The organism is Streptomyces sp. XH2 (assembly GCF_049725035.1).
Taxonomy (GTDB): domain Bacteria; phylum Actinomycetota; class Actinomycetes; order Streptomycetales; family Streptomycetaceae; genus Streptomyces; species Streptomyces roseoverticillatus.
This window is the reverse complement of record NZ_JBMMMZ010000002.1, coordinates 454,578-512,085: the sequence shown is the minus strand read 5'-3', so window position 1 is coordinate 512,085 and position 57,508 is coordinate 454,578. Positions and strand designations below refer to the sequence as shown.

The following is a 57,508-nucleotide window of genomic DNA, read 5'->3' as shown; positions in this document are numbered from 1 at the left end:
CGCGGCTTCGACGGTCGCGGGCGCGGTGAGGTCCAACTCCAGCGGAACCACTCGGTCCGGGGCTTCGGCCACGACCGGTTCCAGGGTCGCCGGATTCCGCGCGGCAGCGTGCACGCGCCGGGCGCCGCGCGCCAGGAAGGCGGAGACGAGCGCCCGGCCGATGCCGCGGTTGGCGCCGGTCACGAGCACGGTGGAGCCGTCGATGCGCACAGGAGCGTTCCCTTCCGGAGAACCGTTTCCGGAGAACCGTTCACCTCAGCGGGAGGCCGAACAGCTCTTCCAGCTTCTTCACCGTCTCCGCGGGTCCGGCGTCCAGGACGGTGGTCATGCCGAGGTCCTGGGCGGGCGGCAGGTTGCGGGCCGAGTCGTCCACGAAGACGCAGGCCTCGGCGGGCAGGTTCAGCTTCTTCAGAATGAGCGGGTAGATCCCGGGCTCCGGCTTGCGGACGCCGTGGTCGCCCGACAGCACCACGGCGTCGTACAGGGTGCCGAAGCCGTAGCCCCGGTAGGGGTCGTAGGGACCGGAGCCGAGGCTGTTGGACAGGATGCCCACCTTCACGCCCGCGCGGCGGGCCGCCTGGCCCGCCGCGAGCATCAGGGGCTCGGGGCGGAGGTCGGCGAGGACCCGTCCGATCAGGTTCTCGGGGGCGACGCCGAGCAGCGCGGCGGTGCGTTCGTTCCACTCCGGCTGGCCGATCCGGCCGAGCTCCAGCTGCGCGTAGATCTCGCGCCCTTCCGGGTCCGTGGAGATGACCTGGAGGAACGCGTCGGGGGCGAGGCCCTCGCGCAGGCAGAAGGCCCGGGTGCAGTCGGCGATCGGGGTGGTCAGGACGCCGCCGAAATCGAGCACGAGACCCTGGTGCAGGGGCGGGGGCATGAGAACTCCTCACGGTGGGTCGGTCACCGCACCTCTTCCACTCTTCCAACGCACTCAACGACTCATGCGCGGTCGCGACACGAAGTCGTCTTCCCGCGTAGGGGAATTGATCACCGTAAGGATGTCGGGAAGTAACAGGGGCTGATGTGATGTTGCTATGCCGAACCTCAAGCCCGCGCTCACGATCACGCTCGCCGCCGTCGCGTTCGCCGCCGCGGTACCGCAGACGGCCGCCCGGGCCGCCACGACCGCCGACGTTCCGGAATTGAAGGTGCTGACGTACAACACGTTCCTGATGAGCAAGAACCTGTATCCCAACTGGGGGCAGGACCACCGCGCCCGGGAAATACCCGCCGCCGGATTCTTCCGGGGAAACGACGTCGTCGTCCTGCAGGAGGCGTTCGACAACGGCGCCTCCGACGCGCTGAAAGCGAACGCGGCCGGCTCGTACCCGTACCAGACGCCGGTCGTCGGCCGCAGCAAGGACGGCTGGGACGCCACGAGCGGGAACTACTCCTCCACCACTCCGGAGGACGGCGGGGTGACGGTGCTCAGCAAGTGGCCGATCGTCCGCAAGGAACAGGTCATATTCAAGGACGCGTGCGGCGCGGACTGGTGGTCCAACAAGGGTTTCGCCTACGTGGTGCTGAACGTGAACGGCGCGAAGGTGCACGTGGTCGGCACGCACGCGCAGTCGACCGACAGCGGCTGCGCGGCGGGCGAGGCGGCGGCCGACCGCGCGAAGCAGTTCCGTCAGATCGGCGCCTTCCTGGACGCGAAGAACATTCCCGCGAACGAGCAGGTCATGGTCGCCGGCGACCTGAATGTGGACGCGCACGGCAGCGAATACGCGGCCATGCTCGAAAACGCCGGTCTCGCACCGGCGACGGAGCGCACCGGCCACCCGTACTCCTTCGACACGAAGGAGAACTCGATCGCGGCCTACCGCTATCCGGCGGACGGCCGCGAGGACCTCGACTACGTCCTGCACCGCAACGGTCACGCCCGCCCGGCGTCCTGGAAGAACACGGTCGTCAAGGAGACGTCCGCACCGTGGACGGTCTCCAGCTGGGGCAAGGACTACACCTACACCAACCTCAGCGACCACTACCCGGTCGTCGCGGGGAATTCCTGAACGGGCCGGCGCGGACGGGCGGCGCGTCCCGTTGTCAGTGGGGGGTGCCAGGATTCTTCCTACGCGGGTCGCCGAACGGGGGACGGCCCTTCAGCGAGGGGGATCCATGGTGCCGTCGATGCCGCCCATCACCGTCAACACCGAGTCCGGTGAGGTCCGTTCGCACGTCAGCGGCGAGGAGCTGGCGGGGATCATCGCCCGGCTGGGCGGGGAGGGGGACCGGTTCGCGGTCGTCGAGCGGGCGGAGGGCGCCGAAGGCGGGGGCGACCACTACATCCAGACCTGGCACGAGGGCGACGGGCCGTACGAGGTGGAGTACCGCGAGGGCACGGCCGAGCAGCACTTCGGGGTGCGGATGGAGAGTGCCGGCGAGGTGACGGCCGTGTTCGTGGCGTGGGCGCGCGGCGAGGAGGGGTGGGCGGACGGGTACGCGTGGGAGCGGGTCCGGTTTCCGGCGGAGGATCCGGAGGAGGAGCCCGATCCCGTCCTGGATCCGGAGCTGCTCGCGGAGGCGGAGGCGGAGGCCGGCCGGATGATCCGGTGCGGGTTCGGCACGGCCGGGGAGATCGCCGGGGCCGTCTCCGACCACTTCCACGCCGACGGCGGCACCCCGCTCTCGGTGCCGGCTGCCCGCCGGATCGTGCGCCGCCTGTGGCGCGAGCGGCTGGCCGAGCAGGAGGGCTGGCCCGAGGTGACCGACGCGGACCGGGTCGCGGCGGCGTTCGCGGCGCTGAACGGCAGCGGTGTCACGGCCCGGATGCACTTCGCCTGCTGCGGCAACTGCGCCTTCGCGGAGATCGGCGGCGAGGCCGCCGAGGGCGACCACGGCTTCGTGTTCTTCTACCACGACGACACCCGGCACGCCGCCGACGGAGGTGGCCTCCTGCTGACCTACGGCGCTCACGGGAAGGACATGGAGGACGGCGAGGACGGCGGCGAGGAGAAGGAGAAGGAGGCTGCCGCCGCCGTGGGGCGGGAGGTCGTTGCCGCGCTCACCACGGCCGGTCTGTCCGTGAAGTGGGACGGTGATCCGGACCGGGCGATACGGGTCGAGCCGCTGGAGTGGCGCAGGCGGCTGCCTGCGGCGTGATCGCCGCGCGGGGGCGGTCCGACCGCCCCCGTTTTCCGGAGTCGATTGCTCCGCATTTTCCGGGCCCCTCACGGGTGGCGGGCGTCACGCCAAGGATGCGTATCCGTCTGCACCCGGAGTCTGCTGTCCCGTCGCAGGTCATGCTTCAATAGGGGCATGGCCAGCTTCCAGAACACCGCGACGGGTCGCTTCGACCTCGAGCCCTTCTGGCCTTCCCGTCAGCACGACGACTTCGACCGAGTGTGTTGCCGCGCGACTTCCGCGCAGGCCCTCTCCTCCCGCTGACCCCCACGTCGAAGTCAGCCGCCGGTCCCCGGTCCCGGCCAACGGCCCCGCGCACATGCACGACCCCTCGACGGTCTCTCGCGCGAAAGAGCTGAGCTCTCCATGACGAACCTCCGTACCCTCACCGTGCCCGCCCCGTCCGCCACGGCCACCGCCACGGCCGCGTCCGCCGCCCCGCACGCCACGGCGCGTCCCCCGCACGCCGCCCACCCCTCGCATACCGCGCACCGCCACCGGCTCCGGGCCGTCTCGCCGGACGAGGTGCCGCCGGTCGCCGAGCTGCTGCACTCCGGCGCGGCCACCTGGATGCCGGCGCCCCAGCACACCGTGCCGTCGCTGCCCGGCCAGCCGCCGATGATCGGCTATCTGGTGCTCGTCCCGGCGGAGCAGCAGGCCCCCGAGGCCACGCCCGCCGCCACCCACGGGGACGCGCTGGTGAGCATCGACCCCGAGCAGCGCACGGCCAGCGTGGCCGGGCGCCGGCTCGACCTCACGTACCTGGAGTTCGAGCTGCTGGCCCACCTGGTCGCGCACCCCCACCGGGTGCACACGCGCGACCAGTTGGTGACGACCGTGTGGGGCTACGGTCACGTGGGCGACGGCCGGACCGTGGACGTCCACGTGGCCCGGCTGCGCCGCAAGATGGGCGCCGAGCACCGCGCGTCGATCGTGACCGTCCGCCGGGTCGGCTACAAGTACGCGCCGCCGGCCGGCTACTGATCCCTGCCCGAGACCCCCGGGGATCCCCGAGATCGCCGTGATCCCCGGAATCCCCGAAATCGCCGTGAACGCCGAGGTCGGAGGGTGGGGCTAGGTACACCATGGCCGGGGCGGCACCCCCCGTGACGATCATGACGTGATCGTCCAGACTGGTTCCCGGGCCCGAGGGGCGGGCCCGGGAGCTCGGCACCAGGGGGAACACCGGATGAGGAAGATCAGCGGCGCACTGCTGACGGCGGCGCGCGGCCTGTGGCTGGCGATCTTCGGCATGGCGACGTCGATCCTGCTGTTCGTACTGACCGTGCTCTCGATCGCGTTCACGCTGCTGGGGATCGGCCTGTTCACCACTCCCCCGGCCGTGGGGGCCGTCCGGGCCCACGCCTCCCTGCGCCGCCGCCAGGCGAAGCGGTGGGCGAGCGTGGAGATCCCCGAGCCGTACCGTCCGCTTCCCGCCCGCCGGCCCGGCCTCGCGGGGCAGGTGGAGCGCTGCACCGCCCTGCTGAAGGACCCCGCGACCTGGCGCGACCTGCTGTGGCTGCTGGTGGACGCGACGGCCGGCACGGTGCTGTCGCTGCTCGCCCCCGCCCTCGTCCTCTACCTGCCGTGGGGGATCGTGCTGGCCCTCGGCGTCTGGGAACCGATCGACCGGGCCGGCGGAGGCCTCTGGTACACCTTCGTCCACATCACCGACCAGTCCTCCGCGAACCTGGCGGCCGCGCTCGGCCTGGTCTGGGGCGTCGTGGGCACGTTCGCCGCCCGGCCCCTGCTGCGCACGGACTTCCTGCTGGCCAGGCAGCTGCTCGCGCCCGGCCCGGCCACGGCCCGCGAGCTGGAGCTGGCCCGGCGCGTGGACCGGCTCACCGAGTCCCGGCACGACGCGGTGGACGACTCCGCGGCCGAGCTGCGCCGCATCGAGCGCGACCTGCACGACGGGGCGCAGGCCCGCCTGGTCGCCATGGGCATGAGCCTGGGCACGATCGAGGCGCTGATCGAGAAGGACCCGGCCCGCGCCAAGAAGCTCGTCGCCGCGGCCCGCGCCGATTCCGCCGAGGCCCTGACCGAGCTGCGCGACCTGGTGCGGGGCATCCACCCGCCGGTGCTCGCCGAGCGCGGCCTGGGCGACGCCCTGCGGGCCCTGGCGCTGCGGATGCCGCTGCCCGTCGAGGTGGACGTCGAGCTGGCGGGGCGGGCGGAGGAGCCGGTCGAGACGGCGGCGTACTTCGCGGTGAGCGAGGTGCTCACCAATGCCGCCAAGCACTCGGGGGCCCGGCAGGTGTGGCTCGACGTGCACCACGCGGAGGGCATGCTGCGGATCGCCGTGACGGACGACGGCCGCGGCGGGGCGGGCGCCCCGGCCGGCGGCACGGCCGGGGCGGGTCGTCCGGCGGGCTCCGGGCTCGCCGGCATCGAGCGGCGCATCGGCACGCTGGACGGCGTCCTGGCCGTGAGCAGCCCCGTGGGCGGTCCCACCATGATCACGATGGAGATCCCCTGCGCTTTGCGCTGACGCTCGCGTCGGCGACGATGAGGGCGCCCCCCACCTGAACCGCAGACGCTGGAGTGCCCGTTGCGCGTTGTGCTCGCCGAAGACCTGTTCCTGCTGAGGGACGGCCTGGTCCGGCTGCTGGAGGCGTACGACTTCGAGATCGCGGCGGCGGTGGAGAGCGGCCCCGAACTGTCCCGGGCCCTCGCCGAGCTGCGGCCGGACGTGGCGGTGGTGGACGTGCGGCTGCCGCCGTCGTTCACCGACGAGGGCCTGCAGTGCGCGCTCGCCGCGCGGCGGGAGACGCCGGGCCTGCCGGTGCTGGTGCTGTCCCAGCACGTGGAGCAGCTGTACGCGCGGGAGCTGCTCGCGGACGGCAGCGGGGGCGTCGGCTATCTGCTGAAGGACCGGGTCTTCGACGCCGACCAGTTCGTGGACGCGGTCCGCAGGGTCGCGGCGGGCGGCACGGCCATGGATCCGCAGGTCATCTCGCAGCTGCTGTCGCGGCGGGCGCAGGACCGGCCGATGGGCCGGCTGACGCCGCGCGAGCGGGAGGTGATCGAGCTGATGGCCCAGGGCCGGTCGAACGCGGCGATCGCCGCGCAGCTGCGCGTGACCGAGCGGGCGGTGGCGAAGCACACGTCGAACATCTTCGGGAAGCTCGGTCTGCCGCCGTCCGACGACGACAACCGCCGCGTCCTCGCGGTGCTGGCGTATCTCGACCGTGGCTGACCGGTCTCGGCCGGGGCTGACCGGCTCCCGGCCGGAGCCGACCGGCCCACTCGCCCCCGGGCCGGGGCTGAACGCCGAGCGCGCCCCATTGCTCCCTCTGGTGACGCCGGTTAACGTGCGCCGCGCACGCGTCCGTTGTCGCATTCAGCACAGTGGAGAGCGCCATGACCGATCAGCCGACCCGTCAGCCGACCGATCAGCCGGGCCCGTCGAGACGCCTGCTGCTGGGGACCGCCGGTGCGCTCGGAGCCGGAGCCGCCCTCGCCTCCCACGCGCCGCCCGCCCGGGCCGCGGCCCGCCCGTCCTTCGACACCGCCCCCGCCGCGGCGGCCCTCGTGCGGCTGCTGGGCAGGGGCCATGCGGAGCAGTTCCGGCTGACCGCGCTCGCGGCCGCCGGGGACGAGGACCGCTTCGAGGTGACCGGCCGCACGGGGCGGATCGAGGTCGCCGGTACGAGTCCGGCCGTGCTGCTGACGGGGGTGCACTGGTACCTCAGGTACACGTGCGGGGCGCACATCACCTGGGGCGCGCGCCACGTGGACCTGCCGCGCGGCCTGCCCGCCCCGGCCCGCCCGCTGAAACGATCCACCAGGCTCCGGCACCGCTTCGCCCTCAACGACACCAACGACGGCTACACCTTCCCGTACGCCGACTGGCCCTACTGGGAACGGATGATCGACGTCCTGGCCCTGCACGGCTGCAACGAGGTCCTCGTCATAAGCGGGCACGAGGCGGTCTACCAGCGTGTCCTCCTCGACTTCGGCTACAGCGACGCCGAGGCCCGCGGCTGGCTGCCCGCCCCCTCCCACCAGCCGTGGTGGCTCCTGCAGAACCTCAGCGGCTACGGCGGCCCGCTCGGCCAGAAGCTCATCGACTCCCGCGCCGCCCTCGGCGCCCGGATCACCGCGCGGCTGCGCGAGCTGGGCATGGCGCCCGTGCTCCCGGGCTACTACGGCTCCGTGCCGGAAGGCTTCACCGCGCGGAACCCCGATGCCCGCGTCGTCCCGCAGGGCACCTGGCACGGCTTCCGGCGCCCGGACTGGCTGGACCCGCGCTCCGGCGCGTTCGCCCGCGTCGCCGCCTCCTTCTACGGGCACCAGGCCCGTCTCCTCGGCCCTGCCCGGCACTTCAAGATGGACCTGCTGCACGAGGGCGGCACCGCGGGTGACGTGCCCGTCGCGGCCGCCGCCCGGGCCGTCGAGCAGGCCCTGCGCACCGCGCACCCGGAGGCGACGTGGGTGATCCTCGGCTGGGAGGACAACCCGCTGCCCGAGCTGCTCGGCGCCGTCGACCGCCGGCGGATGCTGATCGTCGACGGCGTCTCCGACCGCTTCTCGCGCGTCCCCGACCGGGAGAGGGACTGGGGCGGCACCCCGTACGCGTTCGGCAGCATCCCCAACTACGGCGGGCGCACCACGCTCGGCGCCAAGACGCACGTGTGGGAGGAGAGGTTCTTCGCCTGGCGCGACAAGCCGGGCAGCGCCCTGGCGGGCACGGCGTACATGCCCGAGGGCGCCGACCGCGACCCCGCCGCCTTCGCGTACTTCTCCGAGCTGGCGTGGCTGGAGGGCGCGCCGGACCGGGCCCGGTGGTTCGGCGCCTACGCGGACTTCCGCTACGGCCGTGCGGACAAGGCGGCGCGGGAGGCGTGGACCGTGCTGGGCGACACCGCGTACCGGCAGAACGCCCCCGAGCGCAGCGACCCGCACGACAGCCTCTTCGCCGCCCGCCCGGCCCTCGGGGCGGACCGCGCCGCCGAGTACGCGCCGAGCGCCCCCGCCTACGACCCCGTCCGCTTCGACGCCGCCCTCGGCGGGCTGCTCGGCGTCGCGCCGGGCCTGCGCGGCGCGGACACCTACCGCTACGACCTGGTCGACGTGGCCCGGCAGACCGTCGCCCACCGCAGCCGGGTGCTCCTCCCCCAGCTCAAGGAGGCGTACGCGCGCAAGGACCGCGCCGCCTTCCGCGCGCTGTCCGCGCTGTGGCTGAAGCTGATGCGGCTCGCCGACGACATCGCGGGCACGCACAGGGCGTTCATGCTCGGCCCCTGGACCGCGGCCGCCCGGTCGATGGGCTCCGACGCGGACGAGGCCGCCGAGCTGGAGCGCACCGCGCGCGTGCTCATCACCGTGTGGGGCGACCGGAGCACGTCCGACGGCGGCAAGCTGCACGACTACGGGAGCCGCGACTGGCACGGCCTCGTCGGCGACTTCTACCTGCCGCGCTGGCGGCGCCGGCTGGAGGAGCTGGAGGACGCGCTGCGGGCCGGGCGGGCGCCGCGGGCCGTGGACTGGTTCACGATAGAGGAGTTCTGGACGCGCGAGCGCACCGAGCACCCGGTGCGGCCGGTGGGCGACCCGTACCGCACGGCGGTGCGCGTGCGGGACACGCTGGCCGCCGCGCCCTACCAGGGGGCGCTCGCGACCGTGCTCGACCCGGTGGCCGTCGCGCCGGGCGGCACGGCGGCCCTCTCCGCCTCGCTCACGAACGTCAACGGCTTCCGCGCCACGGGCCGCGTCGACCTCGCCGTCTCGGGTCTGCCCGCCGAGGCGCAGGGCCCCACGTCGGTGCCGCAACTGCAGCCCGGCGCCACGGCGTCGGCCCGCTGGCGCGTCACCGCCCCCGCGGGGCCCCTGGAACGGCCGCTGCAGCCGCTGCCGTACGAGGTGAGCGCGCGCTACGGGCCGCAGGGCGAGGAGCCGGTGCGGGCCGTACGGGCGGGAACGCTGTTCCTGGCCGGGCCGCTGTCCGCCGGCTGGCGGACGGTCACCAACAACGCCGCGGTCTTCGGGCAGTTGGGCGAGGACCGCTTCGGGATCGACGGCTCCGGCGACGACCTGTGGAAGCGGACCGAGGAGTTCGGCGCGGTGTACCGGGAGGGCGCGCTGGGAGCCGGCGCGGCCGTCGGCGTGCGGGTCCTGAGCCAGACCGACACGAACAGCTGGGCCCGCGCGGGCATCATCGCGCGGAACGCTCTCGGCACGCGGGGGTCCGCGGGGGCGGTGAACCTCGCGCTGACGCCCGGGCAGGGCGTCGTCCTGTCGTACGACGCGAACGGCGACGGCTCGTTCGACGCCTACCGGCAGGTGGCCGGCGTCCGCGCTCCGGTCTCCCTGCGGCTGACGCGCACGGGCCCCGGCCTGTTCGCCGCGGAGTACTCCACGGACGGCACGACGTGGCTCCCGGTCGCCACGGCGAGGGTGCCGGGAGCGGCTCCCGTCCAGGACGTGGGCCTGTTCCTGACCGCGGGGAACGACGGTACCGGGGCGCGGGGGCTGGCTCAGTTTGCCGACTGGTCGGTACGGGGGTAGGCCGGTGCGGCGCCGCCGGACTCCACCGTCGTGGTGGCGCGCCGTCGCGGCGGGGTTTTCGCCGGGCGAGCAGCCGAAAGGCCCGGCCTCTCCTGGTGCGGGGCCCCGCGGGCGCGGGCTTCGACTCTGTTGGGCACAATAACGGTAGATAAACGGCAAATATCTGATCAATTTCAGACACGCTGTGCGCTACAGACACAGGAGACGCCCGCATGCCGCAGTTCGACGCCTCGACCATCATCAACCTCCGTGACCTCGGAGGCATCGCGCTGACCGGCGACTCCGCCGTCCGCCCCGGCCTGCTGCTGCGCTCGGGCCAGCTCGACCGGCTCGACCCCGCCACCGACCCGGCGGTCGCCGCCCTCGGCATCCACACGGTCGTCGACCTGCGTACCGAGCACGAGCGGGACGAGCGGCCCGACCAGGTCCCGGACGGCGCCCGGCTGATCGTCGCGGACGTGATGGCCGACAGCGCGGCGGCCCGCGCCGCCGCCTCGGGCGACGGCGTGCCGGCCAGGCTCGACTCCGTGCTGGGCAGCCCCGCCCTCGCCGAGGAGCACCTGGGCGGCGGCAAGGCCGAGAAGCTGCTCTGCGACTCGTACCGCTCCTTCGTCACCTCGGAGTCGGCCTGTTCCGCCTACGGCCGCCTGCTGTCCGCGCTCGCCGAGCCGGACTGCGGCCCGCTGCTGTTCCACTGCACGGCGGGCAAGGACCGCACGGGCTGGGCGGCCGCCGTGATCCTGCTGCTCCTGGGCGCGGACGAGGAGGCGGTCCGCGCCGAGTACCTCGCGGTGAACCCGGCGGTGCGGGCCGCCTTCGCCCCGCTCAGCGACCGGTTCACCGCGGCGGGCGGCGACCCGGAGATCGCCGACGCGATCCTCGGGGTGCGCTCGGCGTACCTGACGGCGGCGCTGGAGGAGATGGAGCGCACCTACGGCGGGGTGAAGGCGTACGTCCGCGACGGCCTCGGCATCCCCGACGACGCCGTCGACCGCATCCGGGCGCGCTGCACCGCCTGACGCACGGGCGGAGCAGGGGGCGCGGAGGGGTGAGGTGACCATCTCACCATTCACTCGTTCTATGGATCGTGGAGCAGCAAGCGACAGCCCCCCGCCCCCTCCCCGCCCCCGTCGACGTCGAGCAGGCCGAGGCCGCGCTCATCGAGCACTACCCGCGCCTGGTGCGCCTCGGGTACCTCGTCCTGCCGCCGTCACTGGGCCGCAACCGCCGCGTGCTGACCGCGCACGCCCTCGCCCAGCGCGCCCTGCCGCGCAACCGCGTCGCGGCGGACGAACAGGCCGGGCTCCCGGTGCCGGCGCCGCGCGGGCCGGGCGGCGCCCCCGCCGACCCCGGCTACGCCTATGTGCGGCTGCGGGTGCTGCGGTCGGCGCTGGAGGCCGGCCGGCCGCGCGGGCGCTGGCAGTTGCCGCGCCCGGGCCAGCTGCCGCCGCTGCTGCCGCAGGTGTGGGGGCTGCGGCTGTTCCCCCGCTCGGGCGGTGCCGACGAGCTCGCCCTGGACCAGGCACTGGCCGCCCTGTCCGGCCCCGGCCGGGCGGCGTACGTGCTGCGCGCCCTGGAGCTGCCCGCGGACCGTGACGTCCGGCAGGTGCTGGCCGCGGCGGGCGTCGAGGACCCGGGGGCGGCGGTGCTCGAAGCGGCCGGGCTGCGCACCCCGGCGGGCAGCCGGGACGCCTCGCTGCTGGATTCGATGGAGTTCGACCCCTGCTCCCTGCAGGCCCGGCCCACGGACCTGATGCGCCGCCGGCACCACACGCGGGCGGCGCTGGCGGCCGCCGCGGCGGCCGCGGTGTGCGGGATCCTCGTCGCCCTGCCGGGCAACGGCTGGGGCCCGGACGGCGCCGCCGCCCCGCCCTACGCGCAGAACGCCGCCGCGCAGCAGGCCCTCGACCCCGCCAAGTTGACGAAGGCGGCGCCCGGCGCCTGGAAGAGCGCGGACCGCCCCGGCTTCGCCGCGTGGCCCGCCCGCGGCAACCGCCTCGGCGACGAGGAGCTGCTGCACCGCGCGCTCGCCGTGTGGGCGCGCCCCGGCCGTTCGGTCCAGGTCACGGCCACCCCCGGCACCCCGTCCGGGCCGGCGGCCGGCCCGCCCCAGCTGCTGTTCGCGGGCGAGGTCGGCCAGGCCGCGGTGGTGCTGCTCCACGACGGCCTGCGCGTCGTGCGCTACGCCGAGTCGAAGGACGGCGACACCGGCGCCGCGGCCCTGGACTTCGCCCGGACGGACGCCGCGGACGCCGGCACCGCGACGGCCGTCGTCGTGGGCCGCGCCGACAACAACGTCCGCTATCTGACCGCCCCTTGGGTCGACGGGGTCTCCGTGCGCGACCTCCTCAAGCCCGGCGACGCCCCGATCCCGCTGCGCCGCGACGCCGACGGCGTGACCGACCCGACGCCCAGCCCCGCCCCCGGCAACGACTGCAACGGCTGGCCCGCCCTGCAGATGGGCGACCGCCTCGTCACCGACCTCGGCGAGCTGACCCCCGCCCTCCTCACCGCGGGCACTCCCGCCGCCCCCCGCGACGTGAGCGGCGACCGCGGCCGGGCCGGCTGGGCCCACGCCGCCTGTCACCTGCAGACCATGCGGGGCCAGGGCGTGCGCTCGGTCAACGCCTGGCCGTTCGCGGCGCAGCAGCTGCCCGGCGGGGCCGGCACCGCCGAGTGGACGTGCACCCGCGCCGAGACGTGGCGCGGCGCGGGCAGCCGGGCACTGGCCCTGTTCCAGCCGCCGGGCACGCGGGCCGGGGCGCCGGCCACCGTCGTGGCCCGCGCCGAGTCCTCCCCCGCCTGCGGGGCCCGCGACCCGCACGTCCTCGCGGGCGTCCTGTGGAAGGCGGCGAGCGGCACGTGGTACGCCCTGGCGGCCGGCGGCGGCGACGTCCGGTCCATCACGGCCACGGGCGGCGTCCACGGCACCGCCGCCGGCGACCGGCTGGCCGTCCCGGCCAAGGCCGGGGCCCAGGCCGAGCTCAGCGCCCGCCTCGCCGACGGAACGCGGATTTCCACTCTGCGGTAGCACCGCTCCAGGAGCTGAAATAGAGTCAGCAGAGCGGAAACCAGAGGCGGATGACGGTTTCCGGTCTGCCCTAAGATGACCGCCATGAAGACCGGGATACGTCGCAGGATGGGTGTCGAGCAGCGCCGTGAGCAGCTGATCTCGGTCGCGCTCGAGCTGTTCGGGCACCGTGCGCCGGACGACGTCTCCATCGACGAGATAGCAGCGGCGGCCGGGATCTCCCGGCCGCTCGTCTATCACTACTTCCCCGGGAAGCAGAGCCTCTACGAGGCGGCGCTCAGCCGCGCCGCGCAGGAGCTGGCGGCCCTCTTCGACGAGCCCCGCGAGGGCCCCCTCGGCGCCCGGCTGCTGCGCGTGATGGGCCGCTTCTTCGACTTCGTGGAGGAGCACGGCACGGGCTTCTCCGCCCTCGTGCGCGGCGGTCCCGTGGCGGGCTCCGGCCGGACGTGCGCCCTGATCAACAAGGTGCGGCGGGCCGCGTACGACGAGATGCTCGGCCACCTGGGCATCCCCTCCCCCGGCCCGCGCCTGGAGCTCGCCCTCCGCTCCTGGATCTCCCTCACGGAGACGACGGCCCTGCTCTGGCTCGACGGCCGCCGCGTCCCCCGCGGCGACCTGGAGGTGCAGCTGGTCCACGCCTTCGCGGCGCTCGCCGCCGTGGGCGCGGCCGGCGACGAGGACATGGCGGCCGTGCTGCACCGCCTCCTGGAGGACGAGCCGGTCCACGGTCCGTTCGCGGACCTCGTGGACCGGCTCGGCGCGGCGGCCCCTCAGCCGGCCTGACGCCCTGGCCTGCGTACGTCCTAGCCCGCCTTGAAGACGGCGACGGTCCGGGCGGGGACGGTGAACGTGCCCGTCGCGGGCGCATAGGCCGCGGCCTTGACCGCGGTGTCCGCGCCGGACGCCTGCACCGGGTGCAGGGCGTAGGACGTGCCGGAGAGGGCCGCGACGCGCTGGTCCTGCGACCGCGGGGTCGCGTTGAAGACGACGACCAGGTCGCCGAGGCGCATGGTGACGACGCCGGGCGTCTCGTCCGGGCCGGACAGCGGGAACGACAGCGCCGCCTGGACGGCCTCGGTGGTCGCGAGGCCGAACGCCTTCTCCGTCGTACGGATGCGCAGCAGGTCGCGGTAGGCGGCGGAGGCCGCCTCGACGGGCCCGCAGCCGGCCTTCAGGGCCGGGTCCGCGAGGAGCGGCCGGGCGTAGGACCACTTGGCCTCGTTGTCGCGGGCCGGGGGCAGGCCGCGGCCGAAGCCGTTGCCGGCGGCGCAGTCCCAGTGGATCGCGTTGAACCAGTCGCCGCTGTCGTACGAGTTGCGGTCCAGCGACTTCGAGCGCAGCCGGTCCGTGCCGGCCTGGGAGAGCGCCGGGCCCTGGGACAGAGTGGCCGTGGCCATGGCGAGGACCTGCGTACGGGCCCGGTCGGCGGGCGACGTGGACTGCGGGAGCTTGAAGGCGAGCGCGTCGTAGAGGGTCTCGTTGTCGTGCGCGTCGGCGTAGGCGAGGGCGTCGCCGGGGGCGGCGGCGTAGCCGGCGGGCCGGCCGTTGTAGTCGACGTCGGCGCCGCGCACGCTCCGGCCCGCGGAGTCGGTGAAGCGGTAGCCGGCGAGGTTGCCCGTCAGGCCGACCTTGAGGAGGTCCTGGTCGTGCAGGAGCCGGGCGCGCTGCTCGGCCGGGGTGCCCTGCGGGGCGGCGTTGGGGTCGGTGAGGAGCCCGGAGGCGAAGCCCTGCATGCGGGGGTCGGCGTCGAAGGGGCCGCCGCCGCGGACGGCGTCGCGGGCGCGGTCGGAGAAGGTGGCGATGCCGGTGCCCGCCATGTTCTTCTGCGTGGCCTGGACGAAGCGGGAGTCGTTCGCGGCCTCGCCGAAGTCCCAGCCCTCGCCGTAGAGGATCACGGACTTGCCGTCGACGCCGTCCTCGGCCGGGGTGAGGGCGTCGAGGGCCTTGCGCACGGCCAGGATGTTCGCCTTGGGGTGGTGGCCCATCAGGTCGAAGCGGAAGCCGTCGACCTTGTACTCCTTCGCCCACGTGACCACGGAGTCCACGACGAGCTTGCCCATCATGGCGTGCTCGGGCGCGGTGCCCGCGCAGCACGTCGACGTGGCGACGCTGCCGTCGTCCATGAGGCGCTGGTAGTAGCCGGGCACGATCCGGTCGAGGACGGACTTGTCGTCCTGCCCGGCCGCGGCGGTGTGGTTGTAGACGACGTCCATGACCGTGCGCAGGCCGGCGCCGGCCAGGCCCTGCACCATCCGCCGGAACTCGCGGGTGCGGCCGGGACCGTCCGGGTCGGAGGCGTACGAGCCCTCGGGGACGGTGTAGTGGAGCGGGTCGTAGCCCCAGTTGTACGCGTCACGCGCGGCGGTGCCGCGGACGCACTCCTGCTGGCGGTCCGAATCGGCCGGCAGGGCGGCCAGGTCGCACGGCGGCGTGGCCTGGTCCGCGCGCCGCTCGGGGACGGTGGCGAAGTCGAAGGCGGGGAGGAGGTGGACGTAGGAGGTGCCGGCGGCGGCGAGCGACGTCAGGTGGCGCATGCCGGGGGACGTGCGGTCGGCGAAGGCGAGGTAGCCGCCTCCGCCCGGGCCTCCGCCGGAGAAGTCGCGTATGTGCAGCTCCTGGATCTGCGCGTCGCGCAGCGGTACGGCCTTCGGCTTGCGCAGGCCGCGCCAGCCGGGCGGGGCCAGGACCGGGTCGGCGAGGTCCGTGACGAGGCTGCGGGCGGAGTCGGCGGTCAGGGCCGTGGAGTACGGGTCCGTGACGAGGTTGGTGACCACTTTGCCGGCGGCCGGGGCGTGGACGGTGACGGCGTAGCGGTAGGGCTTGCCGGCCCAGTCGCGGGTGCCGTCCGCCCGCCAGACCCCACTGGCGTCGTCGCGGTGCATGGGGACGGTGCGGCCGTCGAGTTCGAGGGCGACGCTGCGGGCCGTGGGGGCCCAGAGGGCGAGGGTGGGGCGGCCGTTGCGGAAGGACGGGCCGAGGGTGGCCTTGGCGGCGGCGGCCGCGTACAGGTCGTCGAGGACGCCGGGGGTCTGGACGCCGGTGGTGACGTCGCCGGCGGCGGCGGTCAGGGCGCCTCGGAGGGCGGTCCGCTCCTGGTCCGGGGTCGCGTTGACGCGGTAGGCGTCGTATCCGGCGAGGTGGGGGTACTTCGCCCGTTGGGCGGGGGTGAGGCCGCCGGGGGTGGCCGTGAGCGTGAAGCTGCCGCGGTCGTGGAGGAGGCGGTGGGGGCGGGCGGGGTCGCCGAGGCCTTTCGGCCAGGCGACGGTGGTGCGGTCGATCCACTGGGCCCTTGCCCCTGTGGGGGGCGGGGTGGTGGCGTGGGCGGTGCCGGTGCCGGTGCCGGCCAGAGGGAGGGCGATCGCGGCCGCCACGAGTGCGGCTAGGCGTTTCACGGAACGGTGCTCCTTTGGTCGAGGTCAGAGACAGAGCTCTCCCCTGACCCGCCCCTTCCCGTAACCGGGGCAAGCCCCCGGACCCCCGTATCGCGCTGGACGCGCTCGTCCTCGAACGCCGGACGGGCTGAGATTCGGCTGGGCCTCGGCCCACGGGGTCCAGGGGCGGAGCCCCGGTTCGGGAAGGGGCGGGTAGGGGAAAATCAACCGCACGTACGCGCGCCGACGTGCACCGCCAGCGCCGTGTTCGGCGCCACAGTGGCCGTGAAGCGGCCGTTCGCGTCCACCGTCACCCGCCGTCCGCTCTGCACGTCGCAGTAGTCACCGCCCGGCAGCCCCGTCTCGAAGGTGCGCGTGAGCGCGAAGCCCTCGTGGTTGACGACGACATAACCCTTGTCTCCGCGCGCGAAGGCGATCGCCTGGTAGCCGTTGTCCCACCAGTGGGTCACCGCCGTTCCCCGCACCGCATTGCGGAACCCCACCATGCTCCGGATCTCCGGCCACTTGTGCTGGCACTTCCACCCTTCCTGCCAGCACGCCGTCACCGCGCCCCCGTTGGGCGGGCCCGCGTCGCGGTCGGTGAACTCGTAGCCGGAGTGGACGTCGGGCGAGCCGTAGGGCCAGGCGAGCATGAAGACGTTGGCGAGGGTGTAGTCGGCGCCGTCCTTGTAGGTGAGGGTGTCGCCGCCGCGCTCGGTGTCGTGGTTGTCGACGAAGACGGACGCCTGGCCGCCGGGCAGGTAGCCCCAGCCCTCGCCGTAGTTCTTCAGGTAGGCGAGCCGCTCGCGCTGGAACACGCGCTTGAGGTCGCGCGCGTAGCGGAACTCCTGGGCGTCGCCGGTGCCGAGGTACTCCTCGGGCCGGACGGCTTCTCCCGCGCCGTAGATGGTCTCCTGCTTCCAGTAGACGCCGCTGCGGCTCAGCCGGGACTTGAGGTCCGCGAGGTCCGCCGCGGGGATGTGCTTGGCCGCGTCGATGCGGAAGCCGTCGGCGCCGAGCGACAGCAGGTCGTTCAGGTACCGGGCCAGCCGGGCCCGGACGTGCTCCTCGCCGGTGTCGAGGTCGGCGAGGCCGACGAGTTCGCAGTCCTGGACGTTCCGGCGGTCGCGGTAGTCGCTGACGACAGCGGTGCAGTCGTCCATGTCCTGGCGCTGGTACGTGCCGGGGTAGTCGTACTTCGTATACGCGGAGCCGCCCGTTCCGGTGCCGGAGCCGGCGGCCATGTGGTTGACGACGGCGTCGACGACGACCTTGACACCCGCGCTATGGCATGAATTGACCATGTTCGCGAAGGCGGCCCGGTCGCCCAGCCGGCCCGCTATCGCGTAACTCACCGGCTGGTAAGAGGTCCACCACTGCGGGCCCTGGACGTGCTCCTGCGGCGGGGAGACCTGGGCGTAGCCGTAACCCGACGGCCCGAGAACGTCCTTGCACTCCTTCGCGACCGCGTCGTACTTCCACTCGAAGAGGACGGCGGTGACGTCCTTGTCGCCGGGCGCGGCCGCCTCCGCCCGGGGGGCGCAGACCGTGACGGCGGCCGCCAGGGCAAAGGCTGCAGAAAGGGTTCTTCGGGCTGTCGCAGGCATGCGGAGCTCCTGGGGTGGGGGATGTGCAGCAATGAAGGTTCTTGCGCAAGCCGTTCGCAAGCCAACCGGAACCTGCCGCGCACGAGACCGTACGAGGCCCGTAAGAGCCGGTCAACCCCCTGGACACGAGACGGTTACCACCGAGAAATCTCGCCGTTTCGTTCTTGCAAACCCTTTCGCAAGAGATTGCAGCCTGTTACCTTCCTCCACAGCTCGGGGCCGCCCGCGACGGTCGGCCTCCTTCACGAGGAGATCCATATGCGAAGAGGCATATCGGTCGCTGCCGTCGTCGGTGTGCTCGCGCTCACCGCGACCGCGTGCGGCGGTGACGGCGGAGGCGGTAACGACGGCGCCAAGGCGGCAAGCGACCCGGGCAGCGTCAGCGGCACCGTCACCTGGTGGGACACCTCGGACGCCACCAACGAGGCGCCCGCGTTCAAGAAGCTGGTCTCGGCCTTCGAGCAGAAGTACCCGAAGATCAAGGTCGAGTACGTCAACGTGCCCTTCGACCAGGCCCAGCAGAAGTTCAAGACCGCCGCCGCCACCGGCAAGGGCGCCCCGGACGTGCTCCGTTCCGACGTCGGCTGGACGCCCGGCTTCGCCCAGCTCGGCTACCTCAAGGACCTCACCGGCACCCCCGCGCTCGAGGCGCCCGAGGACTTCCTGGAAGGCCCGCTGAAGAACGCGGCCTACCAGGGCAAGACGTACGGCGTCCCGCAGGTCACCGACACCCTCGGACTGCTCTACAACAAGGAGCTGTTCGCCAAGGCGGGCATCGAGAAGGCGCCGGCCACCTGGCAGGAGGTCAAGGACGCCGCCGCGAAGATCAAGGACAAGACGGGCGCCGAGGGCATCGGCCTGAGCCCGGACAGCTACTACTCGCTGCCCTTCCTCTACGGCGAGAACAGCGACATGGTCGACGTCGCCAAGAAGAAGATCACCATCTCCTCCGCCGCGTCCCGCAAGGGCATCGAGACGGCCGTCGACCTGGTGAAGTCCGGCGCCGCGCCCAAGCCGGCCGGCACCGACGGCTACAACGCCCTCAAGACGGACTTCAAGAACGGCAAGCTGTCGATGCTGATCGACGGCCCCTGGGCCACCAAGGAGATCTTCGGCGGCGACGCGTACAAGTCCAAGGACAACCTGGGCATCGCGGCCATCCCGGCCGGTTCCACGGGCACCGCGGGCGCGCCGGTCGGCGGCCACAACCTGGTGGTCTACGCGGGCTCGAAGAACTTCGACGCCTCCTACCTCTTCACCCGCTTCATGACCGACGCGGCGCAGCAGGAGCAGGCCTCGACGGGCGTCGGCGTGCTGCCGACGCGCAAGTCCGCCTACACCAAGGAGGTGCTGGCCGACCCGGTGCGCAGCGCGTACTACCAGGCGCTGTCGAAGGCCCACGCGCGGCCCGCGATCCCGCAGGGCGGCGACCTCTTCACCGACTGGCTGAAGCACTACACCCAGATCCTCACGCTCAAGGAGGACCCGAAGGACGGGCTGGACGCCACGGCCAAGGCCTGGCAGTCGGCGCTCCTCAAGGACTACGGCATCGAGGAGTAGGGCCTGATGGCCACAGTCGTCACCACGGTCAGGCGCTCCTTCAGCACCCACTGGTACGCGTGGGCGATGGTGCTGCCCGTCGTCATCGTCCTGGCGGTCCTCGTGGGGTATCCGCTGGGCAAGGGCATCTACCTGTCCTTCACCGACGCCAACGAGGCGAACGTCGCGCGCACGATCGGTGTCAACCACATCGAGGCGACGTACAAGTCCGTCGGCCTGGACAACTACTGGAAGGTGCTGTCCGGGCAGGAGGGGCACTTCTACTCGCGCCTCGGCTGGACGGTCGTGTGGACCGCGTCGTGCGTGTTCCTGCACTACACGATCGGGCTCGGGCTCGCTCTCCTGCTGAACCGGCCGATGCGCTTCCGGGCGCTGTACCGGGTGCTGCTGATCCTGCCGTGGGCGGTGCCGGCCTTCGTCGCCACCTTCTCGTGGCGGCTGATGTTCAACGAGAAGTACGGCGTGCTCAACGCCTTCCTCACGAAGCTCGGCGTGGGCTCCGTGGACTGGCTGGGCGACGCGACGCTGCAGAAGGTGTCGGCGGTCGCGGTCAACGTGTGGCTGGGCGTGCCGTTCATGATGGTGGCGATCCTCGGCGGGCTCCAGTCGATCCCGCGGGAGCTGCACGAGGCCGCCGAGATGGACGGCGCGACGCCCTGGCAGCGCTTCGTGCACGTGACGCTGCCGGGCCTGCGCACGGTGAGCGGGACGGTGATCCTGCTCGGCGTGATCTGGACGTTCAACATGTTCCAGGTGATCTACCTGCTGATCGGGCAGGGCGCGGGCTCCGAGAGCGAGATCCTGGTGACGTACGCCTACCGGCTGGCGTTCCAGGGGATCCGCGACTACGCGGGCTCGGCCACGTACGGCATCCTCATCCTTTCGCTGCTGCTGGTCTTCGCCGTGTTCTACCGCCGGATGCTGTCCCGACAGGAGGCCGTGCGATGAGCGCAGCCCAGACCGTACGGCCGCCCCGCAAGCACCGCCCGCGCGAGCAGCGTTCGCGCACGGCGTCGGCGGCGCTGCACACGGCGCTGGCCGCCGCGAGCGTGGTGGCCGTCTTCCCCGTCCTGTTCATCGTCTACGTGTCGCTGCGCGGCCGGGACGGCTGGCAGGAGCCCACGCGGTGGACCGGCCTCGACGTCTCGAACTACACCCACATCCTGGGCGAGACGAAGTTCCTGACCTGGTTCGGGAACTCGGTGATCGTGGCGCTGGGCGCGACCGTGCTCGGCGTGCTCATCGCGGCGACGGCCGGCTACGCCGTCTCGCGGATGCGCTTCCCCGGCCACCGGCCGCTGATGTGGACCTTCCTCATCGTGCAGATGTTCCCGATGGCGGTGCTCATCGTGCCGCTGTACAACATTCTCGGTGAGCTGGAACTCCTGGACTCCTACGCCGGGCTGATCGTGACGTACTGCTCGGTCTCCGTGCCGTTCTGCGCCTGGATGCTCAAGGGGTACTTCGACACCATCCCCGCCGAGATCGACGAGGCGGGGCGGGTGGACGGGCTGAGCCCCTTCGGCACCTTCTGGCGGCTCGTCGTGCCGCTCGCGCGGCCGGGCCTGGCCGTGACCGGCTTCTACTCGTTCATCACCGCCTGGGGCGAGGTCGCCTTCGCCAGCCAGTTCATGAGCTCCGAGGAGCACTACACCCTCGCGGTCGGCCTGCAGACGTTCGTCGGCCAGCAGAAGGCCGAGTGGGGCCTGATGACGGCCGCCGCCGTGCTGATCACCGTTCCCGCGGCCGTGGTGTTCTTCGTCGCCCAGCGGCACCTGGTGGCCGGCCTGACCGCGGGCGGCACCAAGGGCTGACCTCCGCCGGCATCCGCTGACCTTGTCCGCCCGCCGTCGTTGACCGTGTTGACCGCTGCGCACCACCGCAGCCGGCTCCTTGCTCGTAGTGCCCCGTAGTCCCCGTAGTTCCCCGAATCCGAATAGGACGTACATGACCCAGGACCTCGCGCCCTCCGTCCGCCCGGCCGCCGCTTCCCCGTCCGAGACCGGGGGATGGTGGCGCAGCGCCGTCATCTACCAGGTGTACGTGCGCTCGTTCGCGGACAGCGACGGTGACGGCATCGGCGACCTGCGGGGGATCCGCGACCGCCTGCCGTACCTGGCGGAGCTGGGTGTGGACGCCGTGTGGCTCACGCCGTTCTACGCCTCGCCGCAGGCGGACGGCGGCTACGACGTCGCGGACTACCGGGCCGTGGACCCGCTGTTCGGGGACCTGTCGGACGCGGACGACCTGGTGCGGGAGGCGCACCGGCTGGGTCTGCGGGTGATCGTCGACATCGTGCCGAACCACACCTCGGACCAGCACGCCTGGTTCCGGGCGGCGCTGGCCGACCGGGAGGGCGGGCCGGCGCGGGAGCGCTACCACTTCCGGCCGGGCCGCGGGACGGCCGGGGAACTGCCTCCGAACGACTGGGAGTCGGTCTTCGGCGGCCCGGCGTGGACGCGGACGGCGCGCGCGGACGGCACGCCCGGCGAGTGGTACCTGCACCTGTTCGCGCCGGAGCAGCCGGACCTCAACTGGGAGAACCAGGAGGTCCGCGAGGAGTTCGAGTCGGTGCTGCGGTTCTGGCTGGACCTGGGCGTGGACGGGTTCCGCATCGACGTGGCGCACGGCATGGTGAAGGCGGCGGGCCTGCCCGACATCGGGCTGAGCGAGCAGGCGAAGCTCATCGGGGCCCAGGTGCTGCCGTTCTTCGACCAGGACGGGGTGCACGAGATCCACCGCGCCTGGCGGCGGCTGCTGGACTCGTACCCGGGCGAGCGGGTGGGCGTGGCGGAGGCGTGGGCGCCGACGGCGGAACGGCTCGCGCTGTACGTGCGGCCGGACGAGCTGCACCAGGCGTTCAACTTCCAGTTCCTGACGTGCGACTGGGGCGCCGCCGCGATGCGGACCGTCATCGACGAGTCGCTGGCCGCGACGCTGTCGGTGGGCGCGCCGACGACGTGGGTGCTGTCCAACCACGACGTGGTGCGGCACACCACGCGCTACGGCGGCGGCGAGCGGGGGCTGGCGCGGGCCCGGGCGGCGGCGCTGCTGATGCTGGCCCTGCCGGGTTCGGCGTACATCTACCAGGGCGAGGAGCTGGGCCTGCCGGAGGTCGTGGACCTGCCGGACGAGGTGCGCCAGGACCCGGCGTTCTTCCGCGGCGACGGGCAGGACGGCACGCGCGACGGCTGCCGGGTGCCGATCCCGTGGTCGGGCGAGGCCGCTCCGTACGGCTTCGGGCCGGGCGGCAGCTGGCTGCCGCAGCCGGAGCAGTGGGCGGAGCTGTCGGTGGCGGCGCAGTCGGGGGACCCGCGCTCGACGCTGGAGCTCTACCGCTCGGCGCTGGCGCTGCGGCACGAGCTGCCTGGCCTGGGCGACGGGGAGATGACGTGGCTGGAGGCGCCCGAGGGGGTGCTCGCGTTCTCCCGGCCGGGTCTGGTGTGCACGCTGAACACGCGGGGCGAGGAGGTGGGGATGCCGGTGCCGGGCCGTCCGGTGCTGGCCACGGCCGCCCTGGAATTCACCGGTGGTACGGTCCGTATCCCCGTCGATTCCTGTGTTTGGTGGGCAGTCTGAAATGCGACCGGTAAGGTCCAGTCCTGTGACCGCACGGTTGGCCGATATCGCAGCCCAAGCGGGTGTCAGCGAAGCAACCGTCAGCCGGGTACTCAACGGGAAGCCGGGGGTCGCCGCCTCCACCCGCGAGTCCGTGCTGGCCGCGCTCGACGTCCTGGGCTACGAGCGCCCCGTGCGGCTGCGGCAGCGCAGCGCGGGCCTGGTGGGGCTCATCACGCCCGGGCTGGACAACCCCATATTCCCGGCCTTCGCCCAGGTGATAGGCCAGGCCCTGACGCGCCAGGGCTACACCCCGGTGCTGGCCACGCAGACGCCCGGCGGCTCCACGGAGGACGAGCTGACGGAGATGCTCGTGGACCGCGGGGTCTCCGGCATCATTTTCGTCTCCGGGCTGCACGCCGACACCTCGGCGGACATGGGGCGCTACGAGCGGCTGCGCGCGCAGGGCGTCCCGTTCGTCCTGATCAACGGTTTCTCGCCGAAGGTACGGGCCCCGTTCGTGTCTCCGGACGACCGGGCGGCGGTCGGGCTGGCCGTCACCCATTTGGCCGCACTGGGGCACCGCAGGATCGGGCTCGCGCTGGGGCCGCGCCGGTACGTGCCGGTGCAGCGGAAGATCGAGGGTTTCCTGCGCAGCATGCGCGAGGAGCTGGGCATGGCGGAGGCCGAGGCCGAGCGGCTGGTGCAGCACTCGCTGTTCTCGCTGGAGGGCGGGCAGGCGGCGGCCTCGGCGCTCATCGACCGGGGCTGCACGGCCGTGGTGTGCGCGAGCGACATGATGGCGCTCGGCGTCGTGCGGGCGGCCCGTCAGCGGGGCCTGGAAGTGCCGCGGGACGTCTCGGTCGTCGGCTTCGACGACTCGCCGCTCATCGCCTTCACGGACCCGCCGCTGACCACGATCCGGCAGCCGGTGCAGTCGATGGGGCAGGCGGCGGTGCGGGCGCTGCTGGAGGAGGTCGGCGGTACCCCGGCGCCGCACAGCGAGTTCGTGTTCCTCCCCGAACTGGTGGTTCGGGGTTCAACCGCATCGGTTCCGGAAACCCGGCCGAAAGCGGGCGAAGACCAGACTCGGGGATGATCTGCGGCAGGCCGGTTTCTGGCAGACTGTTTCCCTATGGGTGAAGCGACGGCAAGGACACTGGAGGGCCGGACGGCCGCCCCGCCACCCAGCGAGGAGCGAGCGGACCGGCCGCCGGCCGAGGGTGCCGCAGCCCGGAAGGCGGGCCTGCGCCGGCTCCGCTCTCCGCGCAGGCCCCGGCTGTGGTTCGAGGTGCTGCTGATCGCGGTGAGTTACTGGATCTACTCACTGGTGCGCAATGCCGTTCCCGAGCAGCGCGCGGCCGCGCTCCGCAACGCGGACTGGATATGGCGGGCCGAGCACACGCTCCACATCGCCGTGGAGAGCAGCGTCAACCACGCCGTGAATTCGGTGACGTGGCTGATCGTGGGGATGAACTACTACTACGCCACCCTGCACTTCGTCCTGACGATCGGGGTGCTGGTGTGGCTCTACCGCTGGCATCCCGGCCGCTATGCCGCAGGCCGGCTCGCCCTCTTCGCCACCACCGCCGTGGCCCTGCTCGGCTATTACCTCTTCCCCCTCGCGCCGCCGCGCCTGATGTCCGGCGAGCACTTCATCGACACCGTCGTCGTGCACCACACGTGGGGCTCGATGGCCTCGGGCAACCTCGCCGACATGTCCAACCAGTACGCGGCGATGCCGTCGATGCACATCGGCTGGTCGACCTGGTGCGGCGTCATCATCGCGATGGTGGCGCGGCCCGTGTGGGCGAAGGTGCTGGGCCTGCTGTATCCGCTGGCGACGCTGGTGGTCATCGTCTCCACGGCGAACCACTTCTGGCTGGACGCCGTGGGCGGCCTGCTGTGCCTGTCGTTCGGCTTCGCCGCCTCGTTCCTGTGGTTCGGGGCGACGCCGGGGCGGCTGGAGCGGCACGTGGCGTAGGAGCCGCGGCCGCCACCGGCTCACGCCCCGTAGAACAGCTCCTCCACCACCGCGCGGGCGCGCCGCGTCGTACGGCGGTAGTCGTCCAGCATCTCCCCCACGTGCCCGGGCTCGTAGCCGAGGTAGCGGCCCACCGCCGCGAGCTCCCGCGGCTGCGTGGGGAAGGTGTCCCCGGACCGGCCGCGGACGAGCATGACCGCATTGCGCACGCTCGTCGCGAGAACCCACGCGTCGTCCAGTATGGCCGCGGCCTCCGCGCTCAGCAGCCCGGCCGCGCAGGCGGCCGCGAGGGCCTCGCGGGTGCGGGTCGTGCGCAGCCCGGGCTCCGCCCAGGCGTGCCGCATCTGCAGCAGCTGTACCGTCCACTCCACGTCCGACAGGCCGCCGCGCCCGAGCTTGGTGTGGGTCGTCGGGTCCGCGCCGCGGGGCAGCCGCTCGCTCTCCATGCGGGCCTTGAGCCGCCGGATCTCGCGCACCGCGTCCTCGCCGAGGCCCTCGGCGGGATACCGCAGCGGGTCGATGAGCTCGATGAAGCGCTGCCCGAGCCCCGGGTCGCCGGCGACCGGGCGGGCGCGCAGCAGCGCCTGGCTCTCCCACACCAGCGACCAGCGCCGGTAGTAGGCGGCGTACGAGGCGAGGCTGCGCACGATGGGCCCGGACTTGCCCTCGGGCCGCAGGTCGGCGTCGATGTGCAGGGGCGGGTCGGTCGTGGGAAGTTGGAGGAGGCGGCGCATCTCCCCGGCGACGGCGAAGGCGGCCTTGGCGGCCTCCTCGTCGGGCACTCCCTCGCGCGGCTCGTGCACGAACAGCACGTCGGCGTCGGAGCCGTAGCCCTGCTCGTGGCCGCCGAAGCGGCCCATGCCGATGACGGCGAAGCGCGTGGGCAGGGTGTCGCCCCACTCGGCGCGCACGGCGGCGCGCAGGGCGCCCGCGACGGCGGCGGCGTTGACCTCGGAGACGGCGTCGCCGACGGTGTCGACGCGGACGTGGGGGTCGCGCTCGCCGTTGGGCTCGCCCGTGCCGTGGGAGCCGCCCCGTCCGTACGCCCCGATGATGTCGGCGGCGGAGGTGCGGAACAGCTCGCGGCGGCGGACGCCGCGGACGGCGACGATCGCGGCCTCGGCGTCCTCGGAGCGGTTGACGGCGGCCAGCGTCTCCTGTTCGAGGGCTTCCAGGCCGCGCGGGCGCAGGCCCTCCGGGTCGCCGAGCAGGGCGACGGCCTCGGGGGCGCGCAGCAGCAGGTCGGGGGCGAGGCGGCCGGCGGACAGGACGCGGGCGAGGTTCTCGGCGGCGGCGCCCTCGTCGCGCAGCAGCCGCAGGTACCAGGGGGTGCGGCCGAGGGCGTCGGAGACCTTGTGGAAGTTGAGCAGGCCGGCGTCGGGGTCGGCGGAGTCGGCGAACCAGCCGAGCAGGACGGGCAGCAGGGTGCGCTGGATGGCGGCCTTGCGGGACACGCCCGAGGCGAGCGCCTCCAGGTGGCGCAGGGCGGCGGCGGGGTCGGCGTAGCCGAGGGCCTGCAGGCGATTTCCGGCCTCTTTCGCGCTGAGCCGGATCTCGCCGGGCTCCAGCTGGGCGACGGCGTCCAGCAGGGGCCGGTAGAACAGCTTCTCGTGCAGCCGGCGCACCTCGCGCGCGTGCCGCTTCCACTCGCGGCCCAGGCCCTCGACGGGCTCCGTGCCCGGCGGCCACGAAAGGACCCGGGCGAGGGAGCGGCCGAGGCGGCGCTGGTCGGCCTCGGCCTCCGGCATCAGGTGCGTGCGGCGCAGGCGGTGGAGCTGGATGTGGTGCTCCACGGTGCGCAGGAAGCGGTAGGCGGCGTCGAGGGCGGCGGCGTCGGAGCGGCCCACGTAGCCGCCCGCGGCGAGCGCGGTCAGGGCGTCGAGGGTGCCGGAGGCGCGCAGCGTGGCGTCCCCGCGGCCGTGGACGAGCTGCAGCAGCTGCACGGCGAACTCGACGTCGCGCAGCCCGCCCGGGCCGAGCTTGAGCTCCCGGTCGACCTGGCCGGCGGGGATGGAGGCGATGACGCGGCGGCGCATCTGCTGCACGTCGGGCACGAAGTTCTCGCGCTCGGCGGCCTGCCACACCAGCGGTGCGACGGCATCGGTGTAGGACCGGCCGAGGGTGAGGTCGCCGGCGACCGGGCGGGCCTTGAGGAGGGCCTGGAACTCCCAGGTCTTGGCCCAGCGCTGGTAGTAGGCGAGGTGGCTGGAGAGGGTGCGCACGAGGGGGCCGTTGCGGCCCTCGGGCCGCAGGTTGGCGTCGACGGGCCAGATGGTGCCCTCGGCGGTGACGTCGGAGCAGACGCGCATCATCCGGGAGGCGAGCCGGGTGGCGGCCTGCAGGGCGGGGCCCTCGGCGGTCCCCTCCTTCGCCTCCGCCACGAAGACGACGTCCACGTCGGAGACGTAATTGAGCTCCCGGCCGCCGCACTTGCCCATGCCGATGACGGCGAGCCGGCAGGCCGCGGCGTCCGCGGGCTGCTCCTCGGCGGCGATGGCGAGGGCGGCGCGCAGGGTGGCCGTGGCCAGGTCGGCGAGCTCGGCGGCGGTCTGGTCGACGTCCGTGGTGCCGCACACGTCGCGCGCGGCGATGGTCAGCAGGCAGCGGCGGTAGGCGGCGCGCAGGGCGTCGGCGGCGCCCAGGCCGGCCTCCCGCCGGGCGCGCGCGCCGTCGGCCAGCGCCTTCTCGAACTCCGGGACGCCCGGGTTGAGATCGGCCGCCTCGTACGTGACGAGGGCGTGCCAGTCGCCGGGATGGCGGGCCAGGTGGTCGCCGAGGGCCTCGGAGGCGCCGAGCACCCCGAGCAGCCGGTCGCGCAGCGGCTTGGCCGTCACGAGCGTGTCCAGCAGGGCCTGCCGGTCACCGTCCGGCCGGGCGTCCAGCGCCTCGGCGAGCCGGACCAGGCCGTGCAGGGCCTGGTCCGGGTCGGCGGTGGCGCCGAGGGCGTCGAGCAGGACGGGGTCGCCGCGTCTCGCGGCGAGCGGCGGAGCCTCCAGCCGCCGCTCGGCGGCCGCCGGATCGGTGAAGCCGTACTTCAGCAGCCGGGTGTACGCGCTGCTGCGACGCCCCTCGGGCAGTGTCATCGGCACCCCTCGCTCCGCGCTGCCGCCCATGATACGAACCGGCTAGAGCACCGGCAGCATCTTGCGGAGCTCGAACGCGGTGACCTCCGAACGGTACTCCTCCCACTCCTGCTTCTTGTTGCGCAGGAAGAAGTCGAAGACGTGCTCGCCGAGGGTCTCGGCCACCAGCTCGCTGCGCTCCATCAGCTCGATGGCCTCGCCCAGGTTCTGCGGGAGCGGCTCGATGCCCATGGCCCGGCGCTCGGAGTCGGACAGCGCCCAGACGTCGTCGTCGGCGCCGGCCGGGAGCTCGTAGCCCTCCTCGATGCCCTTGAGGCCGGCGGCCAGCAGCACCGCGTAGGTCAGGTACGGGTTGGCGCCGGAGTCGATGGAGCGGACCTCGACGCGCGTGGAGCCGGTCTTGCCGGGCTTGTACATGGGCACGCGGATCAGCGCGGAGCGGTTGTTGTGGCCCCAGCAGATGTACGAGGGGGCCTCGCCGCCGGCGCCGGCGGTGCGCTGTGAGCCGCCCCAGATCCGCTTGTACGAGTTGACCCACTGGTTGGTGACGGCGGACGTCTCGGCGGCGTGCCGGAGCAGGCCGGCGATGAAGGAACGGCCGACCTTGGAGAGCTGGTACTCGGCGCCGGACTCGTAGAAGGCGTTGCGGTCTCCCTCGAAGAGGGAGAGGTGGGTGTGCATGCCCGAGCCGGGGTACTCGGAGAACGGCTTCGGCATGAACGTGGCCTGGACGCCCTGCTCCAGCGCCACCTGCTTCATCACGAGCCGGAAGGTCATGATGTTGTCGGCGGTGGAGAGCGCGTCGGCGTAGCGCAGGTCGATCTCCTGCTGGCCGGGGGCGCCCTCGTGGTGGCTGAACTCGACCGAGATGCCCATGGATTCGAGCATGGTGATGGCCTGGCGGCGGAAGTCCATGCCCACGTTCTGCGGGGTGTGGTCGAAGTAGCCGGAGGAGTCGGCGGGCACCGGGCGGGTGCCGTCCACCGGCTTGTCCTTGAGCAGGAAGAACTCGATCTCGGGGTGGGTGTAGAAGGTGAAGCCGAGGTCGGAGGTCTTGGCGAGGATGCGCTTGAGGACGTAGCGCGGGTCGGCGTAGGAGGGCGAGCCGTCCGGCATGAGGATGTCGCAGAACATCCGGGCGGTGCCGGGGGCCTCCGCGCGCCAGGGCAGGATCTGGAAGGTGCCCGGGTCCGGCTTGGCGATCATGTCGGACTCGTAGACCCGTGCGAAGCCCTCGATCGCGGAGCCGTCGAAGCCGATGCCCTCGTCGAAGGCCTGCTCCAGCTCGGCGGGGGCGACGGCCACGGACTTCAGATAGCCGAGCACGTCGGTGAACCACAGCCGCACGAAGCGGATGTCGCGCTCTTCCAGGGTGCGGAGCACGAACTCCTGCTGCTTATCCATAGCTACCCATCCTCGCTGGTCAGGCCGCCCCTTCCCAAGCCTCGGGGCACATCGGGGGCATAGAGCATCCCACCACATGATGTCGGGTGCGTTGCAGACGTGGGTCCGAACGTTCCGCATCGTGTGCGTGTACGGCTCTCCCCCCATACTGCCTGCTCGGGGGCGGTCGCCGCACCGGCGGGGCGGCGCCCGTGGCCGGGGGCCCGGCCTCCGGCTACCGCGAGCGCTCCGTGGGTCGGAGCAGCAGACGGCGCGGGTACTGCACGGTGGCCAGGGCCGGCGGCCGCGTGTCCGCGCCCGGTGCGAACTCCATGCGCCAGCGGTGGCAGAACGTGGCCAGGGCGAGGACGGCCTCGGTCATGGCGTAGACGTCGCCGATGCACTTGCGGGGCCCGGCGCCGAAGATCGCGAATCCTTCGCGGGGCGGCCGGCCGGGCCGGGCGGCGGGCCAGCGGGCGGGGCGGAAGTCCGCCGGGCACGCGTGGACGGCGGGGTTGTGGTGGACGACCGGCGGGCTGACGACCATCGTGGTGCCGGCCGGCAGCCGGCGGCCCGCCATGTCCACCGGGGCGGTCGTGACGCGGGTGAACAGCCATGCGGGCGGGTAGCGGCGCAGGGCCTCGGTGACGACCTGCCCGGTGCGGGGCAGGCGCGGCACGTCGGCGGGCGTCACGGGCCGGCCGCCGAGGACCGCGTCGAGCTCCTCGTGGAGCTCGCGGGCCGCCTCCGGGTGCCGGGCCAGGGCGTACAGGGACCAGGTCAGGGACGCGGCCATGGTCTCCGAGCCGCCGAAGACCATGGTCATGACCTGGTCGTGGATCTCGGTGTCGGTCAGTGCTCCGCCGTCCTCGTCCCGGGCGGCGATCAGGGTGGACAGCAGGTCGCCGTGGTCCTTGCCGCTGCTGCGGTACGCGGTGACGAGCCGGTCCACGGTGGCGTGGAGGTCGGCGAGGGCCCGTGCGTAGCGGCGGTTGGCGGGCAGCGGCAGGCGCTGCACCGGCCCGGGGACGAACATCCGCCGGAAGAGGCCGCCGAGCGCGACGGCGAAGGAGTGCTGGAGGCGGGCCACGTCGTCCTCGGCGACGCGGGCCGAGAACAGGGTGCGGGTGACGGTCCGCAGGGCGAGGCCGAACATGGCGGGGAAGACGTCGACGGTCCGCCCCGCGCGCCAGGAGGCGGACAGGCGGGCGGCCTCCTCCGCCATCACCCCGGCGTAGCCGTCGAGGCGGGCGCGGTGGAAGGCGGGCTGGACGAGGCGGCGCTGGCGGCGGTGGTCCCCGTGCGCGCAGCTGCCGAGGCCGTTGCCGACGATGTCGCGGAGCCGGGTGAAGAACGGGCCTCCCTTGTCGAAGGTCCGGTCGTCGAAGAGCACTTGGTGCAGGAGGTCGGGGTGGCAGGGGACATAGGCCGGGACGGACCCGAGGCGGATCTCCACCAGGTCGCCGTGGGCCGGCAGGGAACGGAGGAAGTCGAGGGGCCTGCGCATCAGCGGCCAGGCGTGGCCGACGAGCGGCAGGGCCCCGGGGGCGGTTCCGGACACGTACGTGACGGGCATGGCGGTCCCTCGATCGGCGGTGCGTGGGGCGCGCCACGAGGTTTTCCGCCGGGATGGGGGCCAAAACCCCGGGTTTTTCGCGTTTGACGGGATCTGAACGCAGGGCGTGGGGCGGATGGACGACGGTTGGAAGGACCGGTTCCGCGCGGGTGGCTCCGCCGGGGGCCTTCCGCCGCGACGGTGACCGGCCACCGCGGCGGGTCCCGGCGGTGCCGTAACGCCGAAGATCACTACGGCACCGCCGGACGCCGTCAGCGCCCTGCCGGGCCCGTTGCCAGGACCGCCGCCGCGACCGCCTGCGGGCGGTCGTACATCAGGAGGTGGCCCGCCGGGGCCACCGCCTCGAAGCGGCCGTCGAGCCGCTCGGCGAGCGCCCGCTGCCGCTCCAGCCAGCGGCGTTCCAGCCAGGATCCTGTGCCCGGGGAGGCCGCCAGCACGCTCACGGGCACGGGCGGCATGGGGCTGCTCTCGCGCAGGGCGCCGAGCTCCGCGGCCACGTCGCGGTAGCGGGCGTTCTCCATGAGGAGCGCCCGCGCCACCCGCCCCGTGCCGTACGTGCGCCGCACGAGGTCCGCGGGCGCCGGGTCCTGGCGGCTGACGGACGAGGCGCGGACGGTGAGCCGGCGCAGGGCGGGGCCGAGCGCCCGCGGCAGCCCCGCCGCGGCGAGGACGCGGCCGCGGGCGTGGGCGGCGGTGGTGCGCAGCTCGCGGGCGGGCGCGGGCCGCGGGTCCTCCTCGACGCTGCCGTCGACGAGGACGACGCCGGCGGTGCGCTGCGGGTGCAGGCGGGCGAACGCCTCCGCATGGAAGCCGGCCAGGGAGTGGCCGACGACGGTCGCGGGCCCGGGCAGCCCGAGGGCGTCGAGGACACCGGCTATCCGGTCGGCCTCGCCCGCGGCGGTGGGCGGTTCGAGGGGCGGGGCGCTGAAGCCGAGGCCGGGCCGGTCGAAGCGGACGACGGTGCGGTGCGGGGTGAGCAGCGGCACGACGGGCTCCCAGTCGAACCAGCCCATGCCGAGCCCGGCGCTGAGCACGCACACCGGCCCGGAGCCCTCGCGCACCACGTGCAGCGGCACTCCGCCGACCCGGAGCATGCGCCCCGGGGGCCGCTCCGTGCCGGGCCCCGCCGGCGGCCGCACCGTGCCGTTCACGCCGTTGCCGCCGTTCGCGCTGATCATGGGCTTCCCCCTCGTCGCTCTCCGACAAGCTAACGGACGGGGCTCTCCCGGTGCTCCGGCGCCACCCAGTGCGGTTTGCGGAACTTCAGCAGGGCGAGCGGGGTGAGGAACCCGAGGACGAACAGCCCGCCGCCGACGGTGAGCAGGTAGCGCCAGAGCGGGCCGCCGCCGAACTGCTCGGGCGGGACGAAGCCGATGCACATGGCGGCGAGCGAGGCGGCGAAGCCGACGCCGGCGACGAGGTGCAGGGCGGGCACGCGGAAGCCGCGCGGCCGGTCCGGCTGGTCGCGGCGCAGCCGGACGGCGGCGGCGAACATCAGCAGGTAGACGACGAGGTAGATCTGCGTGGTGATCACGGAGAAGATCCAGTACGCGCTGGAGACGTCCGGGACGAACGCGTAGAGGAGCGCGATGACGGTGGTGAGCGCGCCCTGGGCGACCATGATGTTGCGCTGGACGCCGTTCTTGTTGAGCTTCTGCAGCGCGGGCGGCAGGTAGCCCTCCTGCCGGGCGACCATCAGCAGGCCCTTGGAGGGCCCGGCCAGCCACGCGAGCATCCCGCCGAGCGCCGCGGCGACGAGCAGCACGCCGACGACCTTGGTCAGCCAGCCCACGTGGAAGTGGTCGAAGAAGCCCTGGAAGGCCTGCATCACACCGGCGGTGAGGCTGAGGTCCTCGCCCGGCATGACCCAGCTGATGGCCAGCGCGGGCAGGATGAAGATCAGCAGGACGAGGCCGGTGGCCGCGAACACCGAGCGCGGGAACTGCTTGCCGGGCTCGCGCAGCGAGGAGACGTGGACGCCGTTCATCTCCATGCCCGCGTACGACAGGAAGTTGCCGACGATCAGCACGAGGCTGGCGAGGCCGGTCCACGGCGGGAGGAGGTGGCCGCTGTCCATGGGCGCGGCGGAGGCGTTGCCCTGGCCGAGGAAGACCAGGCCGAGGACGACGAGGACGACGCCCGGGACGAGGGTGCCGATGACGAGGCCCATGCTGGACAGCCCGGCCACGGCCTTGGTGCCGCGGGAGGAGATCAGCACGCCGGCCCAGTAGACGACGACGATCACGACGGCGACGTAGACGCCGTTGTCGGCGAGCCGCGGGTCGACGACGTAGGCGAAGGTGCTCGCCACGTAGGCCAGCAGGCTCGGGTAGTAGGCGATCGTCATCGCGAACTGGCACCACACGGCCAGGAAGCCCAGCGGCTTGGAGAGCCCCTCGCTGACCCAGCGGTAGATGCCGCCGGTCCAGCCGGAGGCCAGCTCGGCGGAGACGAGGGCGGTCGGCAGCAGGAAGACCACGGCCGGGAGGAGGTAGAGGAAGACGGCGGCCAGTCCGTAGAGCGCCATGGACGGCGCGGGCCGCAGGTTGGCCACGGAGGCCGTGGTCATCATCGCGAGGGTGACCCACGAGATGAACTGGGGCCGAGACGAGGGCTGCGGGGTCTTCGGCGAGGCGGGGACGGCGACGGGACGGTCGTCCCTCACCGGTTCCGTGATGGTCATGGGAGGGGGAGCGTCCTTCAGGGCCGTGCGTGGTGCGCGTGGAGCGTCAAACGTTTCGCCCCATAATCCCATTTCCGGGGCCGTGGAGCGGGCATACCCCGTAGGGGTAGGGTGCGAGGGTGACGAGGGGGATCAGCAACGGGCAGCAGGGGACGGCGGCCGCGTGGTGCGGCCGGCTGCTGCTGCTCTCCGCCCTGCTGCTGGGCATCGTCACGATGCACACGCTGGGCCATCCGACGGGGCACGCGGGGATGAGCCATGAGGCCCGTACGCATGCGACGGCCGGCGCGCACCCGCAGACGCATTCCGCCCCTGCCGTCTCCCCCGTCGCGGACGATCCGCTGACCGCCCCCGGCATGGATCCCATGTCGGTCTGCCTGGCCGTCCTCGGCGCCGCCTTCCTGGCGCTCGTCCTGCTGCTGGTCACCGCGGCCCTGCGCCGTCCCGCCGCCGCCCTGGCCGCGGCAAGGGCGCGGTTGCTGCGGTCGCTGCGGCCGATCCCGCCGCCTCCACGGCACAAGTCCCTCGCGCGGCTGTCGGTGCTGCGGGTGTAGGAGCGCGCTTCCCGCGCGTCCCTGCCCCTTCTTCACCGACCCCTCAGAGGTGCACTCACCCATGCGTACGCACAACCGCACACACACCCGCCGCGCCGTCCTCGGCGCCGGTCTCGCCGCGGCCGGCGGCGGTCTGCTCGCCGCCTGCTCCGACGGCGCGGGCGGCTCCTCCTCCCCGTCGGCCGCGCCCGCCGCCTTCGTCACCCCGGACGGCGCGGAGGTCGCCGCGGCCGAGGCGAAGCGCGGCAGCGGCCCGGTCCGCAGCGTCCGGCTGACCGCGACCCGCGCGCGGATCGACCTGGGCGGCCGTACGGTCGACACCTGGGCCTACGGCGACCGGCTGCCCGGCAAGGAGGTCCGGGTCACCGCGGGCGACACCCTCGCCCTCACCCTCGCCAACCACCTGCCCGAGCCCACGTCCATGCACTGGCACGGGCTCGCGCTCCGCAACGACATGGACGGCGTTCCCGGCGTCACCCAGCGCCCCGTACAGGCGGGCGCGTCCTTCGACTACCGCTTCGCGGTCACGCACCCCGGCACGTACTGGTTCCACCCCCACTCGGGCGTCCAGCAGGACCGCGGGCTGTACGCGCCGCTGGTCGTGGAGGACCCCAAGGAGCCGCTGCAGTACGACAAGGAGTGGGTCGTCGTCCTCGACGACTGGGTCGACGGGGTGGACGGCAGCACGCCGGACGCGGTGCTGGCCGAACTGTCGAAGGGCATGGGCGGCATGGACCACGACATGGGTGGCATGGACCACGGCGCCGGGGGCATGGACCACGGCGGCGGGGGCGGCGGCATGCACCACATGTCGATGACGGCCGCCAGGGCGGAGAAGTCCCCCTCCCGCATGCTGATGGGCGCCACCAGCCCCCTCCTCGGCGGCGACGCGGGCGACGTCGCCTACCCGTACTACCTGGTCAACGGGCGCGCGGCGGCCGACCCCGAGACCTTCGCGGCCAAGCCCGGCGACCGGATCCGGATCCGTTTCGTCAACGCGGGCGGGGACACCGCCTTCCGCGTGGCCCTCGGCGACCACAAGATGACGGTCACGCACACGGACGGCTTCCCCGTCGAGCACGCGGAGACCGACGCCCTGCTGCTGGGCATGGGCGAGCGCTACGACGTGCTCGTCGAGGCGAAGGACGGCGTCTTCCCGCTGACGGCGGTGGCCGAGGGCAAGAAGGAGGCCGCGCTCGCGCTGCTGCGGACGGGCGGCGGCTCCGCCCCCGGCGCGTCGGCGCGCCCGCGCGAGCTGGACGGGCGGCTGCTGACCGCCGACCGGCTCAAGGCGGACAAGGCCGTACGCCTGCGGGACCGCTCCCCCGACCGCACGGTCACGCTCCGGCTGACCGGGTCCATGGCGAAGTACGACTGGGCGATCAACGGGGAGAAGTACGCGCCCTCGCGGCGGCTCCCCGTGGCCGCGGGCGAGCGCGTGCGGCTCTCGTTCGTCAACGCGACGACGATGTGGCACCCCATGCACCTGCACGGCCACACGTTCGGCCTGGCGGGCGGGGGAGCGCGCAAGGACACGGCGATCGTGCTGCCGGGCAAGCGGCTGGACGTGGACTTCGACGCCGACAACCCGGGCCTGTGGATGCTCCACTGCCACAACGTCTACCACTCCGAATCCGGGATGATGACGCTGCTCGGCTACCGGAAGTAACGTCCGTCGGCGCAGCTCGCCGCTCAGAGATCGCGTCAGATAGACGAGTACTCTGGGCGGCGTGCCTCAACTTCGCCTGGCTCTGAACCAGATCGACTCCTGCGTCGGCGATCTCGCCGGGAACGCCGAGTCCATCGTCCACTGGACCCGGCACTCCGCCGGGCAGGGCGCCCACCTGGTGGCGTTCCCCGAGATGGCGCTGACCGGCTATCCGGTCGAGGACCTGGCCCTGCGGCCCTCCTTCGTGGACGCCTCGCGCGCCGCGCTGGACGCCCTCGCCGCGCGCCTGGCCGCCGAGGGCCTCGGCGAGCTGCCGGTGCTCGTCGGCTACCTGGACCGCAGCGAGGAGGCGCGCCCGCGCCTGGGCCGCCCCGCGGGCGCACCGCGCAACGCCGCGGCCGTGCTGCACCGCGGCGCGGTCGCGCTGTCCTTCGCCAAGCACCACCTGCCGAACTACGGCGTCTTCGACGAGTTCCGGTACTTCGTGCCCGGCGACACCATGCCGGTGGTCCGGGTGCACGGCGTGGACGTCGCGCTGGCGATCTGCGAGGACCTGTGGCAGGAGGGCGGCCGGGTGCCCGCGGCGCGCGCGGCGGGCGCCGGGCTGCTGCTGTCGGTCAACGCCTCCCCGTACGAGCGGGAGAAGGACGACACCCGCCTGGAGCTGGTGCGCAAGCGCGCCCAGGAGGCCGGCTGCACGACCGCGTACCTGGCCATGACCGGCGGCCAGGACGAGCTGGTCTTCGACGGCGACACCATCGTCGTCGACCGCGACGGCGGGGTGATCGCGCGGGCCCCGCAGTTCGAGGAGGGCTGCGTCCTGCTCGACCTCGACCTGCCGGCCGCCGCCCCTGAGGCACCGTCCGGGGTCGTGGCCGACGGGCTGCGCATCGACCACGTCACGCTGTCCGCGGACCCGCTCCCTCCGTACGAGCCGGAGACGCCCGGCGGCGCGGCGCCGCACCTGAGCGACGACGCCGAGGTCTACCAGGCGCTGGTCACGGGCCTGCGCGCGTACGTCGTCAAGAACGGCTTCCGCAGCGTCCTCATCGGCCTGTCCGGCGGCATCGACTCCGCGCTCGTCGCGGCCATCGCCTGCGACGCGGTCGGGGCGGAGAACGTGTACGGCGTGGCCATGCCGTCGCGCTACTCCTCCGAGCACTCCCTCGCCGACGCCGAGGAGCTTGCCCGGCGCACCGGGCTCCACTTCCGCACCGTCCCGATCGCGCCGATGTTCGACGCGTACATGGGGGCGCTGGGCCTGACCGGCCTCGCCGAGGAGAACCTGCAGTCGCGGCTGCGCGGCACGATGCTGATGGCCATCTCCAACCAGGAGGGCCACATCGTCCTCGCGCCGGGCAACAAGTCCGAGCTCGCGTGCGGCTACTCGACGCTCTACGGCGACTCGGTCGGCGCGTACGGGCCGATCAAGGACGTCTACAAGACCTGGATCTTCCGCCTCGCGAAGTGGCGCAACGCGGACGCCGCGTCCCGCGACGAGACCCCGCCCATCCCGGAGAACTCCATCTCCAAGCCCCCGAGCGCCGAACTGCGCCCGGGCCAGGTGGACACGGACTCCCTCCCCGACTACGACGTCCTCGACCGGATCCTGGAGCTCTACGTCGACCGCGACCGCGGCCACGCGGAGATCGTCGCCGAGGGCTTCGAGGCGGAGCTGGTCACCCGCGTCCTGCGGATGGTCGACACGGCGGAGTACAAGCGGCGGCAGTACCCGCCGGGCACGAAGATCTCGGCGAAGGGGTTCGGGAAGGACCGGCGGCTGCCGATCACGAACCGGTGGCGCGAGACGGGGTGAGGCGGGCGCTCCCCCCCCCATCCCCCCGGATATTCGGACAACTGAGGCCGTACTGCGTGGTAGCTTGCGGACCTGGCTTTATTCGAATCCGGGGGGATTCTTCGTGCTTTCTCGTGCACGCACTTTTTCTCGCACACGCACTCTTCTGATCGGCGGCGCCGGCGCCGCGGCCGTCGTCCTGGGCGCTGCCGCGCCCGGCGTCGCGGCGGGCGACGACACCACGCTGCCGTCCGCGGTGGAGACCTTCGAGTATCCCGGCGCCGCGAAGATCTTCAAGGAGCGGGGCATCAAGCTGGAGCGGGGCGACGGGCACATCCTGTTCGCCGATTGCGACGCCTCCGAGGACATCGTCGTCTACACGAAGACGACCGCCGGGCCCAACCACGGCAGGTACTGCTTCCGGGTCACCGGGAACGGCAAGAAGGGCTACCTCGCCCTCGGCCTTCCCGACGCGATCGGTGTCGGCGCCGGCAAGTACACCACGTGGGCCTCCGTGACGGGCAACGGCATCACCGAGGTGCCCAAGGGCGGCTTCAAGGCCGTCGGCGAGTCCGCCACGGGCACGCCCGGCTCCCTGCTCGCGCTCCGGATCTGACGGCCGCCGGCACGTCCGGCGCCACGCACCACAGCTCATGACTCGGGCCCGCCGCACGACGGGCCCTCGAGGAGAACATCAATGTCTGCCATACGTCCGCGCGCCGCGTGGATGACCGGCCTGCTCGCCTCCGCCGTCACGGCGGGCCTGCTGACCGCCGCTCCGGCGCACGCCGTCGCCGGCGAGCCGGTCGCCGACGGCGAGTACGCCTTCACCGCGAAGCTCGACATCAACGAGGGCGCGCGCAGTTGCTCCGCCACCCTCGTCCAGCAGGAGTGGCTGATCACCGCTGCCAGCTGCTTCGCCGACGACCCCGCCAAGGGCTTCAAGGTCGCCCCCGGCGCACCGAAGTGGAAGACGACCGCCACCATCGGCCGCACGGACCTCGGCCGCGAGAACGGCGGCGCCGTCGTGGACGTCGTCGAGCTCGTCCCGCGCGAGGACCGCGACCTGGTGATGGCGCGGCTGGCGCAGCCGGTCACCGGCGTGCAGCCCATCAGCGGCATCTCGGCCGCTTCCCCGCAGAAGGGCGACACCCTGTGGGCGGCCGGCTACGGCCGGACCAAGGACGAGTGGGTTCCCGACCGCCTGCACGCCGCCCGCTTCACCACCGATGCGGTCGACGCCACCACACTTCGTCTCACCGGCGAGTCCCCGGACGCCGCCGTGTGCCAGGGCGACACGGGCGGTCCCGTCTTCCACCAGGTCAGCACGTTCCGCGTGCTGCACGGCGTGCACAGCACCTCCGGCCAGGCCGGGTGCTTCGGCGCGGACGAGTCGGAGAAGCGCCGGACCGCGTCCGAGACCCGGGTGGACGACATCGCGGGGTGGATCAAGGCCGTCGCCGCCCGCACCGTTCTCCCCCGGGTGAACTGGAAGGACGCCGTCCACGTCGTTCCGGGACACTTCGTCGCGACGAACGAAGAGCGCTCCGACCTCTTCGTGGTCTGGGCCGACGGCTCGGCCAGTCTCTTCGAGGGCTCCGGCCGGGCCGACCCCAAGCTCCCCTTCTGGAAGGAGCACAAGCTCGCGGCCGCGGGCAGCTACTGGAAGGACGCGGAGGCCGTCACCTCCATCGGCGTGGACGCCTCCGGTACCGACGGGCTCACCGTCCGCTGGAAGAGCGGCAAGCTCTCGACCTACGCCCAGGCCAACGAGTTCGGTTTCGCCCGCGAGAAGACCCTGGCATACGGCAACGGCTGGAAGAACGCCCGCTCCATCACGGCCGGCCGCCACACCGATCCGTACCGGAGTGACGACCTCGTCGTCCTGTGGGCCGACGGTTCGACCTCGTTGTACGCGGACACCGACGCCAGCGGCGTCTCCAAGGAGACCCAGCTGACCAAGGCCGACAAGACCCGGGTCGACGCACAGATCACCTCCGGCCGGTTCACCGGCAAGGACGCCGACGACGTGATCGTCCGCCGGAAGGACGGGAAGACCGACCTCTTCCCCGGCCTGGACGCCCGCGGCTTCCATGACGGCATCAACCTCCGCCCGGAGGGTTCCGCCTGGAAGTACGCCCAGCCCCTGGTGGCCGGTTCCTTCGGCGGCGGGAAGCAGGAGGACCTCCTGGCCCGCTGGGCCGACGGCAACCTCAGCTACTACGCCGACGTGAACGCCTCCGGCGCCGGCAAGGAGATCCAGCTCGTCGGCTGACGGCACTCCCGCCACCCGCGTTAGCATTGTTTGATTATTCAAGCAATGCTGATGGAGTGAGTCTGCAGTGAAGGTCGAGATCTACAGCGACATCGCCTGCCCGTGGTGCCACGTCGGCAAGCGCCGCTTCGAGCAGGCGCTCGCCGCGTTCCCCGGCGCGGGCGATGTCGAGGTCGTCTACCGGCCCTTCCAGCTCGACCCGCACGCCCCCGAGGAGCCGCTCCCCCACCGCGAGGTGCTGGCCGCCAAGTACGGACCGCAGTCCGTCGCCATGGACGACCACATCACGCGGCTGGGGGCGGACGAGGGGCTCGTCTTCGACTTCGACACCGTCGTCGAGAACAACTCCCTGCTGGCCCACCGCCTGCTGCGCTTCGTCCTGGAGGAGTACGGGCGGGACGCCCAGGCCCGCCTCAAGGGCCGGCTCCTGGAGGCCCACTTCGGCGAGGGCCTCGACATCGGCGACCGCGAGCACCTCGCGGACGCCGCCGTCACCGTGGGCCTGGACCGCGACCCCGTCACCGCGTTCCTCGACGGAGACGACCTGCACGACGAGGTCCTGGACGAGATCGAGGAGGCGCGGCAGCGCGGCGTCACGGCCGTCCCGACGTTCGTCTTCGAGGGGCAGTGGGCCGTGCAGGGCGGGCAGGAGGCGTCGACCTTCCTGAACATCCTGCAGCAGGTCGCCGACGCGACGGCCGCCCCGGCGGCGGAAGCGGGCGACGCCTGCGCCGACGGCGCCTGCGCGGTCTGAGCACGCCGGGCTACCCCTTCGCCGCGCCGCGCACCTCCAGGCCGTCGAGCAGCCGCTTCGTGGCCGCCGCCACGGCGGCCACGGCCTCCTCGAACACGGCCTCGTTGTGCGCGGCGGGGCGGTGGAACCCCGACACCTTCCGCACGTACTGCAGGGCGGCCGCCCGGATGTCCTCGTCCTCCACGGAGAGCGTCATCGGCGGGCGCAGGGTCTTGATGCTGCGGCACATGAGTCCAGTGTGCCGCCCGCTCCCTCGTACGTGCGTGCACGGCAGCGTGACAGTATCGCTGTCATGACTACTTCTGATGACGCCCAGAACGTGAAGAAGGCCCCGGCGAAGGACCCTTGGGAGCTGCCCGACGTCTCCGGCCTCGTGGTCGGCGTGCTCGGCGGCACCGGTGACCAGGGCCGCGGCCTCGCCTACCGGCTGGCCAAGGCCGGCCAGCGGGTGATCATCGGCTCGCGTGCGGCCGAGCGGGCGCAGGCGGCCGCCGGCGAGCTGGGCCTCGGCATCGAGGGCGCCGACAACGCCGAGTGCGCGCGGCGCAGCGACATCGTGATCGTCGCGGTGCCGTGGGACGGCCACGCCAAGACCCTCGAAGGGCTGCGCGAGGAGCTCGCCGGCAAGCTCGTCGTCGACTGCGTGAACCCGCTCGGCTTCGACAAGCAGGGCGCGTACGCCCTCAAGCCGGAGGAGGGCAGCGCCGCCGAGCAGGCCGCCGCCCTGCTGCCGGACTCGCGCGTCACCGCCGCCTTCCACCACCTGTCGGCCGTCCTGCTGCAGGACCCGGAGATCGACGCGATCGACACGGACGTGATGGTGCTCGGCGAGGCGCGCGCCGACACCGACGTCGTGCAGGCGCTGGCGGGCCGCATTCCCGGCATGCGCGGCGTCTTCGCCGGCCGGCTGCGCAACGCGCACCAGGTGGAGTCGCTGGTCGCCAACCTGATCTCGGTGAACCGCCGCTACAAGGCGCACGCCGGGCTGCGGGTCACCGACGTCTGACCGGACGCGAGGGCCGGGGCGGGGGGACGCGGGCGCGGCGCCTGAGCGACAATGGCCGGGATCGTGACCGTATGCGCCCCCGGACAGGAGCCGTCCCCCATGCCCCGCCTCGCCCTCTACGCCCTCGCCGTCTGCGTCCTCTCGGTCGCGGCGGCCGTCGTCTCCTTCGCGCGGGGCAGCTGGCTCGGCATCGTCTGGGTCCTGATGCTCGGCGTCTCGTCCAACATCGCCTGGTACTACGTGCGCAAGGCGATGACCGACATGGCCGGGGCCGCGGCCGCCGGCGAGAACTCCTGAGGCAGGCGCGGGGCCGCCCGGTCGGCGGCCCCGGACGGGTCAGGCCACGGCCACGGCCCGGTCACGGCCCGGCCTCAGTCGTCGTGCGGCCGCGGTTCCCAGCCCGGCCCGCCCAGCGGCCACTGGTACGAGGGCCTGCCCTCGGCACCGCTGGTGCGGAAGGGCCTGCCCCGGTCGTCGATCCGCAGGACCCCGCGCCGGCCGCCGCTGGACCACTGCACCTCCAGGTACCAGGTGACGTCGTGGCGCCGGGCGGCCGCCTTGACGTAGAAGACCTCGGGATCGGCCTCGCTCACCTTGTACGGGAAGTCGCGCTGCCCGTCCCTGGGCGCGGCGACGGGCCGCGCGGAGTCGAGGTCGACGCCGAAGGAGCGCGTCGCGACGTCGCCGCCGCATCCGACGCCCGTCGCGTACTCGTTCCAGGCGAGCGGCGCCTTGGTGTCCTGCACCCGGACCTGCAGCCCTTCGAGGACGACGGTCTCCTTGCCGGTGCCCTGCAGGGTGATCTTGATGTACTGCTCGCCGGCGGAGACGGCGCCGAGCCGGGACACCCAGCCGGGCGCGTCCGGCTCCGAGGGCGGCACCGGGACGCCGCCGGGCGAGCGGTCGACCAGGTAGTGCTGGGTGCAGGGGTCTTCGTAGGCGTGGGGCCGGACGTGCGCGGTCAGGGGAACGCCGGCGGGCTTGCCCGGTCCCGCTCCGCCGCCGGTCTCCGGCTCCGGCCCGTTCCCGGGGGAAGGGGACGCGCCGCCCTTTCCGGTCTCCTGCTCCCGGCTCCGTGAGGGGGACGGCTCGCCCGACGGCCCGCCCGACGGGCTGCTGCTGCCGCCCGTGCCCGGCTCGGCGGACGCGTGCGGCTTCCCCTTCGCCGACGAGGCGGCTTCCACGATCCGGCCCCTCCCGTCGTCGCCGGAGCCGCTGCCGCCGCCGTTGCCGTCGCCGCCGCTGAGCGTGACGGCGAGCGCGGCGGAGCCCAGGACGGTGACGGTCGCGGCGGCGGCGAGCGCCGCGAGGGCGCTCCTGCGGGGCAGCCTCCTGCGCTGTGGCGCCGCCGTCCGCTCCGATGGGGCCACGGTTGGCGCCACCGGCGCCTCGCCCGGTTCGGGCTCTTTCCGCGGCTCGGTTCCTTCCCCCGCCGGGGGTTCCTCCGGCGCCGCGGAGGAGCCCACGGGTATCGCCTTCGCCGCGGCGCCCGCGGACGCCGCGGAATCCGCGGGCCCGGCCGGCTCAGCGGGCTCGGCCTGCTGCTTGCGCCCCCGCGTCGCGTCCGCCACGATCCACCGCCGGTGAACCTCCATCAGCTCTTGCGGCGTGGCCTTGCACAGACGGGCCAGCCGCTCGACCGGGGCGAACTCCGCCGGCACGGCGGCCCCGCTGCAATACCGGTGCAGCGTCGACGTACTGACGTGCAGTCGCTTGGCCAGCACGCCGTAGCTCAGGCCCGAACGCTCCTTCAGCTCGCGCAGCAGATCAGCGAGATCGCCCGCCCCCACGTCACTCCCCATCCCAGCTCCCCATTCCAGGGAACGACCATTTCCCCAGGTCAAAGCCTATGCGGGCATTCCCGCGTCCCGTACTGGGCCGTATCGCTGGCCTCCGGGACACGTTCCCGCACAAGCTTTCGTCATCCAAGCACGCCGCTCCCACATCCGGTTGAGCGGCGCCCCGCCGCCCGCGGACGGAGAACCGTCCGCGCAGGCCACCCGCACCGAAACCGAAAGAGATTCCGTCATGCGCGCCTCCGCCAGCCGCCCCGACCCCCGCCCCCGCCTGCTCGCCGCCGCCATGGCCGCCGTCGCCGTCGCCGCGCTCTCCCTGACGGCGTGCGGGGCCGACGGGAAGGGGGAGGGCGTCCGCCAGGAAGGCGCCGCCTCCCCGCAGGCATCCTCCGCGGCCCCGCAGCCCTCCGGGCCGGCCCGGGCGCCGGAGCGGGACGCATCGGCCGCGAAGTCCGCCGCACCCGCCTCCTCCACGTCCCACCGCGCCCGCGGAACGGAGGGAACGACTGGAACGGGCAGGAAGGGCGACAAGGACGGAAAGGGCAGCGGTTCCCGCGACCCGTACGCCCCCGGGAACCGCGTGGACTGCAGCGCCGCCGACGTGGAGGTCGTCGCCACGCCGGTCTCCCGCCCCTTGAACCACATGCTGCTCACCCTCACCAACAAGGGCTCCAAGATGTGCGATCTGAAGGGCTATCCCGTCGTCAAGTTCGAGGGGGCCCAGTCCGTTCCGCCGGTCATCGAGGGCACCGAGCCGCAGGCGGTCACCTCGCTCAAGCCGGGCGAGAAGGGCTACGCCGGCGTGATCCTTTCCTCGGGCGAGGGCAGCGGCGGCGAGGGCCGCACGGCGCAGAGCCTGCAGATCGGCTTCGAGGGCAGCGACAGGATGGTCGACGCCGCGCTGCAGGCGAAGGGCGTGCACGTCGACAACGCCCTGTGCGTCACGTACTGGGTGACGTCTCCCGGGGACGCGCTCTCCTGACACCCGCCCCTCCATTGGCACCCCCCTCCATTGGCGCCGCCCTTCCCTCCCCATCTTGGCGCCAATACCTCTTGCCTGCGGCGCCATTTCAATGCCATGGTGGCGTCATGGATGACGAACTGCAGGCGCAGTCCCCCGTATCCCTGCCGACCGCCCGCCCCGCAGGCTGTCCCTTCGACCCGCCCGCCGGGCTGGGCATCCTGCGCGAGGAGCAGCCGCTGGTTCCGATGCGCTACCCCGACGGGCACGTGGGCTGGCTGGCCACCGGCTGGTCCACGGTCCGCACGATCCTGGCCGACTCCCGCTTCAGCGCGCGCTACGAGCTCATGCACTACCCCCTCCCCGGAGGGCCCGAGGGCACCCTGCCGCCCGCGCCGACCGGGGACATGACCGGGATGGACGCCCCCGAGCACACCCGTTACCGGCGACTGCTCGCCGGGAAGTTCACCGTCCGCCGGATGGACGCGCTCACCGCGCGCCTGGAGGAGATCACCACCGCGCAGCTGGACGCCATGGAGCGGCGGGGAGGCCCGCTGGACCTGGTCGAGGCGTTCGCGCGGCCCGTGCCCGCGCTGATGATCTGCGAGCTGCTGGGGGTGCCGTACGCGGACCGGGAGGTCTTCCAGCGGCACACGGAGGCGCTGATGGACCAGAGCTCCTCAGTGGAGGAGATGCAGGCGGCGATGACCGGCCTGCAGGACTACATCCGGGCGCTGGTGTCGGCCAAGCGCGCCGCGCCCACCGACGACCTGCTCAGCGACCTGACCACCGGCGACCTCACCGACGACGAGCTCTCCGGCCTCGGCGGCTTCCTGCTGGGCGCCGGCCTCGACACCACCGCGAACATGCTCGCGCACGGCACCTTCGCCCTGCTGAGCAACCCGGACCAGCTCGCCGCCCTGCGCGCCGACCCCGGGCTCGCCGGCGGGGCCGTGGAGGAGCTGATGCGCTACCTGACCGTCGCGCCCACCACCGTGCGGTCGGCGCTGGAGGACGTCGAGGTGGACGGCCTGCTGATCAGGGCCGGCGAGACGGTCACCCTCTCCCTCCAGGCCGCCAACCGCGACCCCGAGCGCTTCCCGGGCCCCGACGCGCTCGACCTGAGCCGCAGGGCCGTCGGCCAGCTGGGCTTCGGCCACGGCATCCACCAGTGCCTGGGCCAGCAGCTGGCCCGCGTCGAGATGCGGGTCGCCTTCCCGGCGCTCTTCGCCCGCTTCCCGTCGCTGCGGCTGGCGGTCCCGCCCGGGGAGGTGCCGCTCCGTCACCACGCGAACGTCTACGGCGTGCACCGGCTCCCGGTCACCTGGGACCGCCCCTGAGGGACCTGCCTCAGAACACCAGGCCCGACAGCGGCGGGATGTCCGGCGTCCCCTGCCAGAAGCGGAACAGCTCCTGGCCCCAGTACGTGTCCCACGGCGTGACGCCGAGGAACCGCAGCACCGCGTCGATCATGTCGAAGAACGCGTGGTTGACCTCGGGGATCCACAGGAAGCCGAAGACGGCCAGTATCCCGAACGGGGCGAACGGCTCCACCTGGCGCCGCACCTTGTACGACAGCCACGGCTCGACGACGCCGTAGCCGTCCAGGCCGGGCACGGGCAGGAAGTTGAGGATCGCGGCCGTCACCTGCAGCTGGGCCATGAAGCCGAGCGCGTAGCGGAAGTGGTCCGGCACGCCGTCCATGGCGCCCAGCCAGAAGGGGGCCGTGACGACCACGGCGAACGCGGCGTTCGTCAGCGGGCCCGCGGCCGAGATCATGCTGTGCTTCCAGCGGCCGCGGATACGGTGGCGCTCGATGAAGACGGCCCCGCCGGGCAGGCCGATCCCGCCCATGATCACGAAGATGACGGGCAGGACGATGCTCAGCAGGGCGTGCGTGTACTTCAGCGGATCGAGCGTCAGATAGCCCTTGGCGCCGACCGTGAGGTCGCCCCCGTGCAGGGCCGTGCGCGCGTGCGCGTACTCGTGCAGGCACAGCGACACGACCCACCCGGAGACGACGAACAGGAAGACGGCGAAGCCGGGGCTCGCCGAGAAGTCCGTCCACACCGCCCATATGGAGACCGCCATGATGGCGACGAGGGCGAGGAAGACGGGGCTCACGCGCCGATCGCCGCGGGTCGCTGTCGACATACCTGTGCTCCTGTGGGACGGGGCCTTGGCGTACCGGGAGGTACCGGAGTGACGGTACTTGCTCCGCCCCTCCCGCCCGTAACCCGGTCGTGCGGGCCGGGGGACAATGGGCGGGTGCGTTACGGCATCCTCGGCACCACCCAGGCCCACTCCGGCGACGGCCGGGCCGCCGCCCTCGGCGGCGCCCGGCTGCGCGCCCTCCTCGCCGCGCTCGCGCTGCACCCGGGGCGCGTCCGCACCGCCGAGGCGCTGATCGACGCCGTCTGGGACGACGAGCCGCCCGCCGACGCGGCGGGCGCGCTGCAGGCCCTCGTGGGCCGGCTCCGCCGTGCCATCGGCCATGCCGCCGTGGCCTCGGCGGCCGGCGGCTACCGGCTCTGCGCCGGGCCCGAGGACGTCGACCTGCACCGCTTCCAGCGGCTCGCCGAGGAGGGGGCCCGGGCCCTGGCCGACGGCGACCCCGCCAAGGCCGCCGACCTGCTGGACGCCGGGCTGGCCCTGTGGCGCGGGCCCGTCCTCGCCGACCTCCCGGGCCGGGCGGCCCTGGCCGTGCGCTACGAGGCCCGCCGCCTGGACGCCCGGCGCACGCGCCTGGCGGCCGCGGTCGCCCTCGGCCGTGCGGAGCAGGTCCTCCCGGAGCTCGCGGCGCTGTGCGAGGAGCATCCGCTGGACGAGCCGCTGCATGCCGTCCGCCTGCGCGCCCTGCGCGCGGCGGGCCGCCCGGCGGAGGCCCTCGCCGCGTACGCGGACATCGCGAACGACCTCGCCGCCCGCCTGGGCACGGACCCGGGCCCGGAACTCAGAGCGCTCCACGCGGAGCTGCTGTCGCACGACACCCCGCCGGGCACCACCAGCGCGTCCACCACACCGTCCCCGCATGGGCCGGCAGCACTCCACGACAGCCCCGCGCTCCCCCGCACGACCGCCCCGCACGGCGCGGTCGGCGCGCCCCGCGGGGCCCTCGCCGGTGGTGGTCCCGCGGGCGCGCACGGGACCGTCCCCCCGGGGAACCTCCGCGCCCGGCTCACGTCCTTCGTCGGGCGCGAGGACGACATCGCGTCCATCGGCGCCGACCTGCGGGTGCAGCGTCTGGTCACCCTCCTCGGCCCCGGCGGGGCCGGGAAGACGCGGCTGTCGCAGGAGGCCGCCGAGGCCGCCGCCGCGGGCGGGGGCGAGTGGCCGGACGGGGTGTGGTTCGCCGAGCTCGCGCCCGTCGACGACCCCGCCACCGTGCCCGAGACCGTGCTGACGGCGCTCGGCGGCCGCGAGACCGTGGTGCGGACCACCGCCGACGGGCTGCGGGCCGCGAGCGACGCCTCGGCGACCGACCCGCTGGTGCGGCTCGCCGAGCACTGCGCGGCGCGCCGCATGCTGCTCGTCCTCGACAACTGCGAGCACCTGGTCGACGCCGCCGCCCGCGTCGCCGAGACGCTCCTCGCGCAGTGCCCGGGCGTCACGGTGCTCGCCACCAGCCGCGAGCCGCTGGGCGTGCCCGGCGAGGCGGTGCGCCCCGTGGAGCCGCTGCCCGACACCGTGGCCCTGCGGCTGCTCGCCGACCGCGGCGCCGCGGCCCGCCCGGGCTTCCGCGTCAAGGACGACCCGGAGGCCTGCACCGAGATCTGCCGCCGGCTGGACGGGCTCCCGCTGGCGATCGAGCTCGCGGCCGCCCGGCTGCGGATGCTCAGCCCGCGCACCCTCGCCGACCGCCTGGACGACCGCTTCCGGCTGCTGACCTCCGGCAGCCGCACCGTGCTGCCGCGCCAGCAGACCCTGCGCGCGGTCGTCGACTGGTCCTGGGACCTGCTGGCCGGGCCCGAGCGGGCCGTCCTGCGCCGCCTGTCCGTCTTCTCCGGCGGCTGCGACCTGGCCGCCGCGGAAGAGGTCTGCTCGGACGGCCCGGACGCCGCCCCGGGCCCCGACGCCGCCCCGGCCCGCGACGTCGCCGCCCTCCTCGGCTCGCTCGTCGACAAGTCGCTGGTGGTCGCCGCGCCCGCCGCCGACGGCGAGATGCGCTACCGGCTGCTGGAGACCGTCGGCGAGTACGCCGCCGAGCGCCTGGACGAGGCGCGCGAGCGCGCCGCCACCGAGCGCCGCCACCTCGTGGCGTACCGCGAGCTGGCCCGCACCGCCGACCCGCTCCTGCGCGGCCCCGCCCAGGGCACGTGGCTGGAACGCCTGGAGCTGGAGCACGACAACCTGCGCACCGCCCTGCGCCGCGCCGTCGCCGCGCAGGACGAGCAGGAGGCCCTGTGCCTGGTGCTGTCCCTGGGCTGGTTCTGGCAGCTCAGGGAACACCGCGCGGACGCCGCGCACTGGGCGGAGACGGTGGGCGCGATGGGCCCCGACCCGTTCGCCGGGCCGGCCGCCCCGGCCGCCCCGCTGTACGTGACGTGCACCGAGCAGCCGCCGCCGATGCCGCCCGAGGTGCTGGCGGAGGCGCGGCGCGGGGTCCACCTGACGCGGCTGATCAGCATCACGGACATGGCCGAGGTCAACGCGCCCGAGACGCAGCGCAGGCTGCGCGTCATCGCCGCGGCCTACGCCGACGGGCAGCCGCAGACCTGCCGCGTGCCGGGCTTCATCGTCTTCTTCGCCGTCCTCATGACGGGCGATTTCGACGCGCTCTACAGGACTTTGGACACGACGGTCGCGCGCTGCCGCGAGCTGGGCTACGCATGGGAGCTGGCCCACGCGCTGCAGCTGCGCTCCAAGATATTCAACGACCACCCCGGCGGGCTGGACCAGGCCACCGTGGACGCGGAGGAGAGCGTACGGATCTTCCGGCGGCTCGGGGACTCCTGGGGCGTGGCGGAGGGCCTGACGGGCCTGGGCGAGGTGCACGAGCGGCGCGGGCAGTACGGTCTGGCGGCCGAGGACTACCGGGAGGCTCTGGAGCAGGTCCGTGAGCTCGGTTCGACCGGGCAGCTGCCGGCGCTGCGCGCCCGGCTGGCCGGTGCCCTGGTCGAGGCGGGGGCGGTCGGCGACGAGGAGGGCGAGCAGATGCTCCGCGACGCCATCGCGGAGGCCGAGCAGGGCAACACGGACGCCGCGATCTTCGGCCGGCTGCAGCTCGGCGTGCGGGTCGCCCGCGCCGGGCGCACGGCCGAGGCCCGGGAGATCTTCGAGGAGCTGATGGCCGACTTCGGCATCCGCTCGGTGGTGATGTTCGAAGCCATGATGTGTGGTCAGATGGCGTGGCTGGACACGCTGGAGGGCCGCCCGGCGGACGCCCTGCCCAGGCTGCGCAAGGCCCTGTCGATGGCCGGCGACCCGCTGTCGACGCTGGCGGTGCCGCAGCTGGCGATGACGCACCTGCTCTTCTCCGCCTTCGCCCACGCCGAGCTGGCGGGCGGGGAGCACGCGGAGCCGGCGGCCCGCGAGGAGCACGCGCTGCGCGCGGCCCGGCTGCTGGGCGCCGGTCAGGCCCTGCGCCCGTCCGACTTCCCCGTGACGTCGGTGGAGCGCGACGTGTACGAGAGCGCGGAGGCCGGGGTGCGGCAGGTGCTCGACGACGGTGCGTACGAGCAGGCGCACGCCGAAGGCGGCGGCCTCTCCCTGGAGGAGGCCACCGCCCTCGTATGACGCGTACGACCCGCTGACGCGTGCGACCCGTGCGCTGCCGGCCCGGCTCAGGTCTTCTTGCGGAACTTCGAGACGGCCAGGGGCGCGGTCACGAGGGTGATGGCGACGGCCCAGGCCAGCGTCATCCACACCGAGTGGGCGACGGGCCCGCCGCGCATCAGGTGCCGTGCGGCGTCGGCGAGGTTGGACAGCGGGTTGTACTCGGTGAAGCCCTCCAGCCAGCCGGGCATCTTCGCGGTCGGTGCGAAGATCGAGCTGCCGAACTGCAGCGGCATCAGGACGAGCATCGCTATGCCCTGGACGGCCTGCGGCGTCTTCAGGGACAGGCCCAGCAGGATGAAGACCCACATCAGCGAGGCGCCGAACGTCACGGAGAGGGCGACCGCGGCCAGCAGGTGCAGCGGGGTGGTCGTGATGGACAGGCCGAGGGCGAAGCCCATGCCGAGCAGGATGGCGGTGGCGACGAGCATCCGGCCGATCTCGACCACGATCTTCGCGATGAGGACGGAGGACCGGGCTATCGGCATGGTCCGGAAGCGGTCCATCACCCCCTTCTTGAAGTCGTCGTTGACGCCGGTGCCGACGGCCATGGCGATGTTCATGCCCTGCATGGCCATCAGGCCGGGCACCAGGTAGTTGAGGTACTCCTTCTCGTGGCCCTTGCCGGCCATCGAGCCGCCGAAGACGTACGTGAAGAGCAGGATGAAGATGATCGGCATGATCACGGCGTCGAACATCGACTCCGGGTCGGCCTTGATCTGCAGCAGGTTGCGGCGCGCGAGGGCGCCGATGTGCCGCAGGTTGGCCCGCAGGCCGATGCGGCCCTCGCGGGCGGGCGCCGCCGCGGGCGCGCTGAGCGTAGCCGCGCTCATGCGGCGACCTCCTGGAGTGTGTCGGTGTCGGCGGCGTCCTGCTCCGGGGCGGACGCCTTCTGGCCGGTGACGGCGAGGAAGACCTCGTCGAGGCTCGGCAGGTGGGTGGAGATGCCGGAGATCGCGAAGCCGCGCGAGCCCAGTAGGGCGACGACGGCCGTCAGCTGCTCGTCGCTGACGATCGGGACGTTGACGACGCCCTCGGCCTCGTCGGCGGTGGCGCCGGCGATCCCGTCGAGCTGGGCGTGGGCCAGCGCGCCGACCATGCGGTGCAGCTCGCCGCGGTCCGCCGGGCGGATCTGCAGGGTGCGGCCGCCGACCTTCGCCTTCAGCTCGTCCACCCGGCCGCCCGCGATGACCTGGCCGCGGTCGATGACCGTCAGCTCACTGGCGAGCTGCTCGGCCTCCTCCATGTACTGCGTGGTGAGGAGGACGGTGGCGCCCTCGGCGACCATCCGCTGGACCTCCTCCCACACCTCGTTGCGGGTGCGGGGGTCGAGGCCGGTGGTGGGCTCGTCCAGGTAGAGCACCGCCGGCCGGCCGATCATCGAGGCGGCCAGGTCCAGGCGGCGGCGCATGCCGCCGGAGTACTGCCCGGCGGGGCGCTTGGCGGCCTCGGTCAGGGAGAAGCGCTCCAGCATCTCCTCGCCGCGGCGGCGGGCGTCCTTGCGGGACAGGTCCAGCAGCCGGCCGATCATGTACAGGTTCTCGAAGCCGGACAGCTTCTCGTCCACGGAGGCGTACTGCCCGGTCAGGCCGATCACCCGGCGCAGCTGCCGGGGCTGGGCCACCACGTCGTACCCCGCGACGCGGGCGGTGCCCGCGTCCGGCCGGAGCAGCGTGGACAGGCAGCGCACGAGCGTGGTCTTGCCGGCGCCGTTGGGGCCGAGGACGCCGAGGACGGTGCCCTCGCGTACGTCCAGGTCGACCCCGTTGAGCGCCTTGGTGGCGCCGAAGTGCTTGACGAGGCCGCGGACCTCGACGGCGTTCCCGCCGCGGCCCGCCCCCCGAGTGGTGTCGTTTCGCGTCATGCCCACCACGGTGCCAGGGCCCACTGACAACGCGCCGACAGGCCACCGACAGAGGTGTCGGTGGCCTGTCGGCGCGTTGTCGGCGACCGACCGGTCCCCTCCGCCGCGACGGCGGTCAACCCACGCGGCGGCCACCGGCGGCGCCGGACCGGCCCCCAGGTCGGCACGGCACCGCCGGACAACGCCTTGGGGGCTGAGCACCGCTGCGGCGGAAGGAAAGTGCCCGCCGCGGCGGAAGGGGCATGCGGCCGCCCAACGCCCACCGAGCCCGGCCGGCGGGCACACCCCCGGCACCTCTCACCGCCGCAACGGCGAACAACCGACCGGCGGCCACCGGCGGCGCCGGACCGGCCCCCAGCCGGGCACGGCACCGCCGGACAGCCCCATCGGGGCTGATCGCCGCCGCGGCGGAAGGCAAGCGCCGGGGCATCCCCGCGGCGGAAGGAAACGCGGCCACCCCGCGCCGTGGAGGCGGCGGGGCCCCACGGCTAGTGGAACGCGTGTTCCGGGGCCGGGTACGCGCCCTCGACCACGTCCTCCGCGAAGGCGCGCGCCGCCCCGCCGAGGACCTCCCGCAGCTGGGCGTACTGCTTCACGAAGCGCGGCAGGCGCCCCGGGGTCATGCCGGCCATGTCCGTCCACACCAGCACCTGCGCGTCGCACTCCGAGCCCGCGCCGATGCCGACGGTCGGGATGTGCAGCGTGCGCGTGACCTCGGCGGCCAGCTCGGCCGGGACGAGCTCCAGGACGACGGAGAAGGCGCCCGCGCCCTGCACGGCCTTGGCGTCGCGCAGCAGCTGCTGCGCGGCTTCCTCGCCGCGGCCCTGCACGGGGTAGCCGCCGAAGGCGTTGACGGACTGGGGGGTGAGGCCGATGTGGGCCATCACCGGGATGCCGGCGTCGACCAGCAGCTTGATCGCCTCGGCGGACCGCTCGCCGCCCTCCAGCTTGACCGCCTGCGCACCGGTCTCCTTGATCAGCCGCGTGGCGCTGCGGAGCGCCTGGACCGGGCCTTCCTGGTAGGAGCCGAAGGGCAGGTCGGCGACGATCAGGGCGCGCTTGGTGCCGCGTACGACGGCGGCGGAGAGGACGGCTATCTCGTCCATGGTGACGGGCACGGTGGACTCGTAGCCGAGGTGGCAGTTGCCCATGGAGTCGCCGACGAGGAGGACGGGGATGCCGGCCTCGTCGAAGACGGAGGCGGTCATCGCGTCGTAGGCGGTGAGCATGGGCCACTTCTCGCCGCGCGCCTTGGCGGCGGCGATGTCGCGGACGGTGATGCGCCGGGAGCTCGTGCCCCCGTACAGCGCCTTGGGATCGCGGCTGCTGTCCGAGGCGTTCTGGGCAGGCGTCGTCGTCATGGCGGTGTGCTCCTGTGATGTGTCGTCTCGAGGCGCCCTGACGGCGTCCCCGGATCGTCTCCATGCTGACACGCCGCCTGCGGACGGGGAAGGGACCCCCCGCGCACACGCGTTCGCCGGATCCGGGTAAAGGTTTTCAATACGAGACGGACCCGTATCGAAAAAAGATCTAGGCTGGTCGGCATGGCTACCGATCCCTCCGGCGCCCCGGGCGCCGCCCCGCCCCGGAGAGTCCCCGAGGCGGTCCACCGCAGACGCTGGGCGATCCTGGCCGTCCTGCTGCTCAGCCTGCTCATCGTGGTGCTGGACAACTCGATCCTGAACGTGGCGATGAAGACGATCGCCACCCCCGCCCCCACGGGCCTCGGCGCCACGCAGAGCGAGCTGGAGTGGGCCATAAACTCCTACACCCTCGTCTTCGCCGGGATCCTGTTCACGGCGGGCGTGCTGGGCGACCGGCTCGGCCGCAAGAAGGTCCTGCTCTTCGGCATGGCCGTCTTCGGCGTCGGGTCCGTGCTCTCGGCGCTCTCCGGCTCGCCCCACGAGCTGATCGCCTTCCGCGCGGTCATGGGCTTCGGCGGCGCGTTCGTCATGCCCGCCACGCTCGCGATCATCGTGAACGTCTTCGAGCGCGAGGAGCAGCCCAAGGCCATCGGCATCTGGGCGGGCGCCGTCGGCCTGGCCGTCGCGATAGGCCCGATCACGGGCGGCATCCTGCTCGACCACTTCTGGTGGGGCTCGGTCTTCCTCGTGAACGTGCCCATCGTGATCACCGCTGTGATCGCGATGTCCCTGCTGGTCCCCGACTCCAAGGACCCGAAGCCGGGCCGTCTGGACCCGCTCGGCGTAGTGCTCTCCGTCGCGGGCCTGGTCCTGCTGGTGTACGGCATCATCAAGGGCGGCCAGCTCGCCGACTTCACCGATCCCGAGGTCTACGGCACGGCCGGCGGTGGCCTGCTGATCCTGGCCCTCTTCGTCCTGCACGAGCGGCGCTCCGGGCACCCCGCGCTCGACGTGCGCTGGTTCCGCAAGCCGGCGTTCTCCGCCGCGGTCTCCTCCATCGCGCTGGTCTTCTTCGCCCTCATGGGCGTCACGTTCTTCACCGTCTTCTACACGCAGAGCGTGCGGGGCTTCACCCCGCTGCAGAGCGGGCTGCTGATGCTGCCGCTGGCGGCGGCCCACATGTTCTTCGCCGTGCGCGTCCGCCGCGTGGTCGCGAAGCTCGGCGTGCGCGTCGTCTGCACGGGCGGCATGGTGATGGTCGCCGCGACCATGGCCGGCTTCCTGCTGCTCGACCAGGACACCCCGGTGTGGGTGCTGGAGGTGCTGCTGTTCTTCCAGGGCGCCTCGATGGCGCACATCATGCCGCCCGCCACCGTCTCGATCATGCAGTCGCTGCCGCGCGACAAGGCCGGCTCGGGCTCGGCGGTGAACAACACCTTCCGGCAGCTCGGCGGGGCGCTCGGCATCGCCGTGCTCGGCTCCGTGCTGTCCACGACGTACCGCGACGGGATCTCCGCCCGGCTCGACGCCCTGCCCGGCCTGAGCGAGGAGGCCCGGCACGCGGCGGGCGAGTCCATCGAGGCCACGCTGAACGCGGCGGCCCGGCTCGGCCCGCAGGGCAAGGAGCTCATCGGCCCGGCCGACGACGCGTTCGTCCACGCCATGCACGTCACCGTCCTGTGCGCCAGCTCGTCGGCGCTGCTCGGCGCGGTCGTGGTGGCGCTGTTCCTGCCCAAGCGGGGGGCGGCGCGCCCGGCGGCGGGGGCGGCGCGGCCGGACGGCCAGAAGGAGCAGGCGGGGGCGGGAGCATGACGGAGACCACAGCGACCGCTGCGGCAGCGGCCCCGCCCGCGGCCGCCGAGCGGCGCGGCCGGCCCCGTAACGCCGCCGTCGGCACCGCCGTCGTCGAGACCGTCCTGCGCCTCCTCGAAGAGGGCGTCCCCCTCGGCGAACTGTCGATGGAGCGCATCGCGCGCGAGGCCGGCGTCGGCAAGGCCACGGTCTACCGCCGCTGGGCCGGCAAGGAGGCGCTGATGCTCGACGTCATGCGCTCCCTGGAGGACGCCGCCCCCGAGCTCGCCGGGGAGTCCGTCCGCGACGACCTCGTGACGCTGCTGGAGACGCTGCGCCGGCGCGGGCTGGCCAAGCGCTCCTCCGCCGTCCTGCGCACGGTCCTCGCCCAGGTCAAGGCCCATCCCGAGCTCTGGCGGGAGTACCACGAGAAGGTCGTCAGGGTCCGCCGCGAGGCGGTCCACGCCGTCCTGCGGCGCGGCGCGGCCACCGGCGAGCTCCGCTCCGACCTCGACGTCGAGCTGATGGGCGACCTCATCGTCAGCCCCATGCTGTCGCGGGCGATGTTCCACGACCGGGCGGAGCTGCCGGAGGACCTCCCCGGGAAGATCGTCGACGCGGTGCTGGAGGGCGTGCGTCCGCGCTGAGCGGACGTCCGCTCGTGCCCCGCCGGCACCTCGCCGCGCCGCAGCCTGCGAATATGCCCGTTCTGTCACAGCACGCCCTATGGATCTCCGGGCCGGAACCCCGTTCCGCCGGGGCGTCGTCCTCCCTTGCGACACCCCCTCCAGGGGTGCCCGGCAAGAAGCGGAAGCGGCGCATGCCGCGCCCACTCGGTGATCACCTATCGTCTGGTGGGCGGGGCCGCAGCGGATGAAGAGTTGAGGACGACGGATGGCGCAGGCGTACATGCAGGAGACGGGCCGAGACGGGACCGGTCCGGAGCGGACCGGATCCGGGGCCCGGCGCCTCATGGACCAGTGGCGGGACCGCAACGTCTGGCGGCGCGGCGTCGTCCTCGCCGTCCTCGCCGCCCTGCTGGGGCTGCTGATGCTCCTGCACACCCAGCTCCCCAACAGGATCGGCAACCTCGGCAGCCTGACCGAGACCTTCCTGCCCTGGCTCGGCCTCGCGATACCGGTCCTGTTCGTCCTCGCGCTGGTGCGCCGCTCGGCGACCGCGCTCGTCGCGCTGCTGCTCCCGGTCGTCACGTGGGTGAACCTCTTCGGCGGCCTGCTGAGCGACAAGACCGGCAAGGGCGGCAACTTCACGGTCGCCACGCACAACGTGAACGCCGAGAACCCCGACCCCGCCTCGACCGCGCGGGCCGTCGCCGCCTCCGGCGCCGACGTGGTGGCCCTGGAGGAGCTCACCAACACCTCGCGCTACGAGAAGGCGCTCGCGGGCACGTACAAGTACCACTCCGTGCAGGGCACGGTCGGCATCTGGAGCAAGTACCCGCTGGAGCTGGTGCAGCCCGTCGACATCCGGCTCGGCTGGGTGCGGGCCCTGCGCGCCACCGTCCGCACGCCCCAGGGGCCGGTGGCCGTGTACGTCGCGCACCTGCCGTCGGTGCGCGTGAAGTTCAACGCCGGCTTCACCGCCGGGCAGCGCGACCGCAGCGCCGAGGCGCTCGGCCGGGCCATCGCCCAGGAGCCGGAGAAGCGCGTCGTCCTCCTCGGTGACCTCAACGGCACCATGAACGACCGCTCCCTCGCCCCCGTCACCTCGCAGCTGCGGTCCGCCCAGGGCGCCGCGGGCGACGGCTTCGGCTTCAGCTGGCCGGCGAGCTTCCCGATGGCCCGGATCGACCAGATCATGGTGCGCGGGATGGACCCCGTCTCGGCGTGGACGCTGCCGGCGACGAAGAGCGACCACCTGCCGGTGGCGGCCCGCGTCAAGATCTGACCCTCCCCTTCCCCCGTCTCGCCGGCCGGGGAGCGGCTACTTCATGAGCCACTCCCTGGCCAGCAGCATGACCTCCTGGCGGCTGCGGCCCCCGTGGTCGGCGGCGATGAAGCGGGTGCCGATCCGCGACGAGAAGGTGAGCAGGGCGCGCACCTCGACCTCGTCCTCGTCGGCGCAGAACGAGCGGTACAGCGAGCGCAGGTAGTCCATGCGCCGGTTGTCGACGCGCCGGAGCCGCTCCGCGACGGCCTCGTCGCGCCGGGCCCAGTCGCGGACCGCGAGCTCGGCCGTCACGCTGATCACCGACCCGTCGGAGGCGGCCGCGACGATCGCGAACAGCCGCGCCAGCCGGGCCCGGGCGTCTCCCCCGCCGTCCTCGGCCTGCTCGATCACCGCCTCCGTGACCTCGCGCTCCCACGTGTCGAGCATCTCCGCGAGCAGCGCGTCCCGGTTGCGGAAGTAGCCGTAGAAGCCGCCCTTGCTGACGCCGAGGGCCTGGGCGAGCGACTCGATCCGGACGGCCTCGG

The 57,508-nt window shown here is 73.4% G+C and carries 44 protein-coding genes and 1 pseudogene (2 of these 45 only partly in view); 29 read left to right on the top strand and 16 right to left on the bottom strand.

Annotated features, from left to right (window positions below; all coding sequences use genetic code 11):
* Both ACOTKD_RS05920 and ACOTKD_RS05915 read right to left on the bottom strand, forming a co-directional pair.
* A protein-coding gene (locus ACOTKD_RS05920) for an SDR family oxidoreductase (protein ID WP_424887790.1) crosses the window boundary here: on the bottom strand, nt 1-210 show its start. It extends 540 nt beyond the left edge of the window; the window shows 210 of its 750 coding nt (coding positions 1-210); the start codon lies at nt 208-210; the stop codon falls past the left edge of the window.
* 40 nt (nt 211-250) lie between these two features.
* Nucleotides 251-877, bottom strand: coding sequence for an HAD-IA family hydrolase (locus tag ACOTKD_RS05915; RefSeq protein ID WP_424887789.1), 627 nt, complete (start codon nt 875-877; stop codon nt 251-253).
* 157 nt (nt 878-1,034) lie between these two features.
* Between ACOTKD_RS05915 and sph the strand changes: the two genes are divergently transcribed.
* The 9 genes from sph to ACOTKD_RS05870 all read left to right on the top strand — a co-directional run bounded on the left by sph (nt 1,035) and on the right by ACOTKD_RS05870 (nt 13,447).
* A complete protein-coding gene (gene sph, locus ACOTKD_RS05910; RefSeq protein WP_424887788.1) occupies nt 1,035-2,012 on the top strand; it encodes a sphingomyelin phosphodiesterase in 978 nt (325 codons plus the stop codon).
* 118 nt (nt 2,013-2,130) lie between these two features.
* Nucleotides 2,131-3,102, top strand: coding sequence for a DUF6891 domain-containing protein (locus ACOTKD_RS05905; RefSeq protein WP_424887787.1), 972 nt, complete (start codon nt 2,131-2,133; stop codon nt 3,100-3,102).
* Between the two features lie 387 nt (nt 3,103-3,489).
* The gene (locus tag ACOTKD_RS05900) at nt 3,490-4,107 is read left to right on the top strand and encodes a winged helix-turn-helix domain-containing protein (RefSeq protein ID WP_424887786.1); all 618 of its coding nucleotides are present in this window, start codon (nt 3,490-3,492) and stop codon (nt 4,105-4,107) included.
* A gap of 205 nt (nt 4,108-4,312) precedes the next feature.
* The gene (locus tag ACOTKD_RS05895; protein WP_424887785.1) at nt 4,313-5,614 is read left to right on the top strand and encodes a sensor histidine kinase; all 1,302 of its coding nucleotides are present in this window, start codon (nt 4,313-4,315) and stop codon (nt 5,612-5,614) included.
* Between the two features lie 60 nt (nt 5,615-5,674).
* On the top strand, nt 5,675-6,322 hold the full coding sequence (locus tag ACOTKD_RS05890; RefSeq protein WP_424887784.1) for a LuxR C-terminal-related transcriptional regulator: 648 nt from the start codon (nt 5,675-5,677) through the stop codon (nt 6,320-6,322).
* Between the two features lie 164 nt (nt 6,323-6,486).
* Nucleotides 6,487-9,633 (top strand): alpha-N-acetylglucosaminidase TIM-barrel domain-containing protein, encoded by a 3,147-nt coding sequence (locus ACOTKD_RS05885; protein WP_424887783.1) that lies wholly within the window; start codon nt 6,487-6,489, stop codon nt 9,631-9,633.
* A gap of 212 nt (nt 9,634-9,845) precedes the next feature.
* Nucleotides 9,846-10,652, top strand: a complete 807-nt coding sequence (locus tag ACOTKD_RS05880; protein WP_424887782.1) for a tyrosine-protein phosphatase — start codon at nt 9,846-9,848, stop codon at nt 10,650-10,652.
* Nucleotides 10,653-10,720: 68 nt separating this feature from the next.
* The gene (locus ACOTKD_RS05875; RefSeq protein ID WP_424887781.1) at nt 10,721-12,664 is read left to right on the top strand and encodes a hypothetical protein; all 1,944 of its coding nucleotides are present in this window, start codon (nt 10,721-10,723) and stop codon (nt 12,662-12,664) included.
* Nucleotides 12,665-12,748: 84 nt separating this feature from the next.
* On the top strand, nt 12,749-13,447 hold the full coding sequence (locus ACOTKD_RS05870) for a TetR/AcrR family transcriptional regulator (RefSeq protein WP_424887780.1): 699 nt from the start codon (nt 12,749-12,751) through the stop codon (nt 13,445-13,447).
* A gap of 20 nt (nt 13,448-13,467) precedes the next feature.
* Here the strand turns inward: ACOTKD_RS05870 and pulA are convergent, their stop codons facing one another.
* A complete protein-coding gene (gene pulA, locus ACOTKD_RS05865; protein WP_424887779.1) occupies nt 13,468-16,056 on the bottom strand; it encodes a pullulanase-type alpha-1,6-glucosidase in 2,589 nt (862 codons plus the stop codon).
* A 206-nt stretch (nt 16,057-16,262) separates the two neighbouring features.
* Nucleotides 16,263-17,642, bottom strand: a pseudogene (locus ACOTKD_RS05860) (alpha-amylase); the annotation flags it as partial.
* A 258-nt stretch (nt 17,643-17,900) separates the two neighbouring features.
* Between ACOTKD_RS05860 and ACOTKD_RS05855 the strand changes: the two are divergent.
* From ACOTKD_RS05855 to ACOTKD_RS05830, 6 genes are all read left to right on the top strand, one after another.
* The gene (locus ACOTKD_RS05855; RefSeq protein ID WP_424887778.1) at nt 17,901-19,202 is read left to right on the top strand and encodes an extracellular solute-binding protein; all 1,302 of its coding nucleotides are present in this window, start codon (nt 17,901-17,903) and stop codon (nt 19,200-19,202) included.
* 6 nt (nt 19,203-19,208) lie between these two features.
* Nucleotides 19,209-20,150, top strand: a complete 942-nt coding sequence (locus tag ACOTKD_RS05850; protein ID WP_424887777.1) for a carbohydrate ABC transporter permease — start codon at nt 19,209-19,211, stop codon at nt 20,148-20,150.
* Complete coding sequence (locus tag ACOTKD_RS05845) at nt 20,147-21,016, top strand: sugar ABC transporter permease (protein ID WP_424887776.1); 870 nt, start codon at nt 20,147-20,149, stop codon at nt 21,014-21,016. Before ACOTKD_RS05850 ends, ACOTKD_RS05845 begins: the two co-directional genes overlap by 4 nt.
* A gap of 133 nt (nt 21,017-21,149) precedes the next feature.
* A complete protein-coding gene (locus tag ACOTKD_RS05840; protein ID WP_424887775.1) occupies nt 21,150-22,781 on the top strand; it encodes a glycoside hydrolase family 13 protein in 1,632 nt (543 codons plus the stop codon).
* 25 nt (nt 22,782-22,806) lie between these two features.
* A complete protein-coding gene (locus ACOTKD_RS05835; protein WP_424887774.1) occupies nt 22,807-23,859 on the top strand; it encodes a LacI family DNA-binding transcriptional regulator in 1,053 nt (350 codons plus the stop codon).
* Nucleotides 23,860-23,895: 36 nt separating this feature from the next.
* Nucleotides 23,896-24,744, top strand: coding sequence for a phosphatase PAP2 family protein (locus ACOTKD_RS05830; protein ID WP_424887773.1), 849 nt, complete (start codon nt 23,896-23,898; stop codon nt 24,742-24,744).
* A gap of 20 nt (nt 24,745-24,764) precedes the next feature.
* Here ACOTKD_RS05830 and ACOTKD_RS05825 read toward each other — a convergent pair whose 3' ends face one another.
* The 5 genes from ACOTKD_RS05825 to ACOTKD_RS05805 form a co-directional block, all read right to left on the bottom strand.
* Nucleotides 24,765-27,827 carry a bifunctional [glutamine synthetase] adenylyltransferase/[glutamine synthetase]-adenylyl-L-tyrosine phosphorylase gene (locus ACOTKD_RS05825; protein ID WP_424887772.1) on the bottom strand — a complete coding sequence of 1,021 codons (3,063 nt, stop codon included), beginning with the start codon at nt 27,825-27,827 and terminating at the stop codon, nt 24,765-24,767.
* Nucleotides 27,828-27,869: 42 nt separating this feature from the next.
* Nucleotides 27,870-29,231 (bottom strand): type I glutamate--ammonia ligase, encoded by a 1,362-nt coding sequence (gene glnA, locus ACOTKD_RS05820; protein ID WP_058044708.1) that lies wholly within the window; start codon nt 29,229-29,231, stop codon nt 27,870-27,872.
* A 214-nt stretch (nt 29,232-29,445) separates the two neighbouring features.
* The gene (locus ACOTKD_RS05815) at nt 29,446-30,786 is read right to left on the bottom strand and encodes a cytochrome P450 (protein WP_424887771.1); all 1,341 of its coding nucleotides are present in this window, start codon (nt 30,784-30,786) and stop codon (nt 29,446-29,448) included.
* A gap of 251 nt (nt 30,787-31,037) precedes the next feature.
* A complete protein-coding gene (locus tag ACOTKD_RS05810; protein ID WP_424887984.1) occupies nt 31,038-31,880 on the bottom strand; it encodes an alpha/beta fold hydrolase in 843 nt (280 codons plus the stop codon).
* Nucleotides 31,881-31,993: 113 nt separating this feature from the next.
* Entirely contained in the window at nt 31,994-33,358 is a 1,365-nt protein-coding gene (locus ACOTKD_RS05805) for an APC family permease (protein ID WP_424887983.1), read from the bottom strand.
* A gap of 230 nt (nt 33,359-33,588) precedes the next feature.
* Between ACOTKD_RS05805 and ACOTKD_RS05800 the strand changes: the two genes are divergently transcribed.
* The 6 genes from ACOTKD_RS05800 to ACOTKD_RS05775 all read left to right on the top strand — a co-directional run bounded on the left by ACOTKD_RS05800 (nt 33,589) and on the right by ACOTKD_RS05775 (nt 40,516).
* The gene (locus tag ACOTKD_RS05800) at nt 33,589-34,023 is read left to right on the top strand and encodes a DUF6153 family protein (RefSeq protein WP_424887770.1); all 435 of its coding nucleotides are present in this window, start codon (nt 33,589-33,591) and stop codon (nt 34,021-34,023) included.
* A gap of 61 nt (nt 34,024-34,084) precedes the next feature.
* Nucleotides 34,085-35,692, top strand: coding sequence for a multicopper oxidase family protein (locus ACOTKD_RS05795; RefSeq protein ID WP_424887769.1), 1,608 nt, complete (start codon nt 34,085-34,087; stop codon nt 35,690-35,692).
* Between the two features lie 61 nt (nt 35,693-35,753).
* Nucleotides 35,754-37,508 carry an NAD+ synthase gene (locus ACOTKD_RS05790; protein ID WP_424887768.1) on the top strand — a complete coding sequence of 585 codons (1,755 nt, stop codon included), beginning with the start codon at nt 35,754-35,756 and terminating at the stop codon, nt 37,506-37,508.
* Nucleotides 37,509-37,611: 103 nt separating this feature from the next.
* A complete protein-coding gene (locus ACOTKD_RS05785) occupies nt 37,612-38,103 on the top strand; it encodes a hypothetical protein (protein WP_424887767.1) in 492 nt (163 codons plus the stop codon).
* 81 nt (nt 38,104-38,184) lie between these two features.
* Nucleotides 38,185-39,762 carry a S1 family peptidase gene (locus ACOTKD_RS05780; protein WP_424887766.1) on the top strand — a complete coding sequence of 526 codons (1,578 nt, stop codon included), beginning with the start codon at nt 38,185-38,187 and terminating at the stop codon, nt 39,760-39,762.
* A 67-nt stretch (nt 39,763-39,829) separates the two neighbouring features.
* Nucleotides 39,830-40,516, top strand: a complete 687-nt coding sequence (locus ACOTKD_RS05775) for a DsbA family oxidoreductase (RefSeq protein ID WP_424887765.1) — start codon at nt 39,830-39,832, stop codon at nt 40,514-40,516.
* A 10-nt stretch (nt 40,517-40,526) separates the two neighbouring features.
* Here ACOTKD_RS05775 and ACOTKD_RS05770 read toward each other — a convergent pair whose 3' ends face one another.
* Complete coding sequence (locus ACOTKD_RS05770) at nt 40,527-40,745, bottom strand: DUF2277 domain-containing protein (protein ID WP_424887764.1); 219 nt, start codon at nt 40,743-40,745, stop codon at nt 40,527-40,529.
* A gap of 63 nt (nt 40,746-40,808) precedes the next feature.
* On the opposite strand from ACOTKD_RS05770, the gene npdG reads away from it, so the two are divergent.
* Entirely contained in the window at nt 40,809-41,522 is a 714-nt protein-coding gene (gene npdG / locus ACOTKD_RS05765; RefSeq protein WP_424887763.1) for an NADPH-dependent F420 reductase, read from the top strand.
* 99 nt (nt 41,523-41,621) lie between these two features.
* Nucleotides 41,622-41,819 carry a hypothetical protein gene (locus tag ACOTKD_RS05760; RefSeq protein ID WP_424887762.1) on the top strand — a complete coding sequence of 66 codons (198 nt, stop codon included), beginning with the start codon at nt 41,622-41,624 and terminating at the stop codon, nt 41,817-41,819.
* 74 nt (nt 41,820-41,893) lie between these two features.
* Here ACOTKD_RS05760 and ACOTKD_RS05755 read toward each other — a convergent pair whose 3' ends face one another.
* Nucleotides 41,894-43,324 carry a helix-turn-helix domain-containing protein gene (locus ACOTKD_RS05755; protein ID WP_424887761.1) on the bottom strand — a complete coding sequence of 477 codons (1,431 nt, stop codon included), beginning with the start codon at nt 43,322-43,324 and terminating at the stop codon, nt 41,894-41,896.
* Nucleotides 43,325-43,550: 226 nt separating this feature from the next.
* On the opposite strand from ACOTKD_RS05755, the gene ACOTKD_RS05750 reads away from it, so the two are divergent.
* A complete protein-coding gene (locus tag ACOTKD_RS05750) occupies nt 43,551-44,300 on the top strand; it encodes a DUF4232 domain-containing protein (protein WP_424887760.1) in 750 nt (249 codons plus the stop codon).
* Between the two features lie 107 nt (nt 44,301-44,407).
* Entirely contained in the window at nt 44,408-45,619 is a 1,212-nt protein-coding gene (locus ACOTKD_RS05745; RefSeq protein ID WP_424887759.1) for a cytochrome P450, read from the top strand.
* Nucleotides 45,620-45,629: 10 nt separating this feature from the next.
* Here the strand turns inward: ACOTKD_RS05745 and ACOTKD_RS05740 are convergent, their stop codons facing one another.
* Nucleotides 45,630-46,433, bottom strand: coding sequence for a site-2 protease family protein (locus ACOTKD_RS05740; protein ID WP_424887758.1), 804 nt, complete (start codon nt 46,431-46,433; stop codon nt 45,630-45,632).
* A gap of 114 nt (nt 46,434-46,547) precedes the next feature.
* Here ACOTKD_RS05740 and ACOTKD_RS05735 point away from each other — a divergent pair, with 114 nt between their 5' ends.
* Nucleotides 46,548-50,015 carry an AfsR/SARP family transcriptional regulator gene (locus tag ACOTKD_RS05735; protein WP_424887757.1) on the top strand — a complete coding sequence of 1,156 codons (3,468 nt, stop codon included), beginning with the start codon at nt 46,548-46,550 and terminating at the stop codon, nt 50,013-50,015.
* 47 nt (nt 50,016-50,062) lie between these two features.
* Here ACOTKD_RS05735 and ACOTKD_RS05730 read toward each other — a convergent pair whose 3' ends face one another.
* From ACOTKD_RS05730 to panB, 3 genes are all read right to left on the bottom strand, one after another.
* Nucleotides 50,063-50,887: an ABC transporter permease gene (locus ACOTKD_RS05730; RefSeq protein ID WP_424887756.1), complete on the bottom strand. Its 825-nt coding sequence runs from the start codon at nt 50,885-50,887 to the stop codon at nt 50,063-50,065.
* On the bottom strand, nt 50,884-51,918 hold the full coding sequence (locus ACOTKD_RS05725; RefSeq protein WP_424887755.1) for an ATP-binding cassette domain-containing protein: 1,035 nt from the start codon (nt 51,916-51,918) through the stop codon (nt 50,884-50,886). Before ACOTKD_RS05725 ends, ACOTKD_RS05730 begins: the two co-directional genes overlap by 4 nt.
* 488 nt (nt 51,919-52,406) lie before the next feature.
* Nucleotides 52,407-53,279, bottom strand: coding sequence for a 3-methyl-2-oxobutanoate hydroxymethyltransferase (gene panB / locus ACOTKD_RS05720; RefSeq protein ID WP_424887754.1), 873 nt, complete (start codon nt 53,277-53,279; stop codon nt 52,407-52,409).
* A gap of 183 nt (nt 53,280-53,462) precedes the next feature.
* On the opposite strand from panB, the gene ACOTKD_RS05715 reads away from it, so the two are divergent.
* The 3 genes from ACOTKD_RS05715 to ACOTKD_RS05705 all read left to right on the top strand — a co-directional run bounded on the left by ACOTKD_RS05715 (nt 53,463) and on the right by ACOTKD_RS05705 (nt 56,981).
* On the top strand, nt 53,463-55,094 hold the full coding sequence (locus ACOTKD_RS05715) for an MFS transporter (RefSeq protein ID WP_424887753.1): 1,632 nt from the start codon (nt 53,463-53,465) through the stop codon (nt 55,092-55,094).
* Nucleotides 55,091-55,720, top strand: a complete 630-nt coding sequence (locus ACOTKD_RS05710) for a TetR/AcrR family transcriptional regulator (protein WP_424887752.1) — start codon at nt 55,091-55,093, stop codon at nt 55,718-55,720. The genes ACOTKD_RS05715 and ACOTKD_RS05710 overlap by 4 nt, the downstream gene beginning before the upstream one ends.
* A 325-nt stretch (nt 55,721-56,045) precedes the next feature.
* Nucleotides 56,046-56,981: an endonuclease/exonuclease/phosphatase family protein gene (locus ACOTKD_RS05705; protein WP_424887982.1), complete on the top strand. Its 936-nt coding sequence runs from the start codon at nt 56,046-56,048 to the stop codon at nt 56,979-56,981.
* A gap of 36 nt (nt 56,982-57,017) precedes the next feature.
* Here ACOTKD_RS05705 and ACOTKD_RS05700 read toward each other — a convergent pair whose 3' ends face one another.
* Nucleotides 57,018-57,508: the 3' portion of a TetR/AcrR family transcriptional regulator gene (locus tag ACOTKD_RS05700; protein WP_424887751.1), read on the bottom strand. 70 nt of this gene lie beyond the right edge of the window; only the last 491 of its 561 coding nucleotides appear in the window; the start codon falls outside the window, past its right edge; it ends in the stop codon at nt 57,018-57,020.

What these genes read in the sequence shown, in the direction of transcription:
- ACOTKD_RS05755 (WP_424887761.1), bottom strand. Translation starts at nt 43,324, where the DNA reads ATGGGGAGTGACGTGGGGGCGGGCGATCTCGCTGATCTGCTGCGCGAG.
- ACOTKD_RS05750 (WP_424887760.1), top strand. Translation starts at nt 43,551, where the DNA reads ATGCGCGCCTCCGCCAGCCGCCCCGACCCCCGCCCCCGCCTGCTCGCC.
- ACOTKD_RS05840 (WP_424887775.1), top strand. Translation starts at nt 21,150, where the DNA reads ATGACCCAGGACCTCGCGCCCTCCGTCCGCCCGGCCGCCGCTTCCCCG.
- ACOTKD_RS05810 (WP_424887984.1), bottom strand. Translation starts at nt 31,880, where the DNA reads ATGCTCCGGGTCGGCGGAGTGCCGCTGCACGTGGTGCGCGAGGGCTCC.
- ACOTKD_RS05870 (WP_424887780.1), top strand. Translation starts at nt 12,749, where the DNA reads ATGAAGACCGGGATACGTCGCAGGATGGGTGTCGAGCAGCGCCGTGAG.
- ACOTKD_RS05845 (WP_424887776.1), top strand. Translation starts at nt 20,147, where the DNA reads ATGAGCGCAGCCCAGACCGTACGGCCGCCCCGCAAGCACCGCCCGCGC.
- ACOTKD_RS05740 (WP_424887758.1), bottom strand. Translation starts at nt 46,433, where the DNA reads ATGTCGACAGCGACCCGCGGCGATCGGCGCGTGAGCCCCGTCTTCCTC.
- ACOTKD_RS05885 (WP_424887783.1), top strand. Translation starts at nt 6,487, where the DNA reads ATGACCGATCAGCCGACCCGTCAGCCGACCGATCAGCCGGGCCCGTCG.
- panB (WP_424887754.1), bottom strand. Translation starts at nt 53,279, where the DNA reads ATGACGACGACGCCTGCCCAGAACGCCTCGGACAGCAGCCGCGATCCC.
- ACOTKD_RS05795 (WP_424887769.1), top strand. Translation starts at nt 34,085, where the DNA reads ATGCGTACGCACAACCGCACACACACCCGCCGCGCCGTCCTCGGCGCC.
- ACOTKD_RS05805 (WP_424887983.1), bottom strand. Translation starts at nt 33,358, where the DNA reads ATGATGACCACGGCCTCCGTGGCCAACCTGCGGCCCGCGCCGTCCATG.
- glnA (WP_058044708.1), bottom strand. Translation starts at nt 29,231, where the DNA reads ATGGATAAGCAGCAGGAGTTCGTGCTCCGCACCCTGGAAGAGCGCGAC.
- ACOTKD_RS05725 (WP_424887755.1), bottom strand. Translation starts at nt 51,918, where the DNA reads ATGACGCGAAACGACACCACTCGGGGGGCGGGCCGCGGCGGGAACGCC.
- ACOTKD_RS05880 (WP_424887782.1), top strand. Translation starts at nt 9,846, where the DNA reads ATGCCGCAGTTCGACGCCTCGACCATCATCAACCTCCGTGACCTCGGA.
- ACOTKD_RS05900 (WP_424887786.1), top strand. Translation starts at nt 3,490, where the DNA reads ATGACGAACCTCCGTACCCTCACCGTGCCCGCCCCGTCCGCCACGGCC.
- ACOTKD_RS05715 (WP_424887753.1), top strand. Translation starts at nt 53,463, where the DNA reads ATGGCTACCGATCCCTCCGGCGCCCCGGGCGCCGCCCCGCCCCGGAGA.
- ACOTKD_RS05915 (WP_424887789.1), bottom strand. Translation starts at nt 877, where the DNA reads ATGCCCCCGCCCCTGCACCAGGGTCTCGTGCTCGATTTCGGCGGCGTC.
- npdG (WP_424887763.1), top strand. Translation starts at nt 40,809, where the DNA reads ATGACTACTTCTGATGACGCCCAGAACGTGAAGAAGGCCCCGGCGAAG.
- ACOTKD_RS05745 (WP_424887759.1), top strand. Translation starts at nt 44,408, where the DNA reads ATGGATGACGAACTGCAGGCGCAGTCCCCCGTATCCCTGCCGACCGCC.
- ACOTKD_RS05760 (WP_424887762.1), top strand. Translation starts at nt 41,622, where the DNA reads ATGCCCCGCCTCGCCCTCTACGCCCTCGCCGTCTGCGTCCTCTCGGTC.
- ACOTKD_RS05830 (WP_424887773.1), top strand. Translation starts at nt 23,896, where the DNA reads ATGGGTGAAGCGACGGCAAGGACACTGGAGGGCCGGACGGCCGCCCCG.
- ACOTKD_RS05780 (WP_424887766.1), top strand. Translation starts at nt 38,185, where the DNA reads ATGTCTGCCATACGTCCGCGCGCCGCGTGGATGACCGGCCTGCTCGCC.
- ACOTKD_RS05905 (WP_424887787.1), top strand. Translation starts at nt 2,131, where the DNA reads ATGCCGCCCATCACCGTCAACACCGAGTCCGGTGAGGTCCGTTCGCAC.
- ACOTKD_RS05855 (WP_424887778.1), top strand. Translation starts at nt 17,901, where the DNA reads ATGCGAAGAGGCATATCGGTCGCTGCCGTCGTCGGTGTGCTCGCGCTC.
- ACOTKD_RS05815 (WP_424887771.1), bottom strand. Translation starts at nt 30,786, where the DNA reads ATGCCCGTCACGTACGTGTCCGGAACCGCCCCCGGGGCCCTGCCGCTC.
- ACOTKD_RS05825 (WP_424887772.1), bottom strand. Translation starts at nt 27,827, where the DNA reads ATGACACTGCCCGAGGGGCGTCGCAGCAGCGCGTACACCCGGCTGCTG.
- ACOTKD_RS05770 (WP_424887764.1), bottom strand. Translation starts at nt 40,745, where the DNA reads ATGTGCCGCAGCATCAAGACCCTGCGCCCGCCGATGACGCTCTCCGTG.
- sph (WP_424887788.1), top strand. Translation starts at nt 1,035, where the DNA reads ATGCCGAACCTCAAGCCCGCGCTCACGATCACGCTCGCCGCCGTCGCG.
- ACOTKD_RS05850 (WP_424887777.1), top strand. Translation starts at nt 19,209, where the DNA reads ATGGCCACAGTCGTCACCACGGTCAGGCGCTCCTTCAGCACCCACTGG.
- ACOTKD_RS05705 (WP_424887982.1), top strand. Translation starts at nt 56,046, where the DNA reads ATGGACCAGTGGCGGGACCGCAACGTCTGGCGGCGCGGCGTCGTCCTC.
- ACOTKD_RS05710 (WP_424887752.1), top strand. Translation starts at nt 55,091, where the DNA reads ATGACGGAGACCACAGCGACCGCTGCGGCAGCGGCCCCGCCCGCGGCC.
- ACOTKD_RS05895 (WP_424887785.1), top strand. Translation starts at nt 4,313, where the DNA reads ATGAGGAAGATCAGCGGCGCACTGCTGACGGCGGCGCGCGGCCTGTGG.
- ACOTKD_RS05730 (WP_424887756.1), bottom strand. Translation starts at nt 50,887, where the DNA reads ATGAGCGCGGCTACGCTCAGCGCGCCCGCGGCGGCGCCCGCCCGCGAG.